The following is a 56,955-nucleotide window of genomic DNA, read 5'->3' as shown; positions in this document are numbered from 1 at the left end:
GCCAAAACACTGCCCCTAACCCTCAAGAGCTGCTGATGGCCGCTCTCAACGCCTGCATGTCGGTCGGTTATGCCGCCAATGCCGCGACGATGGGAATCAAGATTCACAGCCTGGAAATCGAGACTGACGGCACCCTCGACCTGCGTGGCTTCCTGGGCATCGACGAAAGCGTCAACCCGGGCTACGACGAAGTGAGTGTAGTGATTCGCTTGCATACCGACGCCTCCCGTGAGCGTGTTGAAGAGCTGCACAGCGTGGTGCTCAAAACCTCTGTCAACTACGCCAACTTTTCGAAAGCTATCCGTATGGTGCCGACCCTCGAAGTGCGTGAGGGCTGATTCGCCTGTTTCAGGATGCTGGAATTATGTCTGTTCGGGCCTGACCACAGTGGCGAGCACTGCCTGATGAAAGCTCCCTCCCCGGGCAATGCTGTTCACTTAAGCATGGGGTTGTATATAAGAACTGGATTGGGGGGATATCCATTGCTGCGGTAACGGCCACTTAGGGTTTCGCTTTTACAGCGAGTCACTTGGAAAAGCCCTGTAGGAGCGAGCCTGCTCGCGATGGAGGTCAACGATTACGCGGGGAGCCTGACACCCCGCGGTGCTCTCTGGTTTTTCGCGAGCAAGCTCGCTCCTAGTGTGCCCGGCATGGGCCAAAACCAGTCACCTGAAAAGTGGTGACCAGAATGAGTGACGAGAACTGTAGTGAAACGCAAGGGGGAAGCCGCGAGGCCAGCCTGAAAGAAGCGTGTAGCAAAGGCGCGACCGCAGGAACACGAACAAGCAGTGAGGCCGGATGCGGGCGATAAGTGTGCTGGGAGCCACGAAATCCAACGGTCACCGAAAGACGCATCAGGTAGAGCTTGGCGGCCCGAGCCGAAGGTTTTGGCACCTTACCCGGGGAGATCTCGCGGGCGTAGCCCGCGAGAAGTCAGCAGATGCCGTAGTAGTGAAGAAAGGTCGTAATGGATCCGGAGCGAAGGGCTGAAGAACAGAAACACTCACCATAGACTGCTGCCTACAAAGCGAGAGCCTTTTGAAACCGCACCCGGAAATGCCATGTGGCACGTAGCGGGATGGCCTTGCGTGGGAAAGTCGGGTGGACCTCGACGAACGTGCGCAAGGAAGGGGCGAGTCAGCAGGCAGACGGAACAGGAATAGAGACGTGTTGAGCGAAACCTGCATGGAAACGATCGTCGAAAAGGAGAATATGCACCGAGCGCTCAAGAAGGTCCGGGCGAACAAAGGGGCGCCGGGGGTCGACGGAATCACTACCGACGAGCTTACCGCGCACCTTCAAACGCACTGGCCGGCCATCAAGGGCAAACTTCTGGACGGGACCTATAAACCGGGCCCTATCAAAGGCCTCAGGATCCCCAAGCCGCAAGGCGGGGAGCGGCTGTTGGGCATTCCGAATACGCAGGATCGCCTGATCCAGCAATCGGTTCAACAGCACCTGACACAGCTGTGGGATGCCAAATTCAGCGAACACAGCTATGGCTTCCGGCCAGGCAGGAGCAATCTCGATGCCATACGAGCCGCCAAGGCCTTTGTCCTGGAAGGCAAGACCTGGGTTGTGGATATCGACATCGAAGCTTTCTTCGATCAGGTCAGCCACGACAGGCTGATGAGCCTCATATCCAGGGATGTCCGCGACAAGCGGCTGATGCGGTACATCGGCCAGACGCTTCGAGCGGATATGCTGTTGGACGGTCAGCGGGTCAAAAGGACGGCCGGAACTCCGCAAGGGGGGCCGCTAAGCCCGCTGCTTGCCAACCTCTATCTGGATGCTCTGGACAAAGAGTTGGAGACCCGAGGCCTAAGCTTCTGTCGCTATGCTGATGACTTGGTGATCTATGTCACCAGCGAGCGCAGCGCGGACCGCGTGCTGGGCAGTGTGACGGCTTGGATAGAGAAACACCTCAAGCTCAAAGTGAGTGCCAGCAAGAGTGGCACGGGGCGGCCTTGGGATCGCGACTTCCTGGGTTACAACATCGACGAACAAGGGAATGGCCAGCTGTCTGGCAAGACCGTGAAGAAATACCGCAAGAAAGTCCGCGAGCTGTGGTCGGCCAGGCAAAGCCTGACGAGCACCGAGCTGGTGGCTCAATGGGGCCGTTACATCCGGGGGTGGTACGAATACTTCCGCTGGGTGAAGGACGACTTCAAGCGGTTATCGCAATGGACTCGCCGACACATGCGCAAATGTTTCTGGCAACGCTGGCACAGCCGTGAAGGACGAATGCGCAAGCTGCGCGGGCTTGGTATCGCAAGCCGGCAACTCGCGCGAGTAAGTTTTCACGACGGTGCCTGGCGAGCGGCGCGCCACCCAGTGATGCAGCAGGCGATGAGTCTGAACATGATGCGTCGCTGGGGACTGTGGACGCCGCAGGACTTCGCCTCAGCACCTCGCTGAGCTGTTCAACCGCCGGATGCGGAAAACCGCACGTCCGGTGGTGTGGGAGGGGTAACGGGCGTAAGCCCGTTGCCTCCACCCAATCAGGGCCCGCCGCCATCGGCCATCCATGGCCGTGCGCGGCTAACCCGGCATCCATGCCGGTTTACCCACTGCGCAGAACCGGAACGAAGCCTCTCGATATAGGGCAAGAAAATCAAAAGCAAAAGCAGAGCTACAGCCAGAGCGAGGCGGCCTTATAGCCGACCTGATTGCAGGTCTGCCCGCGATCCCATTGTAGGAGCGAGCCGGCTCCGGGCGGCGTTCCGACGAAAAACGTCCGGACAACGCGATCCTTCAGACAGGGCGCGTTATCGTTGACGTCCATCGCGAGCAGGCTCGCTCCTACAGGGAAACGTGCTCACTTGAAATCAGGTCGGCTATAAGGCCGCCTCGCTTTGCTTTTGATCGCGGCGACCCCCGGAGCAATGCCGGAGAGAGGGCATGCCGAGCCACAGCGAGGCACCGAGTGGTGGGGCAAGAGCCTTTTGGTTACTTTTGGCTGGGCTGGCATTCCGGCTCTTTCAAAAGTGACTCGCTGTAAAAGCGAAACCCTAAGTGGCCGTTACCGCAGCAACAGATATACACCCAATCCAAATATGCACCTGCAGCCCCCAACCTAAAGTGAACAGCATTACCCTCCCTGGGAGCTTTCACGCCTTCACTGAGTACAAGTGAAAGAAGGCTGAATGTTGGCTGCAGGAGTCTTCAATGTCGATCGCGACAAAGGCAGCGCTGTTGAAAGTCGCGGAAACCCAAATGCGCTCCAAGGGCTATTCCGCGTTCAGTTATACGGGACGAGTCATGCAAACTTCTTCGAAAAAATATGCAGTGGATATCTGGTCTGATTTTGTTTGCCCTTGGTGCTGGGTAGCCAAGCGTCGATTCGAGCAGGCGCTCGATAAATTTGCTGAAAAAAACAATGTACAAGTCAACGTCAGGGCCTATCGCCTGGCGGCGAATTACGCGCCAGAGCCTATGATCGCTGCCCTTAAACGCAAGCTCGGCAATCCGGATTCCGCTGTCGCGATGATGAACACCGTCAGTAACTATGGCCGGGCCGATGGGCTTGCTTACCGCTTTGACAGCATGCTGTTTGGCGATACCGCAGATGCCCATGTACTGGTCAAGGAGGACGAACATATCGCCGCGCAACTAGGTTCGGGCGTGCCTTTGTTTGTATTCGACAATGCCTTTTCATTGTCCGGCGCTCAGCCTGAGTCTGCTTTTCTTGAAGCGCTGAACAAGATGCAGGAGAAGTCGAAAGCCGAAGATGACACATTCAGCGGTCAAGTCTGCGGCATAGATGGTTGCAAAATTTGATCAGCAACAGCGGTGCGGCACCGGGTTGTGCCGCCCTTCATTCATATTGAGAGCGAGATCCAAATGAGCCGTATCGTTGAGTTGAGTGCTCAGCAGTTCGCCCGCTTTGTGGCCAAAGGCAGCAGCGTCGTGCTGTTTTCAGCGTGTGGCGGTGCCATCCTTGGCGGTGTTCCATGAGGGGCGGCTGCTGCGGGTCATGCCCGGATCCCGTTCAACTGGAACAATGAAAAAAGCCATTCTTGCCGAGTTGGACCGTTTGTAACGAGACGCCTGGTGTGCTCCTCAACGTCTGAAGTGGACAGTGATGAAACAGCGATTAATCAGGCTTTGGCTGCAACGTATTCCGGGTAGTCCGTGTAACCCTTGGCAATGCGATCGCTGACACCGTAGTAAGTCGCGCGATCACCCTCTGCCAGTGGCCAGCCGTTCTGCATGCGCTCCACCAAATCGGGGTTGGCGATGTAGGCCGTACCGAAGGCGATCAAGTCGAGTTCACCTTTAACCAGTTCCGACTCAGCGAGGGTTTGGTCAAACCCACCGGCGGCCATCAAGGTGCCTTTGTAGGCTTCTGAACGAGCCCCATGAAAGACAGGACACCGTTTCCCCCTTACGATAAGGGATAGGCAAACGGTTATGTTTATGACTAACAGCAACGATAAGAGTGGGGAGCTTTTGGGCCAGGAACGGCGGCGCCGCTGGAGCCCAGAGCAAAAACTGGCCATGGTTCGCGAGAGCCTTGAGCCAGGGCAAAGCGTTTCGGTGGTGGCTCGGCGCAACGGCATCAATGCCAACCAGCTGTTCCAGTGGCGCAAGCTTTACCAGGACGGCAGCCTGTCGGCGGTCAGTGCTGGCGAAGCCGTGGTGCCTGCCTCCGAGCTGAGCGATGCGCTCAAGCAGATCCGTGAACTGCAACGGATGCTGGGCAAGAAAACGATGGAAGCAGAAATCCTCAAAGAGGCCGTGGAGATCGCCCGGTCGCGAAAATGGATTGCGCACTCACCCTTGTTGCCGGGGGACGACCAGTGAAGCTGGTCAGCGAATGTCTCGGTGTGGCGCGCTCGCAATTAACGGTTCGAATCAAACAATCGGTATCGCCCAAGGCACGGCGAAGCAGACCTGTGGACGACGCTGAGTTGGTGGTTGAAATCCAACAGCAGGTCAGCGAGTTGCCCAGCTATGGCTACCGTCGTGTCTGGGGATTACTGCGCCGGGAGCGTGAAACCCAGTCGCTGCCGGCGATCAACGTGAAGCGGGTGTACCGAGTCATGCGTGATCACAATCTGTTGCTTGAGCGCCGACTCAAACAGCCCGGCGTGCCACGTCGGCACGAAGGCCGTATTGCGGTGAAAACCAGTGATACGCGGTGGTGCTCGGATGGTTTTGAGTTCCGCTGCGAGGACGGCGCCAAGCTAAGCGTGACCTTCGCCTTGGACTGCTGTGATCGCGAGGCCATCGGCTGGGTCGCGAGCCCGACCGGGTACAGCGGCGATGACATCCGCGATTTGATGCTGGAAAGCGTGGAGAAGCGCTTCGGTGATCAACTGCCCGCCACGCCGGTGCAATGGCTAAGCGACAACGGCTCGGCCTACACCGCCGAACAGACGCGCCTGTTTGCACGGCAGATCGGCTTGCAACCGGTGACCACGCCAGTGCGCAGCCCGCAGAGCAACGGTATGGCCGAGAGCTTCGTGAAGACGATCAAGCGTGACTACGTGGCGCACATGCCCAAGCCGGATCGAGAAACGGCGCTGCGTAACCTGGCCATTGCCTTCGAACACTACAACGAGCAGCATCCGCACAGCGCCTTGAACTATCGCTCACCGAGGGAGTTCAGGCGATTGGCGGCAGCATCAATTTAACAGGGAGTTGGTGTCCGGTTTTGTAGGGGCAAGTCCAGCTTCACGGAACGCGGCGCCGAACCCCGGCGGCGTTTCAGCGGCGACGATGGTCGGTTGGTAGTTCAGGTGGACGTAGGCCAGTTCGCGTTCATTAAGCGCTGCCGCCATGCTCATCCAGGTTTCTGCTTCGCCTTCGTACACGCCAAAGTCATACAGGCGGCCAAACGGCGAGAACCGTACGCCAACCTTCGAGCCGCCGATTTCGGCAGAAATCGCGTCAATGGTTTCCAGCAGAAAGCGCTGGCGATTGGCGATCGAGCCGCCGTACTGGTCGGTTCGGGTGTTCAAGGCGCTGCTGAGAAACTGATCGAACAGGAACCCGTTGGCGGCCATGATTTCGATACCGTCAAAACCGGCTTCCATCGCCATACGCGCAGACTTCACAAAGTCAGCGATGACACGTTTCACTTCATCCGTTTCCAGCGCACGGGGCACGCTGGGTTGCACAGGGCCGGATTCGCCAGGCTCGATCCAGGCATAGACCGTAGTTTCGACCGCCGGCTGAGTACCCGAAGAAACCGGAACCATGCCATGCACTGAAATATGGGACATACGGCCAACGTGCCATAACTGCGCGAAGATCTTCCCGCCCTTGGCATGCACCGCGTCGGTGACCTGACGCCAGCCTGGCAAGTGTTCGTCGGCATAAATACCTGGGGTGTACAGGTAGCCACGGGCCTCGTCGGAAATCGGCAGGCCTTCGGTGATCAGCAGACCAGCAGAAGCACGCTGTGCGTAATACAGCGCGGTGAACTCGTTAGGGATGTTGTCCAGGGTCCGAGTGCGGGTCATGGGGGCCATGACGACCCGGTTTTTTAGTGCAATACCGGACAGATCGTAAGGGGTGAGCAGTTTGTTCATGATTAATCTCGAAGTCGTTAACAGGTTGAAAGTCAGCGTTTGATTTACGACTTATCGAATGCGTCCAGCACATGTGTGCTGTACACCAACGCGGCACCGGCGTTCATGTTGATTGCCACGCCCAGTGCTTCGGCGACTTCCTCACTGGTGACGCCAAGTTTCTTGGCTTCGGCGGCGTGGAAGGCGATGCAACCGTCGCAGCGGGTGGTCACGGCCACGGCGAGGGAGATCAGTTCCCGGGTCTTCGCGTCCAGGTGATTGGTCTTGCCGCCAGCAGCGCCGAGTGCCGCCATGCCTTTCATTGTTTCCGGAGACAGGCCGTTTAGTTCTACCAAGCGAGTATTGATGTCTTTGCGGGTTTGTTTCCAATCTTGCATGGGATTCTCACAGGGATGGTGGTGATTACAGTTATAAAATAACTTGTTAATAAGCTACCATCCAGTTGGTAGGCGTACAATGTGCTCATGCTGATTTTCACTATCAACGCAATCGAAGGTATGGATAATTAGGTCCTGAACAATAGGAAAATCGCTTAATGGGGATGACGATTACTGGACTGTTGATTGTCAGCACCGCTTGCTGTCAGGCATCGTCGAGACACTCACATACTGATAAAGAGACGGGCGCTGGTTGGCGCATGAAATGGCCAAGTGGATAGGTTGCTGCAGAGCAGTTAGGAAGGGATATGAGTTCCGCAGTGGGCACTCTGGTAGAAGTAGGCATCCATCACATCGCTGTGAGGGTCAGCGCCATCCGCCAGCATCCGCTTGACCTCCAAGCGCTTGCGGCGCGCATCGGCGAGGCCAACGATGGGGTAGTTGCCGAATGAGGTCAGTCCTTCCTGGCCATCAGGTTTGACGTATCTGAGACGCCAGCCTTTGCGGCCATTGGGTTGGACTAGAAGGTAAAAGCCGTCGCCGTCGAAAAGCTTGCAGGCGCGGTCTGTGGGCTTGGCCGAACGGCAAGCGGCGTCGGAGAGTGGAGCGGTGGTGCTCGCCATAAGGGTATTCCCTTATATCGAACTGACTTTTATCGCAAACTTTACGACGGAACGCCAAAACGAAAAAACCCGCCAGAAGGCGGGTTTTTCAGGGCTATCAGAGATTTTGGAAGCCTTCTCTGGAACCTTGTATGGCTCCACGACCTGGACTCGAACCAGGGACCCAGTGATTAACAGTCACTTGCTCTACCAACTGAGCTATCGCGGAATGGCGCCTATGTTACTGATTCAAAAAGAGAAGTCAAGCGTCTCATAGTAAAATGAGGGTTTCATCGGGACGGACGGTGGTTTATCGGTGATTGGCGGTTACCGGAATTGCTTGCGGAGGCTAACATGGCTACCCGGAAGTGGTTCCACGCGCTGCCGGCCATTCGCCGATAAGGTACGTGCCATGACTTGTTTGACCGCCGCAAAACCTCGAAACGACGGGGTGTTCCCATGAGCATCGCGCAAATCAGCCTGCCCAAGGGAGTCGGCCCGCACGCCGAAAAACTGTTCGATGCAATCACCCAGGCCAGCAACGCCGATGAGTTGAACCGTGCGGGGGGCAAGGCCGAGGGTTTTGTCCTGGGCCTGGAAAGCACCAAGGCGATCAAGAGCCAGGTCGCTGAATCGCTGTATGTCGCCTATGACGATGCCGCCAGCCAGCGCGCGACCGAACTGGCCTAGCCGCCGAAGGTAATGGTGCCAAGCATCAGTTTGGCGTAGAGCGCCGTGGCACCCAACTGCACCAGCCACAGGGCCAGGCCGCCGAGAAACACGCCTGCAGCGACTTGCATCACCAGGTTGTTGCCGCGTTGTTTGGCCGGCGTGCGGGGGATGAAGTCATCCAGGTCATCCAGGTCATCGCGGTCGGCGCGTAGGTCATCGTTTTTCATATCGGCTCTCGTAAGAAATCTCGGGTGTACATAAAACCTGTGTGTAGTTTAGAGGGGTGGGTCAAGCCTTTGAGATTTATCTGCGACAAATAAAAAACGGGAAGCCAACAGGCTCCCCGTTTTTCGCATCAGCAGACGGCTCAGATCACCTGAACAATCGCATCCGTCACAACCTTGATGTTGCTCTGGTTCAGCGCAGCCACGCAGATACGGCCGGTGTCCAGGGCGTAGATGCCGAACTCATTGCGCAGGCGATGCACTTGTTCAACGGTCAGGCCGGAGTAGGAGAACATGCCGCGCTGACGACCGACGAAGCTGAAATCGCGCTGCGGCGCGTTTTTCGCCAGGGTGTCGACCATCTGCGTGCGCATGCCACGAATGCGCAGGCGCATTTCGGCCAGCTCGTCTTCCCACTGGGCGCGCAGCTGCGGGCTATTGAGTACGGCGGCGACGATGCTTGCACCGTGGGTCGGCGGGTTGGAGTAGTTGGTGCGGATCACGCGTTTGACTTGCGACAGTACGCGCGCGCTCTCTTCTTTCGATTCGCTGACGATCGACAGGGCGCCAACGCGCTCGCCGTACAGCGAGAACGATTTGGAGAACGAGCTGGAAACGAAGAAGGTCAGGCCCGATTCGGCGAACAGGCGCACGGCAGCGGCGTCTTCGTCGATGCCATCGCCGAAACCTTGATACGCCATGTCGAGGAACGGCACGTGACCTTTGGCTTTCACCACTTCCAGGACGTTGTTCCAGTCCGCCGGGCTCAGGTCCACGCCGGTCGGGTTGTGGCAGCAAGCGTGCAGCACGATGATCGAGCCGGACGGCAGGGCGTTCAGGTCTTCCAGTAGGCCAGTCCGATTCACGTCATGGGTGGCGGCATCGTAGTAGCGATAGTTCTGTACCGGGAAGCCAGCGGTTTCGAACAGCGCGCGGTGGTTTTCCCAGCTCGGGTCGCTGATCGCCACGACGGCGTTCGGCAGCAGTTGCTTGAGGAAGTCGGCACCGATTTTCAGTGCGCCAGTACCGCCAACGGCCTGGGTGGTGATGACACGGCCAGCGGCGATCAGCGGCGAATCATTGCCGAACAGCAGTTTTTGCACGGCCTGGTCGTAGGCGGCGATGCCGTCGATTGGCAGGTAGCCACGGGAAGCGTGTTGAGCGACGCGAATGGTTTCGGCTTCGACAACGGCGCGCAGGAGTGGAATTTTCCCCTCCTCGTTGCAGTAAACACCGACTCCCAGGTTGACCTTGTCGGTACGGGTATCGGCGTTGAATGCTTCGTTGAGGCCCAGGATTGGATCGCGTGGTGCCATTTCGACAGCGGAGAACAGGCTCATTTTTGCGGCGGCTCTGAATGGAGAGTGGAGGGACGTGTCGCGCTCCAGCCGAATGCACTAGAGCGGTGCACAAACGGGGAGCTAGTATAGAGGCCATCCGCGATTGATGGCGACAGACGATTCGGCTTTTACAGTAAGTTTTTCCGATTATTTTTTCGACCGTTAGTCGAATGCCTGCGTCAAAGACTTCAAGGGATGTAGGACGTTTGCCTTGAAAGCGCGGGCAATCGGCTCCACATTGAGCACAATCCAGTATTTTCCTCGGGCGACGTGCGTCGTTTGCGGCCTTTCTCGTACCTGCCGGTTTGACTGTGCGGGTGCGATATCCCTGCTCCGAGAACCGAGCTCCGAGAACCGAGAGGTACTTCATGTCTGAATTCCAGTTAGTCACCCGCTTCGAGCCCGCCGGCGATCAACCGGAAGCCATTCGCCTGATGGTCGAGGGCATCGAAGCCGGGCTGGCTCACCAGACGTTGCTCGGTGTAACCGGTTCGGGCAAGACCTTCAGCATCGCCAACGTGATCGCCCAGGTACAGCGCCCAACCCTGGTGCTGGCGCCCAACAAGACCCTGGCCGCGCAGTTGTACGGCGAGTTCAAGGCGTTCTTCCCGAACAATGCCGTCGAGTATTTCGTTTCCTATTACGACTACTACCAGCCTGAAGCCTACGTGCCGTCTTCGGACACCTTCATCGAGAAAGACGCCTCGATCAACGATCACATCGAGCAGATGCGACTTTCGGCGACCAAGGCTTTGCTGGAGCGCAAGGACGCGATCATCGTCACCACGGTGTCGTGCATCTATGGCCTGGGCAGCCCGGAAACCTATCTGAAGATGGTTCTGCACGTGGATCGCGGCGACAAGCTCGACCAGCGTGAATTGCTGCGGCGCCTGGCTGACCTGCAATACACCCGCAACGACATGGAATTCGCCCGTGCGACGTTCCGTGTGCGCGGCGACGTGATTGATATCCACCCGGCGGAATCGGATTTCGAAGCGATCCGCATCGAACTCTTCGATGATGAAGTGGAAAGTCTCTCGGCGTTCGATCCGCTGACCGGTGAAGTCATCCGCAAGCTGCCGCGTTTCACCTTCTACCCGAAAAGCCACTACGTGACGCCACGGGAAACCTTGATGGGCGCCGTCGAAGGGATCAAGGTCGAGTTGCAGGAGCGCCTGGAATACCTGCGTTCCAACAACAAACTGGTGGAAGCACAGCGTTTGGAGCAGCGCACCCGTTTCGATCTGGAGATGATCCTCGAACTAGGCTACTGCAACGGCATCGAGAACTACTCGCGCTACCTGTCCGGCCGTGAAGCCGGCGCACCGCCACCGACCCTTTACGATTACCTGCCGGCCGACGCCTTGCTGGTGATAGACGAATCCCACGTCAGCGTGCCGCAGGTCGGTGCCATGTACAAAGGTGACCGCTCGCGTAAAGAGACGCTGGTGGAGTACGGCTTCCGTCTGCCATCGGCGCTGGATAACCGGCCGATGCGTTTCGACGAATGGGAAAGCATCAGCCCGCAGACGATTTTCGTCTCGGCGACACCGGGCAACTATGAAGCCGAGCACGCCGGGCGCGTCATTGACATGGTGGTGCGTCCGACAGGGCTGGTGGACCCGCAAATCGAGATCCGCCCGGCACTGACCCAGGTCGACGACTTGCTGTCGGAAATCACCAAGCGCGTCGCTCTGGAAGAGCGAGTGCTGGTCACCACGCTGACCAAGCGCATGGCCGAGGACTTGACCGACTACCTGGCCGATCACGGCGTACGCGTGCGCTATCTGCACTCGGACATCGACACCGTGGAGCGGGTGGAAATCATCCGCGATTTGCGCCTTGGCACCTTCGATGTTCTGGTGGGGATCAACCTGCTGCGCGAGGGCCTGGACATGCCGGAAGTGTCGCTGGTGGCGATCCTCGATGCCGACAAGGAAGGTTTCCTGCGTTCCGAGCGCTCGCTGATCCAGACCATCGGCCGGGCGGCGCGTAACCTGAATGGTCGGGCGATTCTGTATGCCGACCGGATCACTGGCTCCATGGAGCGGGCGATTGGGGAAACCGAGCGTCGCCGCGACAAGCAGATCGCCTTCAACCTGGCCAACGGCATCACGCCCAAGGGCGTGTTCAAGGACGTTGCCGACATCATGGAAGGCGCCACCGTGCCGGGTTCGCGCAGCAAGAAGCGCAAGGGCATGGCCAAGGCCGCCGAGGAAAACGCCAGGTACGAAGCCGAGTTGCGTTCACCGGGCGAGATCACCAAGCGCATCAAGGCGCTGGAAGAGAAGATGTACCAGCTGGCGCGTGACCTGGAATTCGAAGCGGCGGCGCAGATGCGTGACGAGATTGCCAAGTTGCGGGAGCGGTTGATTACGGTTTGAGATTTGCGGTGCCTGAATTGGCCTCATCGCGAGCAAGCTTTGCTCCTACAGGTTTTGTAGCGAACACCCCATAACCTGTAGGAGCAAAGCTTGCTCGCGATGGAGACAGCTCGGTCTCAATGTGCTTCCCCAGCCTTCAACCCCGCCGGCAATGTCTTGGTCAACAACACCGCCAGCATGCTGACCCCCAGCGCTATCCCGACAAAATGAAACGCATCGTTGTAGGCCATGATCGATGCCTGCTGGTGGGCGATCTCACTGAGCTTGCCCAGGGCTGCGGTCTCGCTGCCAAACCGATCCGTCAGTGACGCCATCCGCTCCGCCACCTGCGGGTTTGTCGGCACGATCGCTTCGCGCAAGTAATCGAAGTAGGTCTTGGTCCGCGCATCCAGCAGGGTGGCTAGGAGGGCGATGCCGATGGCGCCACCGAGGTTGCGCAGGATGTTGAACAGGCTCGACGCCGACCCCGCATCCTGGGGCAGGATGTACGCCGTGGCGATCAGCGAAATGGTGACCATGATCATCGGCTGGCCCAATGCGCGAACGATCTGGATCTGGTTGAACTGCGGCCCGGCGAAGTCCGGATTCAGCACCCCCGAGGAAAAGCTCGCCAGACCGAACAGGCCGAAGCCAATCGTGCACAGCCATTTCGGCGAGACAACCTTCATCAACTTGGGCACCAGCGGAATCAGGAACAGCTGCGGCACGCCCATCCACATGATGACTTCGCCGATCTGCAGGGCGTTGTAGTTCTGAATCTGCGCCAGATACAACGGCAACAGGTAGATCGACCCGTACAGGCCAACCCCCATCCCGATGCTGGAAATGCTCGATAGACCGAAGTTGCGATTGCCCAGAATGCCGAGGTTGATCAGCGGATTGGGTTTGGAAAACTGCACGATCACGAAGGTGATCAGGCTGATCAGGGCGATGCTGCCCAGGGTCACGATCAGATCCGACTCAAGCCAGTCCTTGCGATGGCCTTCTTCCAGGAACACTTGCAGACAGCCCAGACCGACGCCCAGGGTAACGATGCCAGCGTAGTCGGTGCTTTTGAGCAGTTCCCAGTGCGCTTCTTTTTTCTCCAGGCCGTACAACAGGCCGGCGATCATGATCAGGCCGGGCGGAATGTTGATGTAGAAGATGTATTCCCAGCCCCAGTTTTCGGTCAGCCAACCGCCCAGCGTCGGGCCGATGGAGGGCGCGAAGGTTGCCGTCATCGCAAACATGGCCATGCCTTTGGCGCGGTGATGTTCGGGGAGTTTGATCAGTGTAAGGGTGAACGCCAGCGGAATCAGCGCGCCACCGGTAAAACCCTGGAGGGCGCGAAAGACAATCATGCTTTCCAGGCTCCAGGCCATGGAACACAGCAGCGAAGCGACGAGAAACCCCAGTGACACCCACACCGCCAGTCGTCGCGCCGAGAGCAGCTGCACCAGCCACGCGGTCAACGGGATCATGATGATTTCCGCCACCAGGTACGAGGTGGAAATCCACGAGCCTTCTTCCAGTGTTGCCGACAACGCGCCCTGTATGTCCTTGAGCGAGGAGTTGGTGATCTGGATGTCGAGCACTGCCATGAAGGCGCCGAGCATCACGCTCATCACCGCGATCCAGTCCCGCCGGGTCGGTTCCCCGACCGTGCGGATCAGTTGATCACCGGCCATCGTCAGGGGTGTCTTTGCTGCTCACTTTGGTGGTGAGATCTTCAGGCGCGTCCTTGATGTTCACCTTGGCGGTTACCGACATGCCCGGGCGGATCTTGCCGCGCAGCGGATTGTCCGCGGCGAAGGTCAGTTTCACCGGAATCCGTTGCACGACTTTGGTGAAGTTGCCCGTGGCATTGTCCGGCGGCAACAGGCTGAACTGCGCACCCGAGGCGGCGAACAGGCTGTCGACCCGCGCCTGGATCGGCGTGTCGCCGTAGGCGTCGAAGGTTAGTTCGGCTTTCTGTCCGGGTTGCATGCGGCCAATTTGGGTTTCCTTGAAGTTGGCCTGAATCCAGATGTCTTCATCGGGCACCACCGACAGCAGATAGGCGCCGGCCTGCACGTATTGGCCATTGCGCGCGGCACGCTGGCCGATCAGGCCGCTGATCGGCGCATGGATTTCACTGCGGGTGAGGTTCAGCTCGGCCTGGGCCAGGTCGGCCTTGGCATTGGCGATCTGCGCATCGAGGCGTTTGATTTCGGCGTTCAGCGCATTGATTTGCTGGCGCTGGCCCTGGGCGTCCGCCTGGGCCTTGAGTAACTGTGAGCGGGCAATGTGATTGTCGGCGGAGAGCGTGGTCACGCGTTCTTCCGAGACATAACCGGGCTTGCGCAAGGTCTCGGCGCGGGTCAGGTCGATCTGTGAACGGCCGAGGCTCGCCTGGCTGGATGCCACTTGCGCGTCGCTGGCGGCAATCAGGCTGGCCTGCTGGGTCAGTTTGCTCTGGGCTTGCAGGCGTTCGGCCTGGCGGGTGGCGAGTGTTGCGTTGGCGCGGTCGACCGCAAGGCGGAAATCATCGCCTTCGAGCCTGATCAGCAACTGGCCTTTCTCGACGTGCTGGTTGTCCTGCACCAGCACCTGATCGATACGCGCCCCCAACTGGCTCGACACGCGGGTGATCTCGCCCTGGACATAGGCGTTGTCAGTGCTTTCATAAAACCGTCCGTTGAAAAACCAATGGGCAAAAAAGCCCCCGGCGATCAGCAGGACAATTAACAGGAAGATGGACAGGCGACGCTTGAGTTGGGCAGGCATGGGGCAAACTGTCGTCGAGAATATGTAAGGAAAGTTATCAGCAGGTGAATCTGGCATACAGCCGATAAACGGTAAATGCCATCGGCTGATATTCGGCCATTCACTGCGGCATTCGGGCGTTGTAGGCGCAATCTTGGCTTAAATGCCCTGTTAGCTGGAGCGGGGCGGGTGTCGCCTGTTACCATTCGCCCCTTTGTTTGATCTTCATTTCGAGACTTGCCATGACCACCGTCCGCACGCGCATCGCGCCATCGCCTACCGGGGACCCCCACGTAGGTACCGCTTACATCGCATTGTTCAACTACTGCTTTGCCAAGCAGCACGGCGGTGAGTTCATCCTGCGGATCGAAGACACCGACCAGCTGCGTTCGACCCGCGAGTCCGAACAACAGATTTTCGACGCCCTGCGCTGGTTGGGTATCGACTGGAGCGAAGGCCCTGACGTTGGCGGCCCGCACGGTCCGTACCGTCAAAGCGAGCGCGGCGAGATCTATCAGAAGTACTGCCAGCAGCTTGTGGAGCTCGGCCACGCTTTCCCGTGCTTCTGCACCGCCGAAGAGCTGGACCAGATGCGCGCCGAACAAATGGCCCGTGGCGAAACCCCACGTTACGACGGCCGTGCGCTGTTGCTGTCCAAGGAAGAAGTGGCGCGCCGCCTTGCCGCTGGCGAACCGCACGTGATCCGCATGAAGGTGCCCAGCGAAGGCGTCTGCGTGGTGCCGGACATGCTGCGTGGCGACGTGGAAATCCCGTGGGACCGCATGGACATGCAAGTCCTGATGAAGACCGACGGCCTGCCGACGTACTTCCTGGCCAACGTGGTCGATGACCACCTGATGGGCATCACCCACGTGCTGCGTGGCGAAGAGTGGCTGCCATCGGCGCCGAAACTGATCCTCTTGTACGAATACTTCGGCTGGGAACAACCGGAGCTGTGCTACATGCCGCTGCTGCGTAACCCGGACAAGAGCAAGCTGTCCAAGCGCAAGAACCCGACTTCGGTGACCTTCTACGAGCGCATGGGCTTCATGCCCGAAACCATGCTCAACTACCTGGGGCGCATGGGCTGGTCGATGCCGGACGAGCGTGAGAAGTTCTCGCTGCAGGAAATGGTCGACAACTTTGACCTCAAGCGCGTCTCCCTCGGCGGGCCGATTTTCGACATCGAGAAGCTGTCGTGGCTCAACGGCCAGTGGCTGCGCGACTTGCCGGTGGAAGAATTTGCCGCGCGCGTGCAGAAGTGGGCGTTCAATTCCGAATACATGATGAAGATCGCGCCGCACGTGCAGGGCCGCGTCGAGACCTTTAGCCAGGTTGCACCGCTGGCCGGGTTCTTCTTTGCCGGTGGGGTGAATCCGGACGCCAAGCTGTTCGAATCGAAGAAGCTGTCGGGCGATCAGGTTCGCCAGTTGATGCAGTTGATCCTGTGGAAGCTCGAAAGCCTGCGCCAGTGGGAGAAGGACAGCATCACCGCGACCATTCAGGCGGTGGTCGAATCCCTGGAGCTGAAGTTGCGTGATGCCATGCCGCTGATGTTCGCCGCGATCACCGGCCAGGCCAGCTCGGTGTCGGTGCTCGATGCGATGGAAATCCTCGGTCCGGACCTGACCCGTTTCCGTCTGCGCCAGGCAATCGACTTGCTGGGCGGCGTGTCCAAGAAAGAAAACAAGGAGTGGGAAAAGCTGTTGGGCGCTATCGCCTGATTGCCTCTGTAGGAGCTGCCGCAGGCTGCGATCTTTTGTCTTTGGCCTTCTAAAGCAAGAGCAAAAGATCGCAGCCTGCGGCAGCTCCTACAGGTCTGCGTTCCTCGCAAACCGCCCGGATTTCCGGGGGGAGGGCGGTAAGTGATTGTTATGCCGACAAAAAATTTTAAATTTTTTGAAAAATAAGTTTGACAGGCCTTCGATACGCCCTTAAGATTCGCCCCGTCCTCAGCGATGACATCAACGATGAGGGGCTATAGCTCAGCTGGGAGAGCGCTTGCATGGCATGCAAGAGGTCGACGGTTCGATCCCGTCTAGCTCCACCAATTTACACTTCAAGGTCTGGCCACACCGGCCTTGAAGCGATCAACACTCAGCGTTGATCAGTTGTATAGAAGGGTTTGCGTCCCCTTCGTCTAGTGGCCTAGGACACCGCCCTTTCACGGCGGTAACAGGGGTTCGAGTCCCCTAGGGGACGCCAGTTTTACAGAAGCGATGTTACAAGATGTCGCTCCGCCGCGAGGCGAAAAATCCGGGGCTATAGCTCAGCTGGGAGAGCGCCTGCATGGCATGCAGGAGGTCAGCGGTTCGATCCCGCTTAGCTCCACCAATTTTACAGTTCAAGGTCTGGCCACACCGGCCTTGAATCGATCAGCTCTCAGCACTGATCAGTTGTATAGAAGGGTTTGTGTCCCCTTCGTCTAGTGGCCTAGGACACCGCCCTTTCACGGCGGTAACAGGGGTTCGAGTCCCCTAGGGGACGCCACGATTACCCGCTCTGCGGGATTTTATAAGGGTCATTCAATTATTGAATGGCCCTTTTGTTTGTCTGGCGTTTGGCCAAATCTCCCTCTTTCTCTCAAACTGTTCTTCAGACCAGCGGTCACATCCACGACTTGCAGAAAATTATTATGAGAATAATATTCTAGTCGTAATATTCGGAGGCAACGATGAACGATAAAAAAGCTCAAACCCGCGAACGCATCCTCAAGGCTGCCAGCGCCGCGCTGATCCAGCGTGGTCCGGCCGAGCCGAGCGTTGGCGAAGTGATGGGTGCAGCCGGCCTGACGGTCGGCGGTTTTTATGCGCACTTCGAAAGCAAGGACGCAATGATGCTGGAAGCGTTCAAGCAGTTGCTGGGTCACCGTCGTGACCTGATTGCCGCCATGGATGCCGAATTGACCGGTGAAGAGCGTCGTACCTTGGTCGCTGCGTTTTATCTGTCACGCAAACACCGTGATTCCAGCGAGTCTGCGTGTCCGATCCCGGCCTCGATCGGTGAACTCGGACGCCTGCCCGAGGCGTTTCGAATCGCCCTGAATGAACACATGGAGCTGATGGTCGCGCAGTTGGCGGCCAGTCCTGAAGACACCGACAAAGCCCTGGCCGATCTGGCCTTGATGGTGGGCGGCCTGGCGCTGGCACGGGCGCTGGGACCCGGTGATTTATCCGATCGTTTGCTGCGCGCGGCCAAGTCGGCGGTGCGTTGACCTGAAGGCTGCGGCCTGGGGAGAATGCGATGAGCACGTTGAAGTGGGTTCGTGGCGTTAATGGCACCTTGGGCTGGTTCGCCCCCAAGCTGGTGGCGAGCAAAATGCGGCTGGCGTTCATGACGCCGCGCGATTTTCCACCGCGTGATTGGGAATTGCCGCTGCTGGCCAAATCCGAACGAATCACTTTGCGTTTCGGCCTCTCGGCCTTGCGCTGGGGGCAAGGCCCGGCGGTGTTGCTGATGCACGGCTGGGAAGGTCGGCCCACGCAGTTTGCCAGCCTGATCACGGCGCTGGTCGATGCCGGTTATTCAGTTGTCGCCCTGGATGGCCCGGCGCACGGTCGCTCACCCGGTCACGAGGCGAATGTAGTGCTGTTCGCCCGTGCCATGCTTGAAGCCGCCGCCGAGTTGCCGCCGCTGCAAGCGGTCATCGGCCACTCCATGGGCGGCGCCAGTGCCATGCTTGCCGTGCAATTGGGCCTGCGCACCGAAACCCTGGTCAGCATTGCCGCCCCGGCGCGGATTCTTGCTGTATTGCGCGGTTTCGCCCGCTATGTAGGGCTGCCCCCGAAAGCCCGTTCGGCGTTCATCCGCCAGGTCGAGAGTGATGTCGGCATACGCGCTGCGATGCTGGATGTCGCGCACTACCAACTCGATATGCCTGGCCTGATCGTGCACGCCGAAGATGACACCCATGTCCCGGTCAAGGAATCACAATTGATCCACGAAGCCTGGTTCGACAGTCGTCTGCTGCGCCTGCAGGAGGGCGGTCATCAGCGGGTGCTGGCCGACCCGCGGATGATTGATGGCGTGTTATCACTGCTGTCCGGTCGCAGCCTGCAATCGCGCCAATCGGCCTGAGCATCCGTTACACTGCCCCGGTCGAATCAATCTGACCGGGGAGTGGGGCATGGGCTGGGATCGGGCAACGCCATTTATCATTGATCTGCAAGTGGGCGCCGAGGACATCGATGGGTTGGGGCACGCCAATAACGCGGTGTACGTGACCTGGCTCGAACGCTGTGCGTGGCGCCACTCTCAGCGCCTCGGCCTGGACCTGGTCGAGTATCGGCGGCTGGACCGGGCGATGGCAGTGGTGCGGCACCAGATCGATTACCTGGCGGCCGCCTATGAAGGCGACGAGTTGCAATTGGCGACCTGGATCGTCGATTGGGACCAGCGCCTGAGAATGACCCGTCATTTCCAGTTGAAGCGTCCTAGCGACAATTCAACGTTGCTGCGTGCGCAGACCACGTTCGTTTGCATCGAGCTGTCCAGCGGTAAGCCCAAGCGTATGCCCGCCGAGTTCATCGAAGGCTACGGCCCGGCGCTGCAAACCCCCGCCTGACACCACCCCTGTAGATACTCTGTTCACGGTCAAGCTTTCGCGAGATGTTTTTTGCTAAAAAGCTTGGCCGTATTAAATTCTTCTCCAGAGCGCATGCATGCCCATAACCCGGTTAGGTATTTGCGCATGACCGCGCCGATGGCCTGCATTTTCTTCTTGCCGCGCGCTACCAGTGCCTCGTAGAAGGCCTTCACATTCTCATCACAACGGATTGCCGTCATCGCCGGCATGAACATCGCTGCACGCAAGTAAGCATTACCGCACTTGGACATTCGTCCTGGCCGGTTCACGCTGGTGCCTGACTGGGTCAGTCTGACATCCAGGCCTGCATAGCGGCTTACCTGTGCCGATTTAAGCGTCACTGGAAGGGTCGTCAGCTCAGCCAGTGCGGCGATGGCCGAGGCCTCTCCAACGCCGGGCGCCGCCATCATGCAGCGAAATTGCAGGCTCAGATCAGGGCATTTGGCGATGGCGTCGCGCGCAGCCTGTTTTAATCGATCGATTCGAGCGTCCAACGCGCTTATCGCGTCTTTCTCATCCTCGATCAGCAGTGCGATGCTCGTTTCTGTCGCTTGTAGCGCATGCAGCTCGTTCTTGGCTCGCGTCCGATGGCCAATCAGTCGGTTGATGTGGCGACCAATCGCACGCAGCATCATCTGTTCCGCAGTGGGCGGGACCCACAGCCTAGGCCCCATACGCTCGCCGTATTCGGCCAGCAGTTGGGCATCGATCTGGTCAGTCTTGCTGTTTTGCAACATCAGCTTGGCAAAGTTGTGGAAGCTTTTGGGGTTGATCACCGAGACCGGCAAGCCGGCGGCGTGCAATTCCATCGCAAGATCCAGGTAGTAAATACCGGTAGCCTCCATGACAACGCTCAGCGGCTTGAGACGTAGCAGCTTTTCCACAGCGGCCTTGCGACCTTTGGGCGTGTGCAGAATGTCTCCATTGCCTGCTGCTTTGCCGTTCTGCCGCCATCCCATGGCTGAACTGCGAGCACTGATATCTATGCCGACATGCGCATTCATTGCTTTTCACTTCCTTGGCTTTAGGTAAGATTGCACCTGGTTCCCCCGACCTCGAACTTCATGCCACTGCAACCTTGTAATGCGAAGTCCGACTTGTCGGCTTCTCGATACTCTTCGTGGTGGGCAATGAGGCGGGGGGGCCTCTCTACAGACAAGGTCAGGAGCAAATCCTGCCTTCAGGAGCGATCGGCCTCCCCCAGAAACGTACTTGCTGTTGAATGAATCCTTGAGCGTAACCTCTCTCATGGAATCAAGGTCAACATACAAGGAGCGAGCCTGCTCGCGATGAACCTGAGAGCACCGTGGGGTGTCTGGTGCCCAGCGTCATCGTTGACGACCATCGCGAGCATGCTCGCTCCTAGTGTGCCCGGCATGGGCCAAAACCAGTCACCTGAAAAGTGGTGACCAGAATGAGTGACGAGAACTGTAGTGAAACGCAAGGGGGAAGCCGCGAGGCCAGCCTGAAAGAAGCGTGTAGCAAAGGCGCGACCGCAGGAACACGAACAAGCAGTGAGGCCGGATGCGGGCGATAAGTGTGCTGGGAGCCACGAAATCCAACGGTCACCGAAAGACGCATCAGGTAGAGCTTGGCGGCCCGAGCCGAAGGTTTTGGCACCTTACCCGGGGAGATCTCGCGGGCGTAGCCCGCGAGAAGTCAGCAGATGCCGTAGTAGTGAAGAAAGGTCGTAATGGATCCGGAGCGAAGGGCTGAAGAACAGAAACACTCACCATAGACTGCTGCCTACAAAGCGAGAGCCTTTTGAAACCGCACCCGGAAATGCCATGTGGCACGTAGCGGGATGGCCTTGCGTGGGAAAGTCGGGTGGACCTCGACGAACGTGCGCAAGGAAGGGGCGAGTCAGCAGGCAGACGGAACAGGAATAGAGACGTGTTGAGCGAAACCTGCATGGAAACGATCGTCGAAAAGGAGAATATGCACCGAGCGCTCAAGAAGGTCCGGGCGAACAAAGGGGCGCCGGGGGTCGACGGAATCACTACCGACGAGCTTACCGCGCACCTTCAAACGCACTGGCCGGCCATCAAGGGCAAACTTCTGGACGGGACCTATAAACCGGGCCCTATCAAAGGCCTCAGGATCCCCAAGCCGCAAGGCGGGGAGCGGCTGTTGGGCATTCCGAATACGCAGGATCGCCTGATCCAGCAATCGGTTCAACAGCACCTGACACAGCTGTGGGATGCCAAATTCAGCGAACACAGCTATGGCTTCCGGCCAGGCAGGAGCAATCTCGATGCCATACGAGCCGCCAAGGCCTTTGTCCTGGAAGGCAAGACCTGGGTTGTGGATATCGACATCGAAGCTTTCTTCGATCAGGTCAGCCACGACAGGCTGATGAGCCTCATATCCAGGGATGTCCGCGACAAGCGGCTGATGCGGTACATCGGCCAGACGCTTCGAGCGGATATGCTGTTGGACGGTCAGCGGGTCAAAAGGACGGCCGGAACTCCGCAAGGGGGGCCGCTAAGCCCGCTGCTTGCCAACCTCTATCTGGATGCTCTGGACAAAGAGTTGGAGACCCGAGGCCTAAGCTTCTGTCGCTATGCTGATGACTTGGTGATCTATGTCACCAGCGAGCGCAGCGCGGACCGCGTGCTGGGCAGTGTGACGGCTTGGATAGAGAAACACCTCAAGCTCAAAGTGAGTGCCAGCAAGAGTGGCACGGGGCGGCCTTGGGATCGCGACTTCCTGGGTTACAACATCGACGAACAAGGGAATGGCCAGCTGTCTGGCAAGACCGTGAAGAAATACCGCAAGAAAGTCCGCGAGCTGTGGTCGGCCAGGCAAAGCCTGACGAGCACCGAGCTGGTGGCTCAATGGGGCCGTTACATCCGGGGGTGGTACGAATACTTCCGCTGGGTGAAGGACGACTTCAAGCGGTTATCGCAATGGACTCGCCGACACATGCGCAAATGTTTCTGGCAACGCTGGCACAGCCGTGAAGGACGAATGCGCAAGCTGCGCGGGCTTGGTATCGCAAGCCGGCAACTCGCGCGAGTAAGTTTTCACGACGGTGCCTGGCGAGCGGCGCGCCACCCAGTGATGCAGCAGGCGATGAGTCTGAACATGATGCGTCGCTGGGGACTGTGGACGCCGCAGGACTTCGCCTCAGCACCTCGCTGAGCTGTTCAACCGCCGGATGCGGAAAACCGCACGTCCGGTGGTGTGGGAGGGGTAACGGGCGTAAGCCCGTTGCCTCCACCCAATCAGGGATCTGCGATGTTCAGCAGATTCCCGCTGAAACCAGTAAACTGCCGCACGTTTTTCCTTGAGTGTGTTTTTCATGCAAATTGCCTTGGCGCCCATGGAGGGGCTGGTCGACGACATCCTGCGCGACGTGCTGACCCGAGTGGGTGGCATCGATTGGTGCGTGACCGAGTTCATTCGGGTCAACGACCAGTTGCTCACGCCGGCCTACTTCCACAAATTCGGCCCCGAGTTGCTCAACGGTGCCCGGACTGCCTCCGGCGTGCCGTTGCGTGTGCAGCTATTGGGTTCCGATCCGGTTTGCCTGGCGGAAAACGCCGCGCTGGCCTGCGAACTGGGCTCTGAAGTGATCGACCTGAACTTCGGTTGCCCGGCCAAGACCGTGAACAAGTCCCGTGGTGGCGCGGTGCTGCTCAAAGAGCCTGAGCTGCTCAACCAGATCGTCGAGCATGTGCGTCGCGCTGTGCCCGCGCACATCCCGGTGACCGCCAAGATGCGCCTGGGCTTCGACAGCCCGGACGGTTCGCTGGTCTGCGCCACGGCGCTGGCCGAGGGCGGCGCCGAGCATATCGTGGTGCATGCCAGGACCAAGGTGGATGGCTACAAGCCGCCGGCGCACTGGGAGTGGATCCCGCGCGTACAGGAGGTGGTCAAGGTGCCGGTGTTCGCCAACGGCGATATCTGGAGCGTCGAAGACTGGCGCCGTTGCCGGGAAATCAGTGGTGTGGAAGACATCATGCTCGGTCGCGGCCTGGTCTCGCGCCCCGATCTGGCCCGGCAAATCGCGGCGGCGCGGGCCGGTGAGGAGGTCGTCGAGATGACCTGGGCCGAACTGCTGCCGCTGATCCAGGATTTCTGGCTGCAAGCCAAGGCGCAGATGACAGCGCGTCAATCGCCGGGTCGCTTGAAGCAGTGGCTAGCGATGCTGACCCGCAATTATCCCGAGGCGGTCGAGCTGTTCAGCGTGCTGCGCCGTGAGACTGAGCTGGACCATGTCTCGCGCCTGCTGGGGTTGCAGGTGGCTGAGGCAGCCTGAAACATTTTTTAAAAAAAGCAGAAAATAATCTCTTGAAAAGCAATCAGCGGTCCCTATCTAAGGGTTACGCGATGCCGAATTCGGGTCGCGGAGACATAAAACCTTGCTGATTGTTTTCAGGAGATTTGAATCATGACTACTGCATTTTCCCTGGCGCCACTGTTCCGTTCCTCTGTCGGTTTCGACCGTTTCAACGACCTGTTTGAAACCGCGCTGCGCAACGAACCGGGCAGCACCTACCCACCCTACAACGTTGAAAAACACGGCGACGATCAATACCGCATCGTGGTGGCGGCTGCTGGCTTTCAGGAAGAAGACCTGGAGCTGCAAGTCGAGAAGGGTGTACTGACCATCAGTGGTGGCAAACGCGACGCCAATGAAGGCGTGACCTTCCTGCACCAGGGCATTGCCCAGCGTGCGTTCAAGCTGTCGTTCCGCCTGGCCGATCACATCGAAATCAAGGCCGCGGACCTGCGCAACGGTCTGTTGAGCATCGACCTGTTGCGGGTGGTTCCGGAAGAGGCGAAGGCCAAACGCATTCCGATTAACGGGATGGAAAAGCCAGCTTTGCAACACTGAGTCAGAGCAGGAAGAGGGCGCCATCAGGCGCCCTTTTTTGATAGTAAAAATAAATCTGTCCCCTTTACTCTCCTTTACTCTTTGCAGGGACAGCTGCTGCGGCTATCCAGCGAGCCAGCTGCCAGCCTGCCGTGACTGTCAAAGAACGAGATTCCACCGACGATTTCATAGGTTTCGTCGTTCTTGCCACAGGAAACCGGATCCCCGGCGCGAGCGTGGGCGAAGCCATACATCATGATGCGGGTATCGGTGTCCAGCACCTCGCCACCGCAACTGGTCTTGTCGCCCTTGCGTATGAAATATCCCTTAGCCATTGCTGCAACTCCTTGTCTGATAACGGTCAAATTGCTCCTGCCTCCGAAGAAATGGAGGCAGGGCAAAGTGCAACGCAAGGGTTCTATACGAGGCTTTCAGGCGTAAATCAGACGTTTCCGGAATGCGTGTAGGAAAGGGAGATTGAATCGAAGGTTGTAGGAGCGAGCATGCTCGCGATGGTCGTCAACGATGACGCTGGGCACCTGACACCCCTCGGTGCTCTCAGGTTCATCGCGAGCAGGCTCGCTCCTACAGGAGGAGCTTTTGCAGGTCCTCCACCGGCAGCGGCCGGCTGTGCAGATACCCCTGATAGAGATGGCAGCCCAGGCCTTGCAGGAACTCCAGTTGTTCCGGGGTCTCCACCCCTTCGGCGATGATCTTCAATTCCAGGCTGCGGGCCATGGCGACGATGGCGCGGATGATCTCGGCGTCGTTCGGGTCGGTGGTGGCGTCGCGAATGAACGACTGGTCGATTTTCAGGGTGTCGACCGGCAGGCGCTTGAGGTAGGTCAGCGAGGAGTAACCGGTGCCGAAATCGTCCATGGCAAAGCTCACGCCGAGTTTTTTCAGGCGCAGCATTTTGTTGATGGTGTCTTCCAGGTTCTGGATGACGATGCCTTCGGTGATTTCCAGTTTCAGCAGCGAGCAGGGCAGGCCGTAGGAGGCGAGGCTGTTTTCGATGCGCTCGACGAAGTCGTTCTGGCGGAACTGGCGCGGGCTGATGTTGACGCACAGGCTGAATTCCAGCGGGTCCACCAGGCCGTTAGCGATCAGGTGCCTGAAGGCCTGGCAGGCTTCGTCGAGAATCCAGGTGCCGACCTCCAGAATCAACCCGCTGTCTTCCAGCACCTTGATGAACTCGGTGGGGGACTGCGCGCCGAGTTCCGGATGGTTCCAGCGCACCAGCGCTTCGGCACCGACAATGCGGTTATCCCGGGCGTCCACCTGGGGTTGGTAGTGCACGCGAAACTCACCGCGCGAAAGCGCCAGGCGCAGGTCGGTTTCCATGCGCAGGCGCTCGCTCGCGGCCTTCTGCATGGTGTTGTGGTACATCTGTGCGGTATTGCGCCCTGAATCCTTGGCGCGATAAAGGGCGATATCGGCACGCTTGAGCAGGTCGGTCGGCGTGGAGCCATGGTCGGGAATCAAGGCAATGCCGATACTCGGCGTCACCTGCAGGCGCTGACCGTCGAGGAACATCGGTTCAGACAGCAGCTCACGAATGGTATCGGCCAGCTCGCAGACCTGATCGCTGACCTCGTTGCGTGAGCCTTCGAGGCCGCTGAGTAGCACCACGAATTCATCCCCGCCCAGGCGCGCGACGGTGTCTTCCATGCGCACGCTGGCTTCCAGGCGCGCGGTGATGATTTTCAGCACCGTATCGCCCACCGGATGGCCGAGGGAATCGTTGATGTGCTTGAAGTGGTCGAGGTCGAGGAACATCAATGCGCCACGCAGGTTGTGGCGCTTGAGCAGGGCGATCTGCTGGCTCAGGCGATCCATCAGCAGTGCGCGGTTGGGCAGGTTGGTCAACGGGTCGTGGTAGGCCAGGTGACGGATCTGCGCCTCGGCGTTTTTCAGCAGGCTGACGTCCCGCGCGGTCAACAACAGGCACGCGGTTTCGTTGAGGGTGATCGGTTCTACCGACACCTCCACTGTCAGCAACTCGCCACGTTTGTTGCGCCCGAGCATTTCCTGGTGGTGTACCCGGCCCTTGATCTGCAGTTCGGCCAGCAACGCCGAGCGTTGTTTCTCTTCGGCCCAGATCCCCACCTGGTACACGGTACGGCCGATCACTTCGTCGGCGCGGTAGCCGGTCAGGCGGCAGAAACCGTCGTTGACCTCCAGATAGCGTCCAGTATCGCGTTCAGTGATGGTGATGGCGTCGGGGCTTGAGTGGAAAGCCTTGGCGAACTTCTCTTCGCTGGCCTTGAGCGCCGCTTCCGAGCGTTGCTGCTGGGTGATGTCGCGCAAGGTGGTGACGACGCACGGCTGTTCGCTGACGTTGATCTGGCGACTGGAAATCACGCAGGTCAATGACTGCCCGTCCTTGTGCTGGACGAGGATCGCCACATTGTTCAGGCCTTGTTCGCGGATCACCTGTTCGATTCGTTGCAGGCTTTTTGCCGAAGCGTCCCACAGGCCGATTTCGTCGGCGCTGCGCCCGATCACATCGGCGGTGCTCCAGCCAAAGGTCTGGGTGAAGCTCGAGTTGATCTCGATGAACTGCCCGGTGTCCTGGCGCGTCACGCAGATCGGGTCCGGGCTGACCTGGAACAGGGTGGCGAATTTCTCTTCGGAGGCCACCAGGCGTTGTTCGCGCTCGACCTGGTCGGTGATGTCAAGCAGGGTGCCGGCCATGCGCAAGGGCACGCCGTTTTCATCGCGGTAGAGGCGGGCGCGGCTTTCCAGAAAGCGTGAGCTGCCGTCCGGCATTTGCACCCGATAGGTCAGCTGATAGTTGCCGGCCGGGCCTTCGCGCAGGCTGCGGTAGGCATCGCGCATGGTGTCGCGTTCTTCGCCGGGCACGCCTTCGAAAAAATCGTCGAAGGATTCATGGAAAGGTTTGGCCTCCATGCCGTGCAACTGGGCGGCGCGGGCCGAGCCATACAACATGCCGCTGGGAATGTGCCAGTCCCAGGTGCCCAGTTGCGCCGAGTCCAGGGCCAGGTCGAGGCGCTCCTGGCTGTCTTTGAGGGCGTGTTCGGCGGCTTTGCGTTCGGTGGTGTCGAGGAAGGTGCTCAACAGGTAGGGCTGGCCTTCGAGTTCGACCTTCTGTGCACTGAGGATGCCATCGTGGATCTGCCCGTTGCTGGCGCGAAACTGCACCTCCATGCTGGTCAGCTCGCCCTTGGCCTTGGTGGCCTTGACCAGTTGTGCGCGTTGCTCGGGGTGCACCCAGAGGCCCAGTTCCAGCGTGGTGCGGCCGATCGCGTCCTGGACCGGCCAGCCGAACAGGCTTTCGAAATACTGGTTGGCTTCGGTGATCAGGCCGTCTTCCTGGCGCGTCAGCAGGACCATGTTCGGGCACAGGTGAAACAGCGTCGCGAAGCGTTTCTCCGAACTGCTCAGCGCCTGTTCGCGCAGGCGTTGGTGGGTGATTTCGCGGATCACGCCAATCATTCGTGGACGGCCGTGCTTGTCCGGCAGCAGGCTGCCGCTGATCTCCAGCCAATGCAGGCTGCCGTCGGGCCAGCGAACACGGTGGTGCATCGCTTGCTCCAGCGGCGCGCCGGCGATAACGGCATGGAAGGCGCGAAGGGTCTTTGCCCGATCTTCGGCTGGCAACAAGTCGAGGTATTCCAGGTCGGCCGGCAACGGTTGCCGGGGATCGAAGCCAAACAGCGCCTGCGTGCCCCGCGACCAGCTGATTTGCCCACGCTCAATATCCCAATACCACGCGCCCAGGCGCGCGCCGTTGAGCGCGGCCAGCAATTGCGAGGCACTTTCCCAGCTTTGTTCGGAGCTTTTCGGGTCAAGCGCCTGGATGCGCGGCATCGGCGGAATACGGTCAACAGATTTCGGCATTGGCAAGCCTTGAGCTGAATTGGGTATCGGGTACAGAAATTCGGGCTCTATAGGAGTAGCACAAGTTAGCCTTGAGTCCCTGGCAGATCGATTTGGGCATCCAGCAAGGCCATGAAGGCCCGCGCTGCATTCGATAGCGTCCTTTCCGTGTGCAGGATATAGCCTAGCTGGCGAGTCAGTTGTATGCCCGGCAAAGGTATTCGCGCAACCTGGTCATCGAGCATGGTGCGGGGCAAGACGCTCCAGGCCAGGCCAATCGACACCATCATCTTGATGGTTTCCAGATAATTGGTACTCATGGCGATATTCGGCGTCAGGCCCTGGGCTTCAAACAGGCGCTGGACGATGTGGTGGGTAAAGGTATTGCCGCCGGGGAACACCGCCGGGTGTCGGGCGATGTCCGCGAGGCTGACCTTGCCGTTGTTGAGCAACGAATGCTCCGGGGCGACCACGAAGTCCAGCGGGTCGTCCCACACCGGCGTAGCCTTGACCAGGGCGTGGGGTTCCGGCGCCAGGGTGATGACCGCCAGTTCGGCCCGACCATGGAGGATTTCTTCGTAGGCCACTTCCGAATCGAGAAACTGGATATCCAGCGCTACCTCCGGATAGCGCCGGGTGAACTCCCTTAATAAAGGCGGCAAACGGTGCAGGCCGATGTGGTGACTGGTGGCCAGGGTCAGACGACCGGTCACCTCCCCGGTGAGGTTGGTCAAGGCGCGGCGCGTATCATCGAGGACATTCAGAATCTGGTAGGCCCGGGGCAGCAGGGCGCGGCCGGCCTCGGTCAGGCCGACTTCGCGACCCAGACGATCGAACAGCCGCACCTTCAGTTGCTGCTCCAGCCCGGCGATGCGCTTGCTGATCGCCGGCTGCGTCAGATGCAACCGTTCGCCCGCGCCGGAGAAGCTTCCCGTCTCGGCGATGGCAATAAAGGCGTTGAGGTTGGCCAGGTCCATGTCTGTATTCCAGTTGGTTATCCAAAGCATAAAAAATATGAATTTGAGTTATTTAATGTAACCCCATAGGATCAGCCTCACAAGCCAAAGGGTTATTGAATCACTCATGATCCAGGGCATAGAAACAAGCTGATGAGGAAACCGTCTGATGGCCGGCAAAACGCTCTACGACAAGCTCTGGGATTCGCATTTGGTCAAACAGCGCGACGATGGTTCGGCGCTGATCTACATCGATCGTCACATCATCCACGAAGTGACCTCGCCGCAAGCTTTCGAAGGCCTGCGACTGGCCGGGCGCAAGCCTTGGCGCATCGATGCCAACATCGCGACCCCGGACCACAACGTACCGACCACCCCTGAGCGCAAGGGCGGCATCGCAGCCATTGCCGACGAGGTTTCGCGTTTGCAGGTCCAGACCCTCGACGATAACTGTGATGAATACGGCATCGTCGAATTCAAGATGAATGACGTCCGCCAAGGCATCGTCCACGTCATCGGCCCGGAGCAGGGTGCAACCTTGCCGGGCATGACCGTGGTCTGCGGCGACTCCCATACCTCGACCCATGGCGCTTTTGGTGCCCTGGCCCACGGTATCGGCACCTCCGAGGTCGAGCATGTGCTCGCCACCCAGTGCCTGGTCGCCAAGAAAATGAAGAACATGCTGGTATCCGTCGAGGGCCAACTGCCGTTCGGCGTGACTGCCAAGGACATCGTCCTTGCGGTGATCGGCAAGATCGGCACTGCCGGCGGTAACGGCCACGCCATCGAATTCGCCGGCAGCGCGATTCGCGACCTGTCCGTCGAAGGCCGCATGACCATCTGCAACATGTCTATCGAGGCCGGCGCTCGCGTAGGTCTGGTGGCGGCTGATGAAAAAACCGTGGCCTACGTGAAGGGCCGTCCATTCGCCCCGAAAGGTGCGGAATGGGATTTGGCCGTCGAAGCCTGGAAAGACCTGGTTTCCGACGCCGACGCGGTGTTCGACACCGTTGTGGCGCTCGACGCGACCCAGATCAAGCCGCAAGTCAGTTGGGGCACTTCGCCTGAGATGGTATTGGCTGTCGATCAGAACGTTCCGGATCCTGCGCAGGAAATGGACCTGGTCAAGCGCGGTTCCATCGAGCGCGCCTTGAAATACATGGGTTTGACCGCCAATCAGGCGATCACCGACATTCAGCTGGACCGCGTGTTCATCGGCTCCTGCACCAACTCGCGGATCGAAGACCTGCGTGCTGCGGCGGTGATCGCCAAGGGCCGCAAAGTAGCGTCGACCATCAAGCAGGCCATCGTGGTGCCGGGTTCGGGTCTGGTGAAGGCCCAGGCTGAATCGGAAGGCCTGGACAAGATTTTCCTCGAAGCCGGTTTCGAATGGCGCGAGCCGGGTTGCTCGATGTGCCTGGCGATGAACCCGGACCGTTTGGAATCGGGCGAGCATTGCGCTTCCACGTCGAACCGTAACTTCGAAGGCCGTCAGGGCGCCGGTGGTCGTACCCACCTCGTCAGCCCGGCCATGGCCGCCGCCGCCGCTGTAAACGGTCGCTTTGTCGACGTCCGTGAATTGATCTAAAGGAGCGCAGCATGAAAGCTTTCACCCAGCACACTGGACTTGTCGCGCCTCTGGATCGTGCCAACGTCGACACCGACCAGATCATCCCGAAGCAGTTCTTGAAGTCGATCAAGCGCACCGGTTTCGGCCCGAACCTGTTCGATGAGTGGCGCTATCTGGATGTGGGGCAGCCATATCAGGACAACTCCAAGCGTCCGCTGAACCAGGACTTCGTCCTCAACGCCGAGCGTTACCAAGGCGCCAGTGTGTTGCTGGCCCGGGAAAACTTCGGTTGCGGCTCCAGCCGCGAGCATGCGCCTTGGGCGCTGGAAGAATACGGTTTCCGCAGCATCATCGCGCCGAGCTATGCCGACATCTTCTTCAACAACAGCTTCAAGAACGGCTTGCTGCCGATCATCTTGAGCGACGCTGAAGTCGACGAGCTGTTCCAGCAGGTCGAGGCCAATCCGGGCTACCAGTTGCAGATCGATCTGCAGACCCAGACCGTGACCCGCCCGGACGGCAAGGTATTGGGTTTTGAAATCGATGCATTCCGTAAGCACTGCCTGCTCAACGGTCTGGACGATATCGGCCTGACGTTGCAGGACGGTGATGCGATTGCGGCGTTCGAGGCCAAGCACCGGGCGAGCCAGCCTTGGTTGTTTCGCGACGCTTGATTGATCCGGTTTTGATGTAGACAGGGCCGGCCCCATCGCGAGCAAGCTCAGCTCCTACAGGGTTTGTGAGCGCCCCAGACCTGTGTAGGAGCAAAGCTTGCTCGCGATGACGGCAGCCCATACACCACAAGACTCACCCCAAAAAGGAAGTCCCGATGACCAGCACCGCCCAGCACACCCAGGTAGTCCAAAAGCAATTCGGTGAACAGGCCGCGGCCTACCTGAGCAGCGCCGTACACGCTCAAGGCACCGAGTTCGCGCTGCTACAGGCCGAACTGGCAGGGCAGGGTGAAGCCCGGGTCCTGGACCTGGGTTGCGGCGCCGGTCACGTGAGTTTTCAAGTGGCGTCGCAGGTGAAGGAAGTGGTGGCCTACGACTTGTCGCAACAGATGCTTGACGTGGTGACCGCTGCTGCCGCCGAACGAGGCCTGCGCAACGTCTCCACGGTCAACGGCGCCGCCGAGCGCCTGCCGTTCGCCGATGGCGAGTTCGATTTCGTTTTCAGTCGCTATTCGGCACACCACTGGAGCGATCTTGGCCTGGCCCTGCGGGAAGTGCGGCGAGTATTGAAGCCAGGCGGTGTCTCGGCCTTCATCGACGTGTTGTCACCGGGCAGCCCATTGTTCGACACTTACCTGCAGAGCGTCGAAGTGCTGCGCGATACCAGTCATGTGCGCGACTATAGCGCCGGTGAGTGGCTGCGCCAGGTCAGTGAGGCAGGGCTGCATACCCGCAGCACCACCCGCCAGCGGCTGCGTCTTGAATACAACGCCTGGGTCGAGCGCATGCGCACGCCACAGGTGATGCGCGCGGCGATCCGCCAGTTGCAGCAGTCGATGGGCAACGAAGTGCGCGAATATTTTGAGATTGAGGCCGATGGTTCGTTCAGTACAGATGTGCTGGTACTGATGGCTGAAAGATAAGCGACTGACAGATTTTTTCCGGGAGCGCCCCAGGCGCACCGACTGATGACATGAGGAACGCATGAGCAAGCAGATTCTGATTCTCCCAGGTGACGGTATTGGCCCGGAAATCATGGCCGAAGCGGTCAAGGTGCTGGAGCTGGCCAGTGACAAGTTCGCTTTGGGCTTCGAGCTGAGCCACGATGTGATCGGTGGCGCGGCCATCGACAAGCACGGCGTGCCATTGGCCGATGAAACCCTGGAGCGTGCCCGCGCGGCCGATGCCGTGCTGTTGGGTGCGGTGGGCGGCCCGAAATGGGACACCATCGAGCGTGACATCCGCCCTGAGCGCGGCCTGCTGAAAATCCGTGCGCAACTGGGCCTGTTCGGCAACCTGCGTCCGGCGATCCTGTACCCGCAACTGGCCGAGGCCTCCAGCCTGAAGCCGGAAATCGTTGCCGGCCTGGACATCCTGATCGTTCGCGAGCTGACCGGCGGTATCTACTTCGGCGCACCACGCGGCACCCGCACCCTGGAAAACGGCGAACGTCAGTCCTACGACACCCTGCCGTACAGCGAAAGCGAAATCCGCCGCATCGCCCGTGTCGGTTTCGACATGGCCATGGTCCGCGGCAAGAAGCTCTGCTCGGTGGACAAGGCCAACGTACTGGCCTCCAGCCAGCTGTGGCGGGAAATCGTCGAGGAAGTGGCCAAGGATTACCCGCAAGTCGAACTGAGCCACATGTACGTCGACAACGCCGCCATGCAACTGGTGCGGGCACCGAAGCAGTTCGACGTGATCGTCACCGACAACATGTTCGGCGATATCCTGTCCGACCAGGCGTCGATGCTCACCGGTTCCATCGGCATGCTGCCGTCGGCGTCCCTGGACACCCATAACAAAGGCATGTACGAGCCGTGCCACGGTTCGGCGCCAGACATCGCTGGCCTTGGCATTGCCAACCCGTTGGCGACCATTTTGTCGGTCTCGATGATGTTGCGTTACAGCTTCAACCAGCAGGCCGCCGCCGATGCCATCGAAAAAGCCGTTAGCCTGGTGTTGGACCAGGGCTTGCGCACTGGTGACATCTGGTCGACCGGTTGCACTAAAGTCGGTACGCAGGAAATGGGCGACGCAGTAGTCGCCGCGCTGCGGAATCTGTAATCTCTCGGGCCCGCTGCCACTTTCACCCCTGGAAGCAGCGGCCCACTTTTCAATAAGGTGTAGTTGCGATGAAACGTGTAGGTCTGATCGGTTGGCGCGGCATGGTCGGTTCCGTGCTCATGCAGCGGATGCTGGAAGAGCAGGATTTCGATCTTATCGAGCCGGTGTTTTTCACCACTTCCAATGTCGGTGGCCAAGGCCCGTCCGTGGGCAAGGACATTGCTCCGCTCAAGGACGCTTACAGCATTGAAGAGCTGAAAACCCTTGACGTGATTCTGACCTGCCAGGGTGGCGACTACACCAGCGAAGTCTTTCCGAAGCTGCGCGAAGCCGGCTGGCAGGGTTACTGGATCGACGCCGCTTCCAGCCTGCGCATGCAGGATGACGCGGTCATCGTGCTGGACCCGGTCAACCGCAAGGTCATCGACCAGCAGTTGGATGCCGGCACCAAGAACTACATCGGCGGCAACTGCACCGTCAGCCTGATGCTGATGGGCCTGGGCGGTCTGTTCGAGGCTGGCCTGGTCGAGTGGATGAGCGCCATGACCTATCAGGCGGCCTCCGGTGCCGGCGCGCAGAACATGCGTGAACTGATCAAGCAGATGGGCGCGACCCATGCCGCTGTCGCCGATCAACTGGCCGATCCGGCCAGCGCGATCCTCGACATCGACCGTCGTGTTGCCGAAGCCATGCGCAGCGACGCGTACCCGACCGAAAACTTCGGCGTACCGCTGGCCGGCAGCCTGATCCCGTGGATCGACAAGGAACTGCCGAACGGTCAAAGCCGTGAAGAGTGGAAGGCCCAGGCCGAAACCAACAAGATCCTCGGTCGCTTCAAGAGCCCGATCCCGGTAGATGGCATCTGCGTGCGCATCGGCGCCATGCGCTGCCACAGCCAGGCGCTGACCATCAAGCTGAACAAGGACGTGCCGATCGCTGATATCGAAGGGTTGATCAGCCAGCACAACCCTTGGGTCAAATTGGTGCCGAACAACCGCGACATCAGCATGCAGGAGCTGAGCCCGACCAAGGTTACCGGCACCCTGAACATCCCGGTTGGCCGCCTGCGCAAGCTGAACATGGGCTCGCAGTTCGTCGGCGCGTTCACCGTCGGCGACCAGTTGTTGTGGGGCGCGGCCGAGCCGCTGCGTCGCATGCTGCGGATCCTGCTCGAGCGTTGATCGCTTGATGCAATGAACTAACCCGCGCCTTGAAAGAGGTGCGGGTTTTTTTATGGATTTGTGTCGTGAGTCAGACCGCTATCGCGAGCAAGCTTTGCTCCTACAGGGTTTGCGGTTGCTTTTGATTTTGTAGGAGCAAAGCTTGCTCGCGATGGCTTCGGTTCTGCCACCACAGATCCCCGCCGAATTGCCTGCATGCCAACCACCCGGTAAAGTGCCGCTCCCCCCGTTTCGCCAGAGGTAAAACCATGAGCCAGACCATTGATATTGCCGTGATCGGCGCCACCGGTACTGTCGGCGAAACGCTGGTGCAGATTCTCGAAGAACGCGATTTTCCGATCGGCACCCTGCATTTGCTGGCCAGCAGCGAATCCGCCGGCAGTTCGGTGCCGTACCGCGGCAAGAACGTGCGGGTGCGCGAAGTCGATGAGTTCGATTTCAGCAAGGTTCAGCTGGTGTTCTTTGCCGCCGGTCCAGCAGTGACATTGAGTTACGCCGCGCGTGCCACCGCTGCCGGTTGCTCGCTGATCGACCTCTCTGGCGCCTTGCCGGCCGACCAGGCGCCACAGGTAGTGCCGGAAGCGAATGCGCAAGTGCTGGCCAGCCTGAAAAAGCCATTCCAGCTCAGCAGCCCGAGCCCGTCGGCCACCACCCTGGCGGTGGTGCTCGCACCCCTGCTGGAGTTGCTTGATTTGCAACGCATCAACCTGACCGCCAGCCTGGCGGTATCTGCCCAGGGCCGCGAAGCCGTGACCGAGCTGGCCCGGCAAACCGCCGAACTGCTGAATGTGCGCCCACTGGAGCCGACCTTCTTTGACCGGCAGATGGCATTCAACCTGCTGGCCCAGGTCGGCAAACCGGACGAACAGGGCCATACACTGCTGGAAAAGCGCCTGGTGCGCGAACTGCGTCAAGTCATGGCGTTGCCTTCATTGAAGATTTCCGTCACTTGCATTCAAGCCCCGGTGTTTTTTGGCGATAGCTATAGCGTGACCCTGCAGTCCGCGAGTGACATCGACCTGGCAAAGGTTAACGCCGCACTGGAAGACGCTCCCGGCATCGAGTTGGTGGAAGCCGGCGATTACCCGACCGCGGTCGGCGATGCGGTGGGGCAGGATGTGGTCTACGTTGGTCGGGTGCGACTGGGTATCGACGAACCGTCGGAACTTAATGTGTGGCTGACGTCAGATAACGTACGCAAAGGTGCTGCGCTCAATGCTGTGCAGGTGGCCGAATTGTTGATAAAAGACCTTCTGTAAAAGATACTTGCAACAATATCGAAGGGTTCCAGGCGAGCGCTATGCCTGGCCGCAATGCTGAAGGCGAGCCACCCTGCAGGGCATGCATGAAACGATCGCGCGCGGCGACCTTCGCCCGCGCGCAATGCCTTTTGGCAGCGGCTATCAACCTCGCTGGCCGAGGAATGTAAAAACTAAGGATTAGCTATGGTTCAAGTTCGCAAACTGGTGTTAGCAATAGCGGCCGCCTCGGCGCTGTCCTCCGGTATGGCGCATGCCCTCGGGCTCGGGGAACTGACCCTGAAATCGACGCTGAACCAGCCGCTGGTGGCGGAAATCGAGTTGCTCGACGTCAAGGAACTCACCGCTGCCGAAGTGGTGCCGAGCCTTGCTTCACCTGAAGATTTCGCCAAGGCCGGTGTCGACCGCCAGGCGTTTCTCAACGACCTGACCTTCACCCCGCTGCTCAATGCCAGCGGTAAAAGCATCCTGCGCGTGACCTCCAGCAAACCCCTGACCGAACCGATGGTGAAATTCCTGGTTCAGGTGATGTGGCCCAACGGTCGTCTGCTGCGTGATTACAGCGTGCTGCTCGATCCGTCCAAATTCTCGCCGCAGACCGCTGAAGCGGCTGCGCAATCTGCACCTGTTCAAACCGGTACCACGCCGGTCACCGGTGCGACCAAGCCGTCCGAATACACCACTACGCGGCGCGACACCCTGTGGGAAATCGCCGCGAAGGCGCGTAATGGCGGTTCGATTCAGCAAACCATGCTGGCCATCCAGGCGCTGAACCCGGATGCCTTCATCGATGGCAATATCAACCGGCTCAAAACCGGTCAGGTGTTGCGTCTGCCGGATCAGGTACAAAGCACGAGCTTGGCGCAATCGAAGGCCATCGCCGAAGTGGCTGCACAGAACACCGCCTGGCGTCAGGGTCGTCGTTATGTCGCCAAGCCTGGTACAGGCCAGCAGCAGCTCGATGCCACCAATCGCGGTCGCGGTGAAGCGCCTTCGGCGCAACCCGCTCAAGACAAGCTGAGCCTGGTTTCCGCCGAATCCGGCAAGGCTGGGGGCAAGGGCGCCGCAGGCGATGCCAAGGCCTTGAATAACAAGCTGGCGGTGACCCAGGAAAGTCTCGATACCAAGCGTCGTGACAGCGCTGAGATGAAAAGCCGCATGACCGATCTGCAAAGTCAGATGGACAAGCTGCAACGTCTCATTGAGCTGAAGAACAACCAACTGGCCAAATTGCAGGCCGAAGGTGCGGCGGGAACGCCTGCGGCGACTGCTACCGTTGCAGCGATCCCGGCTGAACTGGCGGCCGATGCTGCAGCAACGCCTGCCGAAGCGCCGGCACCTGCCGAAGCAGCAGCGCCTGCGCCAACCCCGGCTGCAGTGGCGCCTGAAGCGACTCCTGCTCCCGCTCCGGCAGAAACGCCGATCGAACCGACGCCTGCGGTCTCCGACGAGCAGAAGTTCAATGAGTTGCTGACCAATCCGTGGCTGCTGGGTCTGGTGGGTGGCGGGGCCGTGGTGGTGCTGCTGTTGCTGCTGTTGCTGGCCCGTCGCCGCAAAGCCCAGCAGGAAGCCGAGAAACATCTGCGCATGGCCCGCGCCCTGGCCGAAGAGCAGGAATTTCCCTCCGAGCTTGACCTGCCAAAAGGCATCTTCGATGACCTGGAAGAGGTTGAGCAGCCGAGCCCGAAACTTGCCACGGCTCCAGCTCCAACTCCAACTCCAACTCCAACTCCAGCTCCAGCCCCAGCCCCGGTGATTGCCCCGGTCGTGGTCACGCCGCCGATTGCCGCGCCGCTGGTGTCGCCCGCCGCCGAGCATTCCGACGATGTGTTGGGCCGCGCGCAGTCGCACATCGACGGCGGTCGACTGAATCAGGCTGCTACGCTGCTGGAGAAGGGCGTGAAGCAGGAGCCGCAACGCAGCGATTTGCGCCTGAAGCTGATGGAAGTCTACGGTTTGCAGGGTGATCGCGACGCGTTCGTGGTCCAGGAGCGCCAGTTGGTGGCCAACGGCGACAACTATGCCCAGGTAGAAAAACTCAAGAGCCGTTTCCCGGCCATGGCGCTGGTCGCTGCTGGCGGTATTGCCGCTGCCGCCGCCGCTGCCGAGCTGGACGCGCAGTACGTCAAGGACCTGTTGCTCGACGAGCCGCAAGCGCCGGTTGCGGTCGATGACGATTTTGACAGCGCTTTCGACCTGAGTCTGGATGACCTGGAAAACGTAACGCCGGTAACGGTTGCGCCAGCGCCAGCGCCGGAGCCAGAGCCAGAACCAGAACCAGAGCCGGAAACAACCCTGGCCGATCTGGAAGATTTCCCGCTGGACGATGACCTGAGTTTCGACTCGGTCTTGCAGCAACAGACTGAAATCAAGGAAAACCTCGATGACCTGTCGGAGTTCGACCTGGACATGGACCTCGGTGGCGAGCCTTCGCCGGCGATCCTGGCCGAGGACGATTTCCTGCTGAGCCTGGATGAAGACATCAAGGACCTGCCGGCCGCACCAGCGCCGGACGTGCCACAAGTGACCCTGGACGATCTGGAGCTGCCGGCCGATTTCGATTTGTCCCTGGCCGATGAAATGGACGTCCCGGCGCCTGCGCAGGTGGTTACCCCTGAGCTGGATGATCTCAGCGCCGAACTGGAAAGCCTGTCCCAAAGCATCAGCGAGCCAAGATTCACGATAGATGACGCCCTGGCAAGCGTGGATGACGAGCCGGAATTCGATTTCCTGTCCGGTACCGACGAAGTCGCCACCAAGCTCGATCTGGCCCAGGCCTACATCGACATGGGCGACAACGATGGTGCCCGCGACATCCTCAATGAGGTGGTGACCGAAGGCGACGACGGCCAGAAGAGCGAAGCCAAGGAGATGCTTGCGCGCCTGGTTTGAGTGATTGACCGGATGTAAACAAAGCGGCAGCCCATTGAGGCTGCCGTTTTTGTTTGCGGGTGATGCGATGGCGTCTGTGCTGCCGCTATCGCGAGCAGGCTCGCTCCCACAGTGGACCGCGTTTTGCCTGAAGAAATGCGGTCCACTGTGGGAGCGAGCCTGCTCGCGAAGGCGACGTCCGATTCGCCACAGTACCTGCTGTTGTACTGGCGTCCTCGTCTGGCAGCCTTATAATGCCCCCCTTTGCGTACATCAGCAGGCTGTCACTCCTTGGCAAACATAGATAACCCGGCCGCCGAAATGGCGGCCGACGGCTTTTTCCGGATCGCGTTGGGCGTTGAATACAAGGGCTCGCGTTATCGTGGCTGGCAGCGTCAGGCCTCCGGCGTGCTCACGGTGCAGGAAACCCTCGAAAACGCCTTGTCCAAGGTGGCCGACTCTCCCGTTTCGCTGCTTTGCGCCGGGCGTACCGATGCCGGCGTACACGCGTGTGGCCAAGTGGTGCACTTCGACACGCAAGTAGAGCGTTCGATGAAGGCCTGGGTCATGGGTGCCAATATCAATTTGCCGCACGATGTCAGCGTCAGTTGGGCCAAGGTCATGCCGGCGCATTTTCATGCCCGGTTCAAGGCCATTGCCCGGCGCTATCGCTACGTGATCTACAACGACCAGATCCGTCCGGCGCACTTGAACGAAGAAATCACCTGGAACCACCGTCCGCTGGACGTCGAGCGCATGGCTGAAGCCGCCCGGTACCTGGTGGGCACCCACGATTTCAGCGCCTTCCGTGCCGGTCAGTGCCAGGCCAAGTCGCCGATCAAGGAGCTTCATCACCTGCGTGTCACGCGCCACGGCAAGATGATCGTGCTGGATATCCGCGCCAGCGCCTTCCTGCACCACATGGTGCGCAACATTGCCGGCGTGCTGATGACCATCGGTGCCGGCGAGCGTCCGGTGGAGTGGATGAAGGAAGTACTGGAGAGCCGTATTCGTCGTACTGGCGGGGTGACGGCGCATCCGTTCGGCCTGTATCTGGTGCAGGTCGAGTACCGCGACGAGTTCCAATTGCCTGAGCGTTACATCGGCCCACATTTCCTCACCGGTTTCAGCGAACTTGACGGCTGACGCCTTCGAACGCTTTTGTTACCATCCGGGACTTTCTCGGATTTGCCGTGGGGTTTTATCGACATGTCAGCCGTTCGCAGCAAGATTTGCGGGATTACCCGCATGGAAGATGCGTTGGCGGCGGTCGAGGCCGGGGCCGATGCCATCGGCTTTGTGTTCTACGCCAAGAGCCCGCGGGGCGTGACCTTCCAGCAGGCGCGCGCGATCATCAAGGCGTTGCCGCCGTTCGTCACCACCGTGGGCTTGTTCGTCAACGCCAGCCGCTGCGAGCTGGGTGAAATCCTCGACGCCGTGCCGCTGGACCTGCTGCAGTTCCATGGCGATGAAAGTGCAGCGGACTGCGAGGGCTGGCATCGTCCGTACATCAAGGCGCTGCGGGTCAAGGCGGGGGATGATATCGCGGCGGCTTGCGATGCTTATCCGAGTGCCAGCGGTATTTTGCTCGACGCCTATGTCGAAGGCGTTCCCGGTGGAACCGGCCATGCGTTCGACTGGTCATTGATACCGCAAGGCTTGAGCAAACCGATTATCCTGGCGGGTGGACTGACCCCGGAAAACGTCGCCGAGGCGGTGGCGCGGGTTCGACCTTATGCCGTGGATGTCAGCGGCGGGGTAGAGGCGAGCAAGGGCATCAAGGATCACGCAAAGATTCAGGCGTTCATCGACGCGGTACGCGGTACGTTGATGTGACGGCTGGCAGACTGCCGCCGTCCATAACAGCACTTGCACAAAGCAGGCATGGCTGAGGGTTTCTTGGGTTGTACGCAGGTCACATTTCCCCGACCCGGCAATCCATTAATCATCGCCGCACACATGAATTTAGCTCAAGGGCATACACGGGGCTGCGAACCAGAGCGTTCGGGCCGCCGGTACTGGAGAAAGAAAGCATGAGCAACTGGTTGGTAGACAAACTGATCCCTTCGATCATGCGTTCCGAGGTCAAGAAGAGCTCGGTGCCTGAAGGTCTTTGGCACAAATGCCCGTCTTGCGAGGCTGTGCTGTATCGTCCGGAGCTGGAAAAGACCCTGGACGTTTGCCCCAAGTGCAATCACCACATGCGTATCGGCGCGCGCGCGCGTATCGACATTTTCCTCGATACCGAAGGTCGTACCGAGCTGGGCGCTGACCTGGAGCCGGTTGACCGCCTGAAATTCCGCGACGGCAAGAAGTACAAGGATCGCCTGACCGCGGCGCAGAAGCAGACCGGCGAAAAAGATGCGCTGATCTCGATGAGCGGTACCCTGCTGGGCATGCCGGTCGTGGTTTCGGCGTTCGAATTCTCCTTCATGGGCGGCTCGATGGGCGCCATCGTTGGTGAGCGCTTCGTGCGCGCCGCCAACTACGCGCTGGAAAAACGCTGCCCGATGATCTGCTTCTCCGCCTCCGGTGGCGCGCGGATGCAGGAAGCCCTGATCTCGCTGATGCAAATGGCCAAGACCTCCGCGGTGCTGGCGCGTCTGCGTGAAGAAGGCATTCCGTTCATCTCCGTACTGACCGACCCGGTCTACGGCGGTGTTTCCGCCAGCCTGGCGATGCTGGGCGACGTGATCGTCGGCGAGCCCAAAGCCCTGATCGGCTTCGCCGGTCCGCGCGTAATCGAACAAACCGTTCGCGAAAAACTGCCGGAAGGCTTCCAGCGCAGCGAGTTCCTGCTGGAGCACGGCGCGATCGACATGATCATTCACCGTCAGGAACTGCGCCCGCGCCTGGGTAACCTGCTGGCGCAAATGATGGGCCTGCCGACGCCGAAATTCGTCGCTGCGCCAATCGAGCCAATCGTGGTTCCACCGGTACCTGCCAACCTATGACCGAACGTACCCTTGGCGAGTGGCTCGCCTACCTTGAGCAGTTGCACCCTTCGGCCATCGACATGGGCCTTGAGCGCTCGCAGCAGGTAGCGTCCCGCATGGGACTGGGCAAGCCGGCGCCTCGGGTGATCACGGTCACCGGCACCAATGGCAAAGGCTCTACCTGTGCATTCGTGGCTTCATTGCTGCGAGCGCAGGGGCAGAGCGTCGGTGTCTACAGTTCTCCGCACCTGCTGCGTTACAACGAGCGGGTGCAGGTCAATGGCGTCGAAGCCACTGACGCCGAGCTTTGCCAGGCTTTCGCGGCGGTCGAAGCCGGTCGCGGCGACACTTCCCTGACCTATTTCGAGATGGGGACCCTGGCGGCGTTCTGGCTGTTTCAACAGTCCGGGCTCGACGCCGTGGTCCTGGAAGTGGGGCTGGGCGGACGCCTGGACACGGTCAACGTGGTGGACGCCGATATGGCGCTGGTCACCAGCATTGGCGTGGATCATGCGGATTACCTGGGCGATACCCGTGAGTCCGTGGCCTTCGAGAAGGCCGGCATCTTCCGCCAGGGCGCGCCCGCGCTCTGCGGTGACCTGAATCCCCCGCAGCCCCTGCTGGACAAGGCGCGCGAGCTCAATTGCCGGTTTTTCCTGCGTGGACGCGATTTTGACCTGGGTGTTACCGATCACAGCTGGCAATGGCGTGGTGTTGATGCTCAAGGACGTGTAGTTGAGCTGCGCGACCTGCCGTTGCTCGATCTGCCGATGGAAAACGCCGCCCTGGCGCTGCAGGCCTATTTGTTGCTAGGTTTGCCTTGGGTGAGTGCGCAGATTATCCAGGCACTGCAAGCGACGCGGATGGTTGGTCGACTCGATCGCCGGCAGGTCGACTGGCAGGGCAAGCGCCTCAATCTGTTGCTGGATGTGGGGCATAACCCCCACGCCGCAGAGTATCTGGCTCGTCGCCTGGCCAGTCGCCCACCGGCCGGCAAGCGTCTGGCGGTATTCGGATTGCTGGCAGACAAGGATCTGGATGGTGTTGTAGGCGAATTGAGTGCTAGTGTCGAGCACTGGGCTGTCGCGCCGCTGGATTCGCCTCGGGCGCGACCGGTGGCCGACTTGCGCGAGGCGCTGGACAAGCGCGGTGCTTCGGTGACGTCCTATGGCAGCGTGGCCGCCGCTCTGGAAGGGCAGTGTGCACAGGCGACGAGCGACGACGAGATTCTGTTGTTCGGATCATTCTATTGTGTTGCCGAGGCCCTTGAGTGGCTGGCCCGGCGCTCCACGGAGGAAGTGGCAAATGGCATTGCTGGATAAGGCTTACAAGCAGCGCATGGTCGGCGCCCTGGTCCTGGTGGCGCTTGCCGTGATTTTCCTGCCGATGCTGTTTTCCCGCCAGGATGAGCAGCGCCAGGTGACGGTCCAGGCCCCGGCTGCGCCGCAAGCACCGGCGATACCGCAAGTGCAGGTGGAGCCCGTGGTGGTGCCTGAACCGCAAGCCCTGCCGCAGGAGCCCGTGCCGAGCGACGAAGAAATCGCCCAGCAGGAAGCGCCGGTTGCGCCGGTTGCGCCTGTCGCTCCGGCGCCCACCGCCAAGCCGGTCACGCCGCCCCCTGCACCAGCCCCCGTCCCGGCGCTGGCTGCCAAGCCCGCCACAGCGCCGTCGCAGCCGATCAGCGCCGCGCCGGGCAAACCGGATACCAGCCAAAGCCGTGTCGACGCCAATGGCCTGTCGGTCAGTTGGTCGGTGCAACTGGCCAGCCTGGCCAATCGTGAAAGCGCGGAAAAACTGCAGAAAACCCTGCGCAGCCAGGGTTACAATGCCTACATCCGTACTGCCGACGGCAAGAATCGCGTGTTTGTCGGGCCGTTGATCGAGCGTGCAGAGGCCGATCGCCTGCGCGACTTGTTGAATCGCCAGCAGAACCTCAAGGGGTTTGTCGTACGCTTTCAGCCAGAACGTGGCTAAATCTATCGTCACGATTTGAAATGCACTGACAATCGCAGCTTACCGATAAGCATGGGCTCTGCTAAAATGCGCCGCCTTATCCGTCTGTAGGCTGCACTGTGCCATTTACCTGGGTTGACTGGGCGATCGTTGCAATCGTCGCCATCTCCGCTTTGATCAGTCTGAGCCGCGGCTTCGTCAAAGAAGCACTGTCGCTGGTGACCTGGATCATCGCAGGAGCCGTTGCCTGGATGTTCGGTGGCTCATTGTCCGAGTACCTCGCCGGATATATCCAGACCCCATCGGCTCGTGTGATCACGGGCTGCGCCATCATGTTTGTCGCCACGCTGATCGTAGGCGCAATGATCAATTATCTTATCGGCGAGTTGGTTCGCGTCACCGGGCTATCCGGGACCGATCGATTCCTCGGCATGGCTTTCGGCGCAGCGCGTGGCGTATTGCTGGTGGTCGTGGCGGTCGGGCTGTTGAGCCTGGGGCCGGTACAGCAGGACGGGTGGTGGAAAGAGTCCCAACTCGTGCCAAAATTTTTATTGGTCGCCGACTGGTCCAAAAACCTGATTCTCGGGTGGAGCAGTCAGTGGCTTGCCAGCGGTATCAGCGTACCCGTTGATATACCGTTCAAGGAGCAGCTCTTGCCGATGGCCAAAACGCCTCAGTGAGTGTTGTTCAGTTCAGATCCATTAAGTAGGGGTTGCGTCGCATGTGTGGCATCGTCGGTATCGTCGGTAAGTCGAACGTCAATCAGGCGCTGTATGACGCGCTAACCGTCCTCCAGCACCGCGGCCAGGACGCTGCCGGTATCGTGACCAGCCATGATGGCCGGTTATTCCTGCGCAAGGACAACGGCCTGGTGCGTGACGTGTTCCATCAGCGTCACATGCAGCGTCTGGTCGGCCACATGGGCATTGGTCATGTGCGCTACCCGACCGCGGGCAGCTCGACCTCGGCCGAAGCTCAACCGTTTTACGTCAACTCGCCTTACGGCATCACCCTGGCGCACAACGGTAACCTGACCAACGTTGAACAACTGGCCAAGGAGATTTACGAATCTGACCTGCGCCACGTCAACACCAGCTCCGATTCGGAAGTACTGCTGAACGTGTTCGCACACGAGCTGGCCCAGCGCGGCAAGCTGCAGCCGACCGAAGAAGACGTGTTCGCTGCCGTCACCGACGTGCACAACCGTTGCGTCGGTGGCTACGCGGTAGTGGCCATGGTGACCGGCTACGGCATCGTCGGTTTCCGCGACCCGCACGGCATCCGTCCGATCGTGTTCGGCCAGCGTCACACCGACGAAGGCGTCGAGTACATGATCGCCTCCGAGAGCGTGTCCCTGGACGTGCTCGGTTTCACCCTGATTCGCGACCTGGCCCCGGGTGAAGCGGTCTACATCACCGAAGACGGCAAGCTGCACACCCGTCAGTGCGCGACCAACCCGTCCCTGACCCCGTGCATCTTCGAACACGTCTACCTGGCGCGTCCGGACTCGATCATCGACGGTGTGTCGGTGTACAAGGCCCGCCTGCGCATGGGCGAGAAGCTCGCCGAGAAGATTCTGCGCGAACGTCCTGATCACGACATCGACGTGGTCATCCCGATTCCGGACACCAGCCGCACCGCGGCCCTGGAGCTGGCGAACCACCTGGGCGTGAAGTTCCGCGAAGGTTTCGTGAAGAACCGCTACATCGGCCGGACCTTCATCATGCCGGGCCAGGCTGCGCGGAAAAAATCCGTACGCCAGAAGCTCAATGCCATCGAGCTGGAATTCCGCGGCAAGAATGTGATGCTGGTGGACGACTCCATCGTGCGCGGCACCACCTGCAAGCAGATCATCCAGATGGCGCGCGAAGCGGGCGCCAAGAACGTGTACTTCTGCTCCGCGGCCCCGGCCGTGCGTTTCCCGAACGTCTACGGCATCGACATGCCGAGCGCCCACGAGCTGATCGCCCACAACCGTTCGACCCAGGACGTTGCGGACCTGATCGGTGCCGACTGGCTGATCTATCAGGACCTGCCTGACTTGATCGAAGCGGTCGGTGGCGGCAAGATCAAGATCGACAAGTTCGATTGCGCGGTGTTCGACGGCCAGTACGTCACCGGCGACGTCGACGAGGCTTACCTGAACAAGATCGAGCAGGCGCGTAACGATGCCTCCAAGGTCAAGACCCAGGCAGTCAGTGCGATCATCGATCTGTACAACAACTGATTTCTACCGGCCCTGAGGGGCCGGTTTTGTATCCGGCTTTTAATTTACGAGAATAGGGAAAGGAGTGACAGCATGAGTCAGGATTGGGATGCCGGTCGGTTGGACAGCGACCTCGACGGCGTAGCGTTCGATACCCTGGCCGTACGTGCCGGTCAGCACCGTACGCCGGAAGGCGAACACGGTGATCCGATGTTCTTCACTTCCAGCTATGTCTTCCGCACCGCCGCCGATGCGGCCGCGCGTTTTGCCGGGGAAGTGCCGGGTAACGTCTACTCGCGCTACACCAACCCGACAGTGCGTGCCTTCGAAGAGCGCATTGCCGCCCTGGAAAGCGCTGAGCAAGCCGTGGCCACCGCCACCGGCATGGCCGCGATCATGGCCGTGGTGATGAGCCTGTGCAGTGCCGGCGATCACGTGCTGGTGTCGCGTAGCGTGTTCGGCTCGACCATCAGCCTGTTCGAGAAGTACTTCAAGCGCTTCGGCATCGAAGTCGACTACGTGCCCCTGGCGGACTTGTCCGGCTGGGATGCGGCGATCAAGGCCAACACCAAATTGCTGTTCGTCGAATCGCCGTCCAACCCGCTGGCGGAACTGGTGGACATCGCGGAACTTGCGAAAATCGCCCATGCCAAGGGCGCGATGCTGGTGGTCGACAACTGCTTCTGCACCCCGGCGCTGCAACAGCCCCTGAAATTGGGCGCGGACATCGTCGTGCACTCGGCGACCAAGTTCATCGACGGCCAGGGCCGTTGCATGGGCGGTGTCGTGGCCGGGCGCAGCGAGCAGATGAAAGAAGTGGTCGGCTTCCTGCGGACCGCCGGGCCGACCCTGAGCCCGTTCAACGCCTGGATCTTCCTCAAGGGCCTGGAAACCCTAAACCTGCGGATGAAGGCCCATTGCGCCAACGCCCAGCAACTGGCCGAATGGCTGGAGCAGCAGGACGGCATCGAGAAAGTCCATTACGCCGGTCTCAAGAGCCATCCGCAGCACGAGCTGGCCCTGCGTCAGCAGAAGGGCTTCGGTGCGGTGGTGAGTTTCGAGGTCAAGGGCGGCAAAGAGGGCGCCTGGCGCTTTATCGATGCCACCCGTCTGATTTCGATCACCGCCAACCTGGGCGACAGTAAAACCACCATCACCCACCCAAGCACCACCTCCCATGGCCGCCTGGCGCCGCAGGAGCGTGAGGCCGCGGGCATTCGTGACAGCCTGATCCGCATCGCGGTCGGCCTTGAAGACGTGGCAGACCTGCAAGCCGACCTGGCGCGCGGGTTGGCTGCCTTGTGATCGAGTTGTCCACGCCACTGGGTTCCAATGGCCGCGTTGCACTGGTGACCGGTGCGGCGCGGGGCATCGGCCTGGGTATTGCGGCCTGGTTGATCAGTGAAGGCTGGCAAGTGGTGCTGACGGACCTGGACCGGGCGCGTGGCTCGAAGGTGGCGAAGGTGCTTGGCGACAACGCCTGGTTCATCGCCATGGACGTCTCGAACGAAGGGCAGGTGGCGCTGGGTGTTGCCGAGGTGCTGGGGCAGTTCGGGCGCCTGGATGCGCTGGTGTGCAATGCGGCGGTTGCCGATCCGCATAACATCACCCTGGAAAGCCTCGACCTGGCTTACTGGAACCGGGTGCTGGCGGTGAACCTCAGTGGGCCGATGCTGTTGGCCAAGCACTGTGCGCCGTACCTGCGGGCGCATAGCGGGGCGATCGTCAACCTGGCCTCGACCCGCGCCGGGCAGTCCGAACCCGACACCGAGGCCTATGCCGCGAGCAAGGGCGGTCTGCTGGCCTTGACTCACGCACTGGCTATCAGCCTTGGCCCGGAGATTCGGGTCAATGCGGTCAGCCCCGGCTGGATCGATGCGCGGGACCCTTCCGTGCGCCGTGCCGAGCCGCTGACCGATGCAGACCATGCCCAGCATCCGGCGGGCAGGGTAGGGACGGTCGAGGACGTGGCGGCGATGGTGGCCTGGCTGCTGTCGAAGAACGCCGGTTTTGTCACGGGTCAGGAGTTCGTGGTGGACGGCGGCATGACCAAGAAGATGATTTACGAGCAGTGAGGGGCAGCTTCAAGCTTCAAGCTGCAAGTAAAAGCAGACTGTGCCATGCCTGCTTACGCAGTCCCGCTCTTCTCTTGCCGCTTGAAGCTTGCCGCTAAAAGCTGTTTTTGAAAAAAACTTCAATCCTGCTATTGACTTAGGTTCGCTACCTGCGTAAATTTCGCGGCCTCGGAGATGCAAACGGGTGATTAGCTCAGCTGGGAGAGCGTCTGCCTTACAAGCAGAATGTCGGCGGTTCGATCCCGTCATCACCCACCACTCCCGAGAAGCTTGCGAAAGCAAGAGGTAGGCTGAAATGCCTCCACCGACGCGCAGCGGTAGTTCAGTCGGTTAGAATACCGGCCTGTCACGCCGGGGGTCGCGGGTTCGAGTCCCGTCCGCTGCGCCATATTTTACGAATCGGATTTGTTCGGTTCGCGATTGAAAAGCACCGAAGCTTTCAATCAAGCGAGTTAATTGAGCGTCAGCTCAAAGCGATACGCAGCGGTAGTTCAGTCGGTTAGAATACCGGCCTGTCACGCCGGGGGTCGCGGGTTCGAGTCCCGTCCGCTGCGCCATATCTGCCCCGAGGCCCACTGAACGCCTTGGAGCTACGAAGAAAGCCGCTGGTTTACTTCGAGTCGATAGCAAAGACCCTGGTCGAAAGGCCGGGGTTTTTTGTGTCTGGAATTTGGCTTTTCTCCTCTATGACGCCTCCCGTCCAATCTTTCTGCGCATCTGCTGCATAAAGCATCTGCTGACGGTAGGCAAACGCCTGCTGAGCTACCAGCGTCGCAGTCTTGAACAGGCCAACCTGAGTGCGTTGGCGTCCCTGCACTCATGAAACACCAGAGCGAATACCAGCCGAATATAAGGCTGCAGGGTTCCCCTGCAACATAGAATCTCCCACAGGGAGATTTGTGCTGTTCATTGAATCTATGCAACAACGCAAAACCAGTGTGGGAGCGAGCTTGCTCGCGATAGCGGCATAAGCGACACCGCAAGGCTCAGCCTTGGAAGTACACCGCATGGGTATGGGTGTACTCATACACCCCGTGCTTGCCATCCGCTCCACCAATCTGCTGCGTCGAAAAGCCCCGGTTTTTTGATTTCTTGGTCAGTTTTTGTTTTCCGCGAGCGCATAAACCTTTAAAGTTAACCTTTCGGTCAGCTTTGCACTGTCATCACAGCCCTTTGCACCGTCAAAAAGGGCTTCTGCAAGACTCGAGATTTCCAGAACATAACCAGAAGGGCGGCCCCCATGACCGCCCAGAGGATGATCCATGTCCAACCGTGAAATATCCCGGCGCTCATTCCTTCAGGGCGGGCTGGTGGCGGGTGTGAGCGTGACGCTTACACCGCTCAGCAGTCAGGCGCTGGCAGCCTTGATGGAAAACAGCGTCACTGTGCCGTCCGAGCAATGGCTGGGCAACAACGGCAAGGCGCGCGCCCGTAACGATGCCTTGTCCAAGGTCTGCGGCAGCAAGGTCTTTGCCCGCGACATCCGTGCCAAGGACATGCCGGGCTGGCCACAGCAGCAAGGCCACGCCATGCTGCTGAAAACCATCAAGGCCGACCGCATCTACGCAGGTGTAGACCTGTCGTGGCTCGGCGCCGAATTGCAGCCGGACCGCATCGTCACCGCCGAAGACCTGGTCAAGGACGGCATCGTCTTCCCGGAAGAACACGCCCCCGATCCACTGTTGCCGGCCGGCAAGGTGCCGATGTTCATCGGCCACCCGGTGGCGATCCTGATCTGGAACGACTTCGAGCGCTTCCGCCAGGCCAAGGCCCAGCTCAAGTTCAATGACAAAGCAATCCGCTATGGCGATAAAGCGCCGTTCTACGAAGGCGACCCGTACGGCAGCTTCCGCTACGTGCGTGTCGGCGGTGCGACCTCGGCCGACGAAGACGAATTCGCCAGCCTCAAGGATTCGATCCTGTTCCCGATGCTGCGCAACCGCCGTCCGGTATGGGATTCCCAACCGAACCTGCACGGCAACCTGACCGAGCGCGGCTTGTTCTACGCCGAGCGCATGAAGCAGCAGATCGATACGCCGCCAGACAACTGGCTGGTGTTCGACGAGCGCTACAAGACCCCGTCGATCGAACCCGCTGCGATGGAGCCGGACAACGGCAACGGCTGGTACGACCCGGCGACCAAGACCCTGCACTTTGTCGTTGCGACGCAGTGCCCGCTGGAGACCGCGACCGAGACCGCGAAGATGATCGCGCCGTCACGTTTCGGCCTGGCCAACCTGAACATGCACCCCGGCTACACCGTGGGCTACGGCTCCAAGGACCACAACATTTTTGTGTACTACGCGGCGCTTGCGGCGTTGTACGGCGCCGGTGTGCCGGTACGCCTGGCCAACGATCGCTACGAGCAATTCCAGAGTGGCATCAAGCGTCACCCGTTCGACATCCGTTATCAATTGGCGGTGGACAAGACCGACCACAGCTTCAAGATCTTCCGCGCCGAGATGAGCGTCGATGGCGGCGGACGGGTCAACTACAGCCCGTCGGTGGCGGCAGTAGGCGCCACGGCGGCGCAGTCGATCTACTACATGCCGCAGAACGATCTGCAGGTCACCGCCTATCACTCGCGCGCGGTCGAAGCCGGGTCGATGCGAGGCTACGGCACGCTGCAGAGCATGGCGTCCACCGAGATGATGGTCGATGAAATTGCCGATCGCCTCGGTGTCGATGCCATTGAACTTCGGCGCAAGAATGCCCTGCGTTCGGGCATGAAAAACACCCAGGGCGCGGTCCCGGCCGGTGCCTTGCGCCTGCACGAAATTCTCGACAAGGCTGCGGTCAACGAAGTCTGGAAAAACCGCAACGCGATCAAGCAACAACGCGAAGCGGCGGACCCGGACCACTGGTATGGCGTCGGTTTCGCCATCTGCCAGAAAGACTTCGGCACCGGTTCCGAAGCACCCATGGCCAGCATCGAATACACCGTTGATGGCCGCATCACCCTGCGCCACATCGGTATCGAAATCGGTACCGGCATGTCCACCTCACAGGCGATGGTGGTGGCCGATTTCCTCGGCAACCCGGCGCACGAAGTGAAGACCGGCGAAACCGAGTGGAAGGAGTTGCAGCTGATCAGCGGCGGCAACCCGTACATCATGAGCCAGGCCGAGCAGGACAACTTCCTGCGCAATCCGCGCTGGGTCGGCAAGGTCGCGTCGGCGTCGTCGGCGACCAACTCCGCCTACTACTTCAGCCACGCCACCCGTGAAGCGGCGCGTGTGCTGTTCAACCACGGCCTGTGGCCGGCGGCGCTGGAGATCTGGCGCCAAGGCCCCTATGGCGGCCAGGCCAACCCTTACGTGGTGCGCCGCGAAGACGCCCATTGGGTCGATGGCAAACTCACCGCCAACGGCATGGAACCCTTGCCGTTCGCCGTGCTGGCCAAACGTGCCCACGAGCGCGGCCTGGTCACCGGTGCCACGGTGCACGGCTTCAACCGCTGGAGCTGGGCCGAGGCCGAGTACAGCATCGACGGCGTGCGTGAACGTCTGCCGCTCGATGGCCTGGCGGTCAAGTACGGCGACGGTGCGCCGAAGGCGAAGAAAGCGCAAATGAACAGCGCCGGTTTCCATCTGCTGGTTCGGCAGAACATCGCCTACCCGCCAACCCAGTTGAACAACGCGGCAGTGACCTACTACAGCCCGGTGGCGACGCTGGTGGAAGTGAAAGTGAACAAGGGCTCGGCCGAAGTGCAAGTGCTCAACCACCACTCGTGGGTCGAGTGCGGCCGGGTGCTGGTGCCGGAACTGGTCAAGGGCCAGCTCGAAGGCGGCATCGCCATGGGCATCGGCCATGCCTTGATGGAAGAAATGCCGCTGTACGAAGGCGGGCCGGGGGAGGGCGACTGGAACTTCAACCGTTACCGCTTGCCGATGGCGCGGCACGTGGCGGTGTGGAAACAGACCGCGGAAATCCTGCCGCCGCTGTCGCCGAGCGATCCGTCCAAGGGCATCGCCGAGGTGGTGATGATCCCGGTGGTCGGTGCCATCGGCAACGCCGTGGCCCACGCCATCGGCAAACGTGTCCGCGACCTGCCTATCACTTCTGCACGCATCAAGGAGGCCCTCAATGGCTAACCGTCCGCTTCAACTGACCCTCAACGGTCAATCCGTCGGCCCGGTGGACATCCCTGATGACCTGCCGATGATCGACTACCTGCACGAATACAAAAACCTCACCGGCTCGCGGCTGGGCTGTGGCCAGGGCATCTGCCACGCCTGTGTGGTGATCGTCGACAACCCCGACGGCACCAGCGAAGAAGTGCGCACCTGCATCACCGGCGCGCACTATTTCGAAGGCAAGAAAGTACGGACCATCGAAGGTCATGCGACCCGTGACGAGCAGGGCAAGGTCACCGAGCTGAACCCGATCCAGCAGCGCTTCGTCGACGAATTCGCCTTCCAGTGCAGCTACTGCGCACCGGGTTTTGTCAATGCCGCGACGGTGCTGGTGGAAAAACTGCAACGTCAGCCGATCGTCAAGAGCCAGCTGGAAAAAGTCATCGAGGACAGCCTCGGTCATCACATCTGCCGTTGCACCGGGTACGTGCGCTACTACAGCGCCACGCGCAACGTGCTGACCGATCTCGGCCTGGTCAAGGAGGGTTAAGCATGAAGCATCTACTTACCCGCCTGACGCTGGCGGTCGGCCTGGCTGCGCCTGTGTTGCTGGCGCAGGCGGATGATCAGGTTGTTCGTGGGGCTTACCTGGCCCGCGCCGCTGACTGTATGGCTTGTCATACCGCGCCGGGTGGCGCGCCCTATGCCGGTGGGCTGCCGATCGTCTCGCCGTTCGGTACGATCTACGGCACCAACATCACTCCGAGCAAAGAGCACGGCATCGGCCTGTACAACGATGACGAGTTCTTCGCTGCGCTCACCGAAGGCAAGCGTCGTGATGGCGCCAACCTGTACCCGGCGATGCCGTACACCTCGTATCACCTGATGCCGCGTGAGGATTCCGACGCGATTCACGCCTACCTGAAAACCGTCGAGCCGATTGAACGTGCCGCGCCAGTCACAAGCCTGAGCTTTCCGTTCAACGTGCGCCTGGGCCTGATGGGCTGGAACATGATGTACGGCAAGGACGTGAAGCTGGCGCCGGCCGAAGGCAAAAGCGAAGCCTGGAAACGCGGCCAGTACATGGTCGACGTGCTCGGTCACTGCGGCGAATGCCACACCCCACGTGGCTTGCCTGGTGCTATGCAGCAGGACAAGCGCATGACCGGCGGCATCCTCAATGGTTATCTGGCCCCGAGCCTGCTGGCCACTGATTTGGCTGCCCGCGGCTGGAATCATCAGGACCTGAGTTCGTTCCTCAAGCACGGCATGAGCGCCCAAGGCACCATGTTCAACGAGATGTTCCCGGTGTTCCACAACAGCACCCAGGGCCTCAACGATCCGGACCTGGCGGCGATGGCGACCTTCCTGCTCGGCGACCAGCCACCGGCGGCGAAAGTGCTGACCGACGTGCCACTGGACCAGCTCAGTGCCAGCGCGCAGCGCGGGCGTCAGGACTACCTGAACGTCTGTGCCGGTTGCCACGCGCCAGGTGGCGAAGGCAAACCGCACATCGCCGTGGCCATGCGCGGCAATACCACCTTGCGCCTGGAAGATCCGCGCAACCTGGTGCGGGTGATCGACGATGGCATCGGCGAACAGAAGTTCGCAGGCTTCGAACACATGCAACCCATGCCGGGTTTCGCGCAGAAGCTCACCGACGAGCAGCTTGCGGATTTGTTGAACTACCTGCGCCAAGGGTGGGGCGGTCAGCCGGGTGATCTGGCCTTGAGCGATGTGCAGAAGCTGCGGGCCGATGCGCCGCCGCTCGAGCACAAGGCGCACTGACATGCAGCATCTGGATCTGCAAGTGGTGCGGCGGGCGCTGGCGTGGTCGGCGGCCGGGCAGCGTGTCTGGCTGTGCAGCGTACTCGCCACTTACGGCTCGGCGCCGCGTGCGCCGGGTTCGTTACTGGCGGTGAATGCTGAAGGGCAGTGGATCGGCTCGCTGTCCGGCGGGTGTGTCGAGGAGGACTTCCTCGAGCGCGTCGCCGAAGGGGCATTCGAGCAAGCGGTCAGCGTCGTGCGCTACGGCGAAGGCGATGACCCGCGCTCGCGAGTCAGCCTGCCCTGCGGTGGCGTGCTCGATGTGCTGGTGGAAAAACTTGAGCCTGTCTGCGAGGTGCAGGCGCATCTGCGGGAGCTGGAGTCGGCGCTGTTGGGTCGACGTCGGCTGATCCGTGAAGTCGACCTGGCCAGCGGCGCGCGCAACCTGTTCGATGATCGCGAGCAGGGCGTGCGCGTCGAACGCGAGATCGATCGCGTCAGGCTGCGCATCGGCGCGGCGCAGCGCCTGTTGCTGGCCGGGTATTCCAGTGTGGCGCAGGCCTGCGCGGAGTTTGCCGTGGGCCTGGGCTTCGAGGTGATTCTTTGCGATCCGCGGGACGAAGTACTGGAAGGCGTGGTGCTGGACAACGTGGAGATTCGTCGTCAATTGCCATCGGTGTTCATCGCCGACGGCGGCTGCCATAGCGACACGGCGGTGGTGGCGCTGACCCACGATCCGCGCATCGATGACCTGGCAATGATGGAAGCGGTGCGTACCGACGCGTTCTACATCGGCGTGATGGGTTCCCTGCAGACTTCGCAAAAGCGCTTCGAGCGGCTGCGGCGCATTGGTGGGCTGGGGGAGGCGGAACTGGCGCGGATCCATGCGCCCATCGGGCTGAATCTGGGCAGCAAGACCCCGGCGGAAATCGCCTTGGCGGTGCTCGCCGATATCCTGCGAATTCGCAGTGGGATCGCTCGCGATCGACTTTGAAGCGGCCCCGATCAGGGGCAAGGCTTGTTTTAAACGAGGCTCGTCGCTTGATTGGACGAGCCTTTTTTGTTGTGCGTCATTCTTGACACTGTCCGGTCAGCTTCTCTAGGATGCTGCTCATGCGCCGATTTAAACAGCTACTTGCGGGGCGCCAGGTGACTTATTCAGTTGCCGACAGAAGCTTGAAGCAGGCTTCGAAATACCGCTAAAGCGCTGGTTCGGTGTTGCCTCTCACCTGCCATGCAGACTTTTTGAGGCAGAGACACGACACGATGAATGCACTAAGCCCCGTTGTACGTCCCGCGCCGATCACGGCACATCTCACCCAGCGCAATCCAAAAATCCTGCTTGGCGGTAAACATCAGCCGACGCTGCTGCGTTACCTCGATGGTTGGCCACGTCGTACCGGTGGGCCGGCAGCTTTCCTGATCCAGTTTGTCGAAGACGGTGAATCCCTGGCGCGCTTTGCCGCGGACAGTTTCGATCTGGCAGTGATTCAGTCGCCGAGCGTCGAAGACGCCGCTGAAATGATCAGGCAACTGACCCGCGTTGCCCGGCAAGGGCTGATCACCCGTCGCTGAGGCACGCTGAGGCCTCAGGGATAGTCGATCGCCACGATGTACACACATTGCTCCCCCGTCGGTGTCTGGACCCGTACTTCGGCGTCCAGTGCCTTGCCGATCAGGGCACGGGCCAATGGCGAGTCGATGCTGATCAGGCCCTGTTTCAAGTCCAGTTCATCCGGGCCGACGATGCGATAGCGTGATTGCTTGCCATCCTCGTCCTCGATGGTCACCCAGGCGCCAAAATAGACTTTGTTCGGATCGCTGGGCTTTTCGCTGACGACCTTGAGGGCTTCCAGGCGTTTGGTCAGGAAGCGCACGCGACTGTCGATTTCGCGCAGCATTTTTTTGCCGTAGGTGTACTCGGCGTTTTCCGAACGATCGCCCTGGGCTGCCGCTTCGCTGACCGCTTGCGTCACTTGGGGGCGGCGTACGTGCCACAGTTCATGAAACTCGGCGCGCATCCGCGCTTCACCTTCGGGGGTGATCAGCGCGGTACCGGCGGTACGGGGAGGGCGATAACGGCTCATGGCAACTTTTCTTCGAGTCAGGAGCGCTTGAGTCTATCAACCCTCGCGCAGGACTGTCAGGGGGCTGGCGTTCAAGGCACGCCGGGTGCCGAACACGCCGGCGCCGCCGATCAGCACGGCGCCGATCAGTGGCAGTACCAATAGCCACGGATGCGGATGCCAGGGCAGGTCAAAGGCGTAACGGTAGAGCACCAGGCTGACGACTTCCGAACCCAGTGCCGCGAGCAAGCCGCTGACCGCACCCAGCAACCCGAACTCGATCCGTCGCGCCTTCACCAGCAATTGCCGTTCGGCCCCCAACGCTCGCAACAGGGCGCCCTGGCGGATGCGTTCATCCAGGGTCGCCTGCAGACCGGAGAACAGCACCGCCATTCCCGCCGCCAGGACAAACAGCAGCACGTACTCCACCGCCAGGGTGACCTGGGCGAGGATGCTGCGCAGTTGCGCCAGCAGTGCTTCGACTTGCAGGATCGTCACCGCCGGAAAACTGCGCGACAGGTCGACGATCTGCTGGTCATGCCCCGCCGCCAGATAGAAGCTGGTCAGGTAGGTCGCCGGTAAATCCTTCAGGGTGCCGGGCTGGAAGATCATGAAGAAGTTCGGCTGGAAGTTGTCCCAGTTGATCTCCCGCAGGCTGGTGACTTTCGCCTCGCGATTGGCGCCGCCCACAGTAAAGACCAGGTGATCGCCGAGCTTGAGCTTCAGGCTTTCGGCGACCTTGCCCTCTACCGACACACCGGGGATTTCATCCGGCGGTTGCTCTGGCCACCAATTGCCGGCGGTGATCTTGTTGTCTGCGGGCAGGTCCGCCGCCCAGGTCAGGCTCAGGTCACGCTGGATCGCCCGGTCACCCGCCGACTCCTTGGTGACGATTTGCTGCACCGGTTCGCCATTGATGCTGATCAGGCGCCCCGGCACAACCGGGTACAGCGGCGCGGACTGCGCCGACAACGAGATCAGGCGATCTGTGAACGCCTGTTTGTCCGCGGGCAGGATGTTCAGGGCGAAATAGTTAGGGGCGTTTTTCGGTAACTGGTTTTGCCAGGTATCCAGCAACTCGCCACGCAGCAGGGCGATCAACGCCATCGACAGCAGGATCAGGCCGAATGCCAGGGACTGCCCGGCGGCTGCCAACGGATGGCGCAGCAATTGGCCAAGCCCCAGG

Annotated in this window: 45 protein-coding genes, 8 tRNA genes and 5 pseudogenes (2 of these 58 only partly in view); 42 read left to right on the top strand and 16 right to left on the bottom strand. The window is 60.3% G+C overall.

The annotated features are described in order from the left end of the window. From ACA058_RS21415 to ACA058_RS21405, 3 genes are all read left to right on the top strand, one after another. Window positions 1-338, top strand: the 3' portion of a protein-coding gene (locus tag ACA058_RS21415; RefSeq protein WP_497635785.1) for an OsmC family protein. The gene continues 217 nt to the left of window position 1, outside the view; the window shows 338 of its 555 coding nt (coding positions 218-555); its start codon lies off the left edge, out of view; it ends in the stop codon at window positions 336-338. A gap of 847 nt (window positions 339-1,185) precedes the next feature. Then, window positions 1,186-2,418, top strand: coding sequence for a group II intron reverse transcriptase/maturase (ltrA, locus tag ACA058_RS21410; RefSeq protein ID WP_497635775.1), 1,233 nt, complete (start codon window positions 1,186-1,188; stop codon window positions 2,416-2,418). An 843-nt stretch (window positions 2,419-3,261) separates the two neighbouring features. Continuing rightward, window positions 3,262-3,780, top strand: a complete 519-nt coding sequence (locus ACA058_RS21405) for a DsbA family oxidoreductase (protein WP_497639981.1) — start codon at window positions 3,262-3,264, stop codon at window positions 3,778-3,780. Between the two features lie 320 nt (window positions 3,781-4,100). Here ACA058_RS21405 and ACA058_RS21400 read toward each other — a convergent pair. Continuing rightward, a pseudogene (locus ACA058_RS21400) lies at window positions 4,101-4,358 on the bottom strand (oxidoreductase); the annotation flags it as partial. A 61-nt stretch (window positions 4,359-4,419) separates the two neighbouring features. Between ACA058_RS21400 and ACA058_RS21395 the strand changes: the two are divergent. Beyond that, window positions 4,420-5,639, top strand: a protein-coding gene (locus ACA058_RS21395; RefSeq protein ID WP_497634978.1) for an IS3 family transposase whose coding sequence is annotated in 2 segments (ribosomal slippage) — window positions 4,420-4,765 and window positions 4,765-5,639 — 1,221 coding nt in all. Because the reading frame shifts where the segments join, the coding sequence is not laid out codon by codon here. Window positions 5,640-5,675: 36 nt separating this feature from the next. Here the strand turns inward: ACA058_RS21395 and ACA058_RS21390 are convergent. From ACA058_RS21390 to ACA058_RS21375, 4 genes and pseudogenes are all read right to left on the bottom strand, one after another. Then, window positions 5,676-6,539, bottom strand: a pseudogene (locus ACA058_RS21390) (alkene reductase); the annotation flags it as partial. Window positions 6,540-6,583: 44 nt separating this feature from the next. Next, window positions 6,584-6,916, bottom strand: a complete 333-nt coding sequence (locus ACA058_RS21385; RefSeq protein WP_014860758.1) for a carboxymuconolactone decarboxylase family protein — start codon at window positions 6,914-6,916, stop codon at window positions 6,584-6,586. Between the two features lie 362 nt (window positions 6,917-7,278). Then, window positions 7,279-7,539, bottom strand: a pseudogene (locus ACA058_RS21380) (Arm DNA-binding domain-containing protein); the annotation flags it as partial. 132 nt (window positions 7,540-7,671) lie between these two features. Continuing rightward, window positions 7,672-7,747 (bottom strand) — tRNA-Asn (locus tag ACA058_RS21375). A gap of 230 nt (window positions 7,748-7,977) precedes the next feature. On the opposite strand from ACA058_RS21375, the gene ACA058_RS21370 reads away from it, so the two are divergent. After that, window positions 7,978-8,208, top strand: coding sequence for a hypothetical protein (locus ACA058_RS21370; protein ID WP_046817880.1), 231 nt, complete (start codon window positions 7,978-7,980; stop codon window positions 8,206-8,208). Here the strand turns inward: ACA058_RS21370 and ACA058_RS21365 are convergent. Beyond that, the gene (locus tag ACA058_RS21365) at window positions 8,205-8,417 is read right to left on the bottom strand and encodes a hypothetical protein (protein ID WP_497635784.1); all 213 of its coding nucleotides are present in this window, start codon (window positions 8,415-8,417) and stop codon (window positions 8,205-8,207) included. The genes ACA058_RS21370 and ACA058_RS21365 overlap by 4 nt on opposite strands. A gap of 140 nt (window positions 8,418-8,557) precedes the next feature. Next, window positions 8,558-9,754 (bottom strand): amino acid aminotransferase, encoded by a 1,197-nt coding sequence (locus tag ACA058_RS21360; protein WP_497635783.1) that lies wholly within the window; start codon window positions 9,752-9,754, stop codon window positions 8,558-8,560. 368 nt (window positions 9,755-10,122) lie between these two features. Here ACA058_RS21360 and uvrB point away from each other — a divergent pair, with 368 nt between their 5' ends. After that, a complete protein-coding gene (uvrB, locus tag ACA058_RS21355) occupies window positions 10,123-12,138 on the top strand; it encodes an excinuclease ABC subunit UvrB (protein WP_497635782.1) in 2,016 nt (671 codons plus the stop codon). A 116-nt stretch (window positions 12,139-12,254) separates the two neighbouring features. On the opposite strand, the gene ACA058_RS21350 is transcribed toward uvrB, so the two are convergent. After that, window positions 12,255-13,805 carry an MDR family MFS transporter gene (locus ACA058_RS21350; RefSeq protein WP_497635781.1) on the bottom strand — a complete coding sequence of 517 codons (1,551 nt, stop codon included), beginning with the start codon at window positions 13,803-13,805 and terminating at the stop codon, window positions 12,255-12,257. Beyond that, window positions 13,795-14,883, bottom strand: coding sequence for an HlyD family secretion protein (locus tag ACA058_RS21345; protein ID WP_497635780.1), 1,089 nt, complete (start codon window positions 14,881-14,883; stop codon window positions 13,795-13,797). Before ACA058_RS21345 ends, ACA058_RS21350 begins: the two co-directional genes overlap by 11 nt. 221 nt (window positions 14,884-15,104) lie before the next feature. On the opposite strand from ACA058_RS21345, the gene gltX reads away from it, so the two are divergent. The 8 genes from gltX (at window position 15,105) to ACA058_RS21305 (ending at window position 19,426) form a co-directional block, all read left to right on the top strand. Continuing rightward, window positions 15,105-16,586 (top strand): glutamate--tRNA ligase, encoded by a 1,482-nt coding sequence (gene gltX, locus ACA058_RS21340; RefSeq protein WP_497635779.1) that lies wholly within the window; start codon window positions 15,105-15,107, stop codon window positions 16,584-16,586. Window positions 16,587-16,836: 250 nt separating this feature from the next. After that, a tRNA-Ala gene (locus ACA058_RS21335) sits at window positions 16,837-16,912 on the top strand. A 79-nt stretch (window positions 16,913-16,991) separates the two neighbouring features. Beyond that, a tRNA-Glu gene (locus ACA058_RS21330) sits at window positions 16,992-17,067 on the top strand. A 53-nt stretch (window positions 17,068-17,120) separates the two neighbouring features. Further along, window positions 17,121-17,196, top strand: a tRNA-Ala gene (locus tag ACA058_RS21325). Between the two features lie 80 nt (window positions 17,197-17,276). Further along, a tRNA-Glu gene (locus ACA058_RS21320) sits at window positions 17,277-17,352 on the top strand. 184 nt (window positions 17,353-17,536) lie between these two features. Next, window positions 17,537-18,076: a TetR/AcrR family transcriptional regulator gene (locus tag ACA058_RS21315; protein ID WP_497635778.1), complete on the top strand. Its 540-nt coding sequence runs from the start codon at window positions 17,537-17,539 to the stop codon at window positions 18,074-18,076. A 29-nt stretch (window positions 18,077-18,105) separates the two neighbouring features. After that, window positions 18,106-18,939 carry an alpha/beta fold hydrolase gene (locus ACA058_RS21310; RefSeq protein ID WP_497635777.1) on the top strand — a complete coding sequence of 278 codons (834 nt, stop codon included), beginning with the start codon at window positions 18,106-18,108 and terminating at the stop codon, window positions 18,937-18,939. A gap of 49 nt (window positions 18,940-18,988) precedes the next feature. Then, window positions 18,989-19,426: an acyl-CoA thioesterase gene (locus ACA058_RS21305; RefSeq protein WP_497635776.1), complete on the top strand. Its 438-nt coding sequence runs from the start codon at window positions 18,989-18,991 to the stop codon at window positions 19,424-19,426. A 29-nt stretch (window positions 19,427-19,455) separates the two neighbouring features. Here the strand turns inward: ACA058_RS21305 and ACA058_RS21300 are convergent, their stop codons facing one another. After that, on the bottom strand, window positions 19,456-20,451 hold the full coding sequence (locus tag ACA058_RS21300; RefSeq protein ID WP_497634894.1) for an IS110 family RNA-guided transposase: 996 nt from the start codon (window positions 20,449-20,451) through the stop codon (window positions 19,456-19,458). A 907-nt stretch (window positions 20,452-21,358) separates the two neighbouring features. Between ACA058_RS21300 and ltrA (ACA058_RS21295) the strand changes: the two genes are divergently transcribed. The 3 genes from ltrA (ACA058_RS21295) to ACA058_RS21285 all read left to right on the top strand — a co-directional run bounded on the left by ltrA (ACA058_RS21295) (window position 21,359) and on the right by ACA058_RS21285 (window position 24,290). Beyond that, complete coding sequence (gene ltrA, locus ACA058_RS21295) at window positions 21,359-22,591, top strand: group II intron reverse transcriptase/maturase (protein ID WP_497635775.1); 1,233 nt, start codon at window positions 21,359-21,361, stop codon at window positions 22,589-22,591. Between the two features lie 160 nt (window positions 22,592-22,751). Beyond that, complete coding sequence (locus ACA058_RS21290) at window positions 22,752-23,711, top strand: tRNA dihydrouridine synthase (protein ID WP_497635774.1); 960 nt, start codon at window positions 22,752-22,754, stop codon at window positions 23,709-23,711. A 132-nt stretch (window positions 23,712-23,843) separates the two neighbouring features. After that, complete coding sequence (locus tag ACA058_RS21285) at window positions 23,844-24,290, top strand: Hsp20 family protein (RefSeq protein WP_497635773.1); 447 nt, start codon at window positions 23,844-23,846, stop codon at window positions 24,288-24,290. 80 nt (window positions 24,291-24,370) lie between these two features. Here ACA058_RS21285 and ACA058_RS21280 read toward each other — a convergent pair. The 3 genes and pseudogenes from ACA058_RS21280 to ACA058_RS21270 all read right to left on the bottom strand — a co-directional run. Then, window positions 24,371-24,604, bottom strand: a pseudogene (locus ACA058_RS21280) (PAAR domain-containing protein); the annotation flags it as partial. Between the two features lie 250 nt (window positions 24,605-24,854). Then, window positions 24,855-28,133, bottom strand: a complete 3,279-nt coding sequence (locus ACA058_RS21275) for a PAS domain S-box protein (RefSeq protein WP_497635772.1) — start codon at window positions 28,131-28,133, stop codon at window positions 24,855-24,857. Between the two features lie 65 nt (window positions 28,134-28,198). Next, complete coding sequence (locus ACA058_RS21270) at window positions 28,199-29,089, bottom strand: LysR family transcriptional regulator (RefSeq protein WP_008056358.1); 891 nt, start codon at window positions 29,087-29,089, stop codon at window positions 28,199-28,201. Window positions 29,090-29,237: 148 nt separating this feature from the next. Here ACA058_RS21270 and leuC point away from each other — a divergent pair, with 148 nt between their 5' ends. The 20 genes and pseudogenes from leuC to ACA058_RS21170 all read left to right on the top strand — a co-directional run. Next, window positions 29,238-30,656, top strand: coding sequence for a 3-isopropylmalate dehydratase large subunit (gene leuC / locus ACA058_RS21265; protein ID WP_497635771.1), 1,419 nt, complete (start codon window positions 29,238-29,240; stop codon window positions 30,654-30,656). Window positions 30,657-30,667: 11 nt separating this feature from the next. Then, a complete protein-coding gene (gene leuD / locus ACA058_RS21260; protein WP_497635770.1) occupies window positions 30,668-31,312 on the top strand; it encodes a 3-isopropylmalate dehydratase small subunit in 645 nt (214 codons plus the stop codon). A 155-nt stretch (window positions 31,313-31,467) separates the two neighbouring features. Further along, window positions 31,468-32,235, top strand: coding sequence for a class I SAM-dependent methyltransferase (locus ACA058_RS21255; RefSeq protein ID WP_497635769.1), 768 nt, complete (start codon window positions 31,468-31,470; stop codon window positions 32,233-32,235). Window positions 32,236-32,296: 61 nt separating this feature from the next. Continuing rightward, window positions 32,297-33,379 carry a 3-isopropylmalate dehydrogenase gene (leuB, locus tag ACA058_RS21250; protein ID WP_497635768.1) on the top strand — a complete coding sequence of 361 codons (1,083 nt, stop codon included), beginning with the start codon at window positions 32,297-32,299 and terminating at the stop codon, window positions 33,377-33,379. A gap of 68 nt (window positions 33,380-33,447) precedes the next feature. Then, window positions 33,448-34,560, top strand: coding sequence for an aspartate-semialdehyde dehydrogenase (gene asd, locus ACA058_RS21245; protein WP_497440804.1), 1,113 nt, complete (start codon window positions 33,448-33,450; stop codon window positions 34,558-34,560). A gap of 248 nt (window positions 34,561-34,808) precedes the next feature. Continuing rightward, window positions 34,809-35,819 (top strand): aspartate-semialdehyde dehydrogenase, encoded by a 1,011-nt coding sequence (locus ACA058_RS21240; protein WP_497635767.1) that lies wholly within the window; start codon window positions 34,809-34,811, stop codon window positions 35,817-35,819. 186 nt (window positions 35,820-36,005) lie between these two features. Beyond that, entirely contained in the window at window positions 36,006-38,711 is a 2,706-nt protein-coding gene (locus ACA058_RS21235) for a motility hub landmark protein FimV (RefSeq protein WP_497635766.1), read from the top strand. Window positions 38,712-39,011: 300 nt separating this feature from the next. After that, the gene (truA, locus tag ACA058_RS21230; protein WP_497639980.1) at window positions 39,012-39,836 is read left to right on the top strand and encodes a tRNA pseudouridine(38-40) synthase TruA; all 825 of its coding nucleotides are present in this window, start codon (window positions 39,012-39,014) and stop codon (window positions 39,834-39,836) included. A 63-nt stretch (window positions 39,837-39,899) separates the two neighbouring features. Further along, on the top strand, window positions 39,900-40,526 hold the full coding sequence (locus ACA058_RS21225; protein ID WP_497635765.1) for a phosphoribosylanthranilate isomerase: 627 nt from the start codon (window positions 39,900-39,902) through the stop codon (window positions 40,524-40,526). Window positions 40,527-40,723: 197 nt separating this feature from the next. Then, window positions 40,724-41,644: an acetyl-CoA carboxylase, carboxyltransferase subunit beta gene (gene accD / locus ACA058_RS21220; protein WP_497635764.1), complete on the top strand. Its 921-nt coding sequence runs from the start codon at window positions 40,724-40,726 to the stop codon at window positions 41,642-41,644. Continuing rightward, entirely contained in the window at window positions 41,641-42,948 is a 1,308-nt protein-coding gene (gene folC, locus ACA058_RS21215) for a bifunctional tetrahydrofolate synthase/dihydrofolate synthase (protein ID WP_497635763.1), read from the top strand. The genes accD and folC overlap by 4 nt, the downstream gene beginning before the upstream one ends. Continuing rightward, complete coding sequence (locus ACA058_RS21210) at window positions 42,932-43,600, top strand: SPOR domain-containing protein (RefSeq protein WP_497635762.1); 669 nt, start codon at window positions 42,932-42,934, stop codon at window positions 43,598-43,600. Before folC ends, ACA058_RS21210 begins: the two co-directional genes overlap by 17 nt. 98 nt (window positions 43,601-43,698) lie before the next feature. Continuing rightward, window positions 43,699-44,259: a CvpA family protein gene (locus ACA058_RS21205; RefSeq protein ID WP_497635761.1), complete on the top strand. Its 561-nt coding sequence runs from the start codon at window positions 43,699-43,701 to the stop codon at window positions 44,257-44,259. A 41-nt stretch (window positions 44,260-44,300) separates the two neighbouring features. Beyond that, window positions 44,301-45,806, top strand: a complete 1,506-nt coding sequence (purF, locus tag ACA058_RS21200; protein WP_020795479.1) for an amidophosphoribosyltransferase — start codon at window positions 44,301-44,303, stop codon at window positions 45,804-45,806. A gap of 72 nt (window positions 45,807-45,878) precedes the next feature. Continuing rightward, window positions 45,879-47,090 (top strand): O-succinylhomoserine sulfhydrylase, encoded by a 1,212-nt coding sequence (locus ACA058_RS21195; protein WP_497635760.1) that lies wholly within the window; start codon window positions 45,879-45,881, stop codon window positions 47,088-47,090. Continuing rightward, the gene (locus ACA058_RS21190) at window positions 47,087-47,860 is read left to right on the top strand and encodes an SDR family oxidoreductase (protein ID WP_497635759.1); all 774 of its coding nucleotides are present in this window, start codon (window positions 47,087-47,089) and stop codon (window positions 47,858-47,860) included. Before ACA058_RS21195 ends, ACA058_RS21190 begins: the two co-directional genes overlap by 4 nt. A 182-nt stretch (window positions 47,861-48,042) precedes the next feature. Continuing rightward, window positions 48,043-48,118: transfer RNA gene (locus ACA058_RS21185), tRNA-Val, on the top strand. Window positions 48,119-48,171: 53 nt separating this feature from the next. Continuing rightward, window positions 48,172-48,248: transfer RNA gene (locus tag ACA058_RS21180), tRNA-Asp, on the top strand. Between the two features lie 92 nt (window positions 48,249-48,340). After that, a tRNA-Asp gene (locus ACA058_RS21175) sits at window positions 48,341-48,417 on the top strand. Between the two features lie 173 nt (window positions 48,418-48,590). Further along, window positions 48,591-48,674: pseudogene (locus tag ACA058_RS21170) on the top strand (sigma-70 family RNA polymerase sigma factor); the annotation flags it as partial. Between the two features lie 282 nt (window positions 48,675-48,956). On the opposite strand, the gene ACA058_RS21165 reads toward ACA058_RS21170, so the two are convergent. Continuing rightward, on the bottom strand, window positions 48,957-49,124 hold the full coding sequence (locus ACA058_RS21165) for a hypothetical protein (RefSeq protein ID WP_497635758.1): 168 nt from the start codon (window positions 49,122-49,124) through the stop codon (window positions 48,957-48,959). Between ACA058_RS21165 and ACA058_RS21160 the strand changes: the two genes are divergently transcribed. The 5 genes from ACA058_RS21160 (at window position 49,123) to ACA058_RS21140 (ending at window position 55,278) form a co-directional block, all read left to right on the top strand. Next, window positions 49,123-51,954 carry a xanthine dehydrogenase family protein molybdopterin-binding subunit gene (locus ACA058_RS21160; protein WP_497635757.1) on the top strand — a complete coding sequence of 944 codons (2,832 nt, stop codon included), beginning with the start codon at window positions 49,123-49,125 and terminating at the stop codon, window positions 51,952-51,954. The two genes, ACA058_RS21165 and ACA058_RS21160, sit on opposite strands and share 2 nt — an antisense overlap. Next, entirely contained in the window at window positions 51,947-52,486 is a 540-nt protein-coding gene (locus ACA058_RS21155; protein ID WP_007982256.1) for a (2Fe-2S)-binding protein, read from the top strand. Before ACA058_RS21160 ends, ACA058_RS21155 begins: the two co-directional genes overlap by 8 nt. Before the next feature lie 2 nt (window positions 52,487-52,488). Beyond that, a complete protein-coding gene (locus tag ACA058_RS21150; RefSeq protein ID WP_497635756.1) occupies window positions 52,489-53,724 on the top strand; it encodes a c-type cytochrome in 1,236 nt (411 codons plus the stop codon). A gap of 1 nt (window position 53,725) precedes the next feature. Beyond that, on the top strand, window positions 53,726-54,697 hold the full coding sequence (locus ACA058_RS21145; RefSeq protein ID WP_497635755.1) for an XdhC family protein: 972 nt from the start codon (window positions 53,726-53,728) through the stop codon (window positions 54,695-54,697). Window positions 54,698-54,969: 272 nt separating this feature from the next. After that, window positions 54,970-55,278: a class I SAM-dependent methyltransferase gene (locus ACA058_RS21140; protein WP_497635754.1), complete on the top strand. Its 309-nt coding sequence runs from the start codon at window positions 54,970-54,972 to the stop codon at window positions 55,276-55,278. A gap of 14 nt (window positions 55,279-55,292) precedes the next feature. On the opposite strand, the gene greB is transcribed toward ACA058_RS21140, so the two are convergent. Both greB and ACA058_RS21130 read right to left on the bottom strand, forming a co-directional pair. Continuing rightward, the gene (gene greB / locus ACA058_RS21135) at window positions 55,293-55,790 is read right to left on the bottom strand and encodes a transcription elongation factor GreB (protein ID WP_008055293.1); all 498 of its coding nucleotides are present in this window, start codon (window positions 55,788-55,790) and stop codon (window positions 55,293-55,295) included. 36 nt (window positions 55,791-55,826) lie between these two features. Continuing rightward, on the bottom strand, window positions 55,827-56,955 hold the end of the coding sequence (locus ACA058_RS21130) for an ABC transporter permease (protein WP_497635753.1). It continues 1,376 nt past the right edge of the window; 1,129 of the gene's 2,505 nt are visible here — the last part of the coding sequence; its start codon lies beyond the right edge, outside the window — the gene reads right to left on this strand; it ends in the stop codon at window positions 55,827-55,829.

The organism is Pseudomonas sp. LBUM1649 (assembly GCF_059716155.1).
Note: the sequence above shows the minus strand (reverse complement) of the source record. Positions and strands in the feature narration are given on the sequence as shown.

What these genes read in the sequence shown, in the direction of transcription:
- ACA058_RS21155 (WP_007982256.1), top strand. Translation starts at nt 51,947, where the DNA reads ATGGCTAACCGTCCGCTTCAACTGACCCTCAACGGTCAATCCGTCGGC.
- ACA058_RS21315 (WP_497635778.1), top strand. Translation starts at nt 17,537, where the DNA reads ATGAACGATAAAAAAGCTCAAACCCGCGAACGCATCCTCAAGGCTGCC.
- ACA058_RS21140 (WP_497635754.1), top strand. Translation starts at nt 54,970, where the DNA reads ATGAATGCACTAAGCCCCGTTGTACGTCCCGCGCCGATCACGGCACAT.
- ACA058_RS21405 (WP_497639981.1), top strand. Translation starts at nt 3,262, where the DNA reads ATGCAAACTTCTTCGAAAAAATATGCAGTGGATATCTGGTCTGATTTT.
- ACA058_RS21300 (WP_497634894.1), bottom strand. Translation starts at nt 20,451, where the DNA reads ATGAATGCGCATGTCGGCATAGATATCAGTGCTCGCAGTTCAGCCATG.
- ACA058_RS21365 (WP_497635784.1), bottom strand. Translation starts at nt 8,417, where the DNA reads ATGAAAAACGATGACCTACGCGCCGACCGCGATGACCTGGATGACCTG.
- ACA058_RS21145 (WP_497635755.1), top strand. Translation starts at nt 53,726, where the DNA reads ATGCAGCATCTGGATCTGCAAGTGGTGCGGCGGGCGCTGGCGTGGTCG.
- ACA058_RS21385 (WP_014860758.1), bottom strand. Translation starts at nt 6,916, where the DNA reads ATGCAAGATTGGAAACAAACCCGCAAAGACATCAATACTCGCTTGGTA.
- ACA058_RS21305 (WP_497635776.1), top strand. Translation starts at nt 18,989, where the DNA reads ATGGGCTGGGATCGGGCAACGCCATTTATCATTGATCTGCAAGTGGGC.
- leuC (WP_497635771.1), top strand. Translation starts at nt 29,238, where the DNA reads ATGGCCGGCAAAACGCTCTACGACAAGCTCTGGGATTCGCATTTGGTC.
- leuB (WP_497635768.1), top strand. Translation starts at nt 32,297, where the DNA reads ATGAGCAAGCAGATTCTGATTCTCCCAGGTGACGGTATTGGCCCGGAA.
- ACA058_RS21165 (WP_497635758.1), bottom strand. Translation starts at nt 49,124, where the DNA reads ATGGATCATCCTCTGGGCGGTCATGGGGGCCGCCCTTCTGGTTATGTT.
- ACA058_RS21255 (WP_497635769.1), top strand. Translation starts at nt 31,468, where the DNA reads ATGACCAGCACCGCCCAGCACACCCAGGTAGTCCAAAAGCAATTCGGT.
- ACA058_RS21150 (WP_497635756.1), top strand. Translation starts at nt 52,489, where the DNA reads ATGAAGCATCTACTTACCCGCCTGACGCTGGCGGTCGGCCTGGCTGCG.
- ACA058_RS21225 (WP_497635765.1), top strand. Translation starts at nt 39,900, where the DNA reads ATGTCAGCCGTTCGCAGCAAGATTTGCGGGATTACCCGCATGGAAGAT.
- asd (WP_497440804.1), top strand. Translation starts at nt 33,448, where the DNA reads ATGAAACGTGTAGGTCTGATCGGTTGGCGCGGCATGGTCGGTTCCGTG.
- ltrA (WP_497635775.1), top strand. Translation starts at nt 21,359, where the DNA reads ATGGAAACGATCGTCGAAAAGGAGAATATGCACCGAGCGCTCAAGAAG.
- ACA058_RS21290 (WP_497635774.1), top strand. Translation starts at nt 22,752, where the DNA reads ATGCAAATTGCCTTGGCGCCCATGGAGGGGCTGGTCGACGACATCCTG.
- ACA058_RS21350 (WP_497635781.1), bottom strand. Translation starts at nt 13,805, where the DNA reads ATGGCCGGTGATCAACTGATCCGCACGGTCGGGGAACCGACCCGGCGG.
- leuD (WP_497635770.1), top strand. Translation starts at nt 30,668, where the DNA reads ATGAAAGCTTTCACCCAGCACACTGGACTTGTCGCGCCTCTGGATCGT.
- truA (WP_497639980.1), top strand. Translation starts at nt 39,012, where the DNA reads ATGGCGGCCGACGGCTTTTTCCGGATCGCGTTGGGCGTTGAATACAAG.
- ACA058_RS21235 (WP_497635766.1), top strand. Translation starts at nt 36,006, where the DNA reads ATGGTTCAAGTTCGCAAACTGGTGTTAGCAATAGCGGCCGCCTCGGCG.
- ACA058_RS21310 (WP_497635777.1), top strand. Translation starts at nt 18,106, where the DNA reads ATGAGCACGTTGAAGTGGGTTCGTGGCGTTAATGGCACCTTGGGCTGG.
- ACA058_RS21210 (WP_497635762.1), top strand. Translation starts at nt 42,932, where the DNA reads ATGGCATTGCTGGATAAGGCTTACAAGCAGCGCATGGTCGGCGCCCTG.
- ACA058_RS21275 (WP_497635772.1), bottom strand. Translation starts at nt 28,133, where the DNA reads ATGCCGAAATCTGTTGACCGTATTCCGCCGATGCCGCGCATCCAGGCG.
- ACA058_RS21285 (WP_497635773.1), top strand. Translation starts at nt 23,844, where the DNA reads ATGACTACTGCATTTTCCCTGGCGCCACTGTTCCGTTCCTCTGTCGGT.
- ACA058_RS21345 (WP_497635780.1), bottom strand. Translation starts at nt 14,883, where the DNA reads ATGCCTGCCCAACTCAAGCGTCGCCTGTCCATCTTCCTGTTAATTGTC.
- uvrB (WP_497635782.1), top strand. Translation starts at nt 10,123, where the DNA reads ATGTCTGAATTCCAGTTAGTCACCCGCTTCGAGCCCGCCGGCGATCAA.
- accD (WP_497635764.1), top strand. Translation starts at nt 40,724, where the DNA reads ATGAGCAACTGGTTGGTAGACAAACTGATCCCTTCGATCATGCGTTCC.
- ACA058_RS21360 (WP_497635783.1), bottom strand. Translation starts at nt 9,754, where the DNA reads ATGAGCCTGTTCTCCGCTGTCGAAATGGCACCACGCGATCCAATCCTG.
- ACA058_RS21195 (WP_497635760.1), top strand. Translation starts at nt 45,879, where the DNA reads ATGAGTCAGGATTGGGATGCCGGTCGGTTGGACAGCGACCTCGACGGC.
- folC (WP_497635763.1), top strand. Translation starts at nt 41,641, where the DNA reads ATGACCGAACGTACCCTTGGCGAGTGGCTCGCCTACCTTGAGCAGTTG.
- ACA058_RS21160 (WP_497635757.1), top strand. Translation starts at nt 49,123, where the DNA reads ATGTCCAACCGTGAAATATCCCGGCGCTCATTCCTTCAGGGCGGGCTG.
- ACA058_RS21270 (WP_008056358.1), bottom strand. Translation starts at nt 29,089, where the DNA reads ATGGACCTGGCCAACCTCAACGCCTTTATTGCCATCGCCGAGACGGGA.
- gltX (WP_497635779.1), top strand. Translation starts at nt 15,105, where the DNA reads ATGACCACCGTCCGCACGCGCATCGCGCCATCGCCTACCGGGGACCCC.
- ACA058_RS21240 (WP_497635767.1), top strand. Translation starts at nt 34,809, where the DNA reads ATGAGCCAGACCATTGATATTGCCGTGATCGGCGCCACCGGTACTGTC.
- purF (WP_020795479.1), top strand. Translation starts at nt 44,301, where the DNA reads ATGTGTGGCATCGTCGGTATCGTCGGTAAGTCGAACGTCAATCAGGCG.
- ltrA (WP_497635775.1), top strand. Translation starts at nt 1,186, where the DNA reads ATGGAAACGATCGTCGAAAAGGAGAATATGCACCGAGCGCTCAAGAAG.
- ACA058_RS21370 (WP_046817880.1), top strand. Translation starts at nt 7,978, where the DNA reads ATGAGCATCGCGCAAATCAGCCTGCCCAAGGGAGTCGGCCCGCACGCC.
- greB (WP_008055293.1), bottom strand. Translation starts at nt 55,790, where the DNA reads ATGAGCCGTTATCGCCCTCCCCGTACCGCCGGTACCGCGCTGATCACC.